This window comes from Pseudomonas sp. 8Z (assembly GCF_902506535.1).
Classification (GTDB): domain Bacteria; phylum Pseudomonadota; class Gammaproteobacteria; order Pseudomonadales; family Pseudomonadaceae; genus Aquipseudomonas.
Genome location: NZ_LR733827.1, coordinates 278,382 through 334,157 on the forward strand (window position 1 = coordinate 278,382; position 55,776 = coordinate 334,157).

At 60.6% G+C, this 55,776-nt stretch carries 55 protein-coding genes and 3 pseudogenes (2 of these 58 running past the window's edge); 40 read left to right on the forward strand and 18 right to left on the reverse strand.

Features of this window, described 5'->3' with window-relative positions:
* Nucleotides 1-321, forward strand: partial view of a lipoprotein-releasing ABC transporter permease subunit gene (locus tag AERO9A_RS14035; RefSeq protein ID WP_159972577.1) — the 3' portion only. 924 nt of this gene lie to the left of the window's left edge; 321 of the gene's 1,245 nt are visible here — the last part of the coding sequence; its start codon lies beyond the left edge, outside the window; the stop codon is at nt 319-321.
* A gap of 62 nt (nt 322-383) precedes the next feature.
* Here AERO9A_RS14035 and AERO9A_RS14040 read toward each other — a convergent pair whose 3' ends face one another.
* On the reverse strand, nt 384-908 hold the full coding sequence (locus tag AERO9A_RS14040) for a DUF2062 domain-containing protein (protein ID WP_159972578.1): 525 nt from the start codon (nt 906-908) through the stop codon (nt 384-386).
* A 117-nt stretch (nt 909-1,025) separates the two neighbouring features.
* Between AERO9A_RS14040 and AERO9A_RS14045 the strand changes: the two genes are divergently transcribed.
* The 8 genes from AERO9A_RS14045 to murB all read left to right on the forward strand — a co-directional run bounded on the left by AERO9A_RS14045 (nt 1,026) and on the right by murB (nt 7,835).
* Nucleotides 1,026-3,251, forward strand: a complete 2,226-nt coding sequence (locus AERO9A_RS14045) for a DNA internalization-related competence protein ComEC/Rec2 (RefSeq protein WP_178111143.1) — start codon at nt 1,026-1,028, stop codon at nt 3,249-3,251.
* Nucleotides 3,252-3,322: 71 nt separating this feature from the next.
* Nucleotides 3,323-3,955, forward strand: a complete 633-nt coding sequence (locus tag AERO9A_RS14050) for a MotA/TolQ/ExbB proton channel family protein (protein ID WP_159972579.1) — start codon at nt 3,323-3,325, stop codon at nt 3,953-3,955.
* Nucleotides 3,952-4,380 (forward strand): biopolymer transporter ExbD, encoded by a 429-nt coding sequence (locus tag AERO9A_RS14055; protein ID WP_159972580.1) that lies wholly within the window; start codon nt 3,952-3,954, stop codon nt 4,378-4,380. The genes AERO9A_RS14050 and AERO9A_RS14055 overlap by 4 nt, the downstream gene beginning before the upstream one ends.
* Nucleotides 4,381-5,382 carry a tetraacyldisaccharide 4'-kinase gene (gene lpxK / locus AERO9A_RS14060; protein ID WP_159972581.1) on the forward strand — a complete coding sequence of 334 codons (1,002 nt, stop codon included), beginning with the start codon at nt 4,381-4,383 and terminating at the stop codon, nt 5,380-5,382.
* 22 nt (nt 5,383-5,404) lie between these two features.
* Nucleotides 5,405-5,590 (forward strand): Trm112 family protein, encoded by a 186-nt coding sequence (locus AERO9A_RS14065; protein WP_003245207.1) that lies wholly within the window; start codon nt 5,405-5,407, stop codon nt 5,588-5,590.
* Nucleotides 5,591-6,355, forward strand: coding sequence for a 3-deoxy-manno-octulosonate cytidylyltransferase (kdsB, locus tag AERO9A_RS14070; protein WP_159972582.1), 765 nt, complete (start codon nt 5,591-5,593; stop codon nt 6,353-6,355).
* The gene (locus tag AERO9A_RS14075; protein WP_159972583.1) at nt 6,355-6,819 is read left to right on the forward strand and encodes a low molecular weight protein-tyrosine-phosphatase; all 465 of its coding nucleotides are present in this window, start codon (nt 6,355-6,357) and stop codon (nt 6,817-6,819) included. The genes kdsB and AERO9A_RS14075 overlap by 1 nt, the downstream gene beginning before the upstream one ends.
* Entirely contained in the window at nt 6,816-7,835 is a 1,020-nt protein-coding gene (murB, locus tag AERO9A_RS14080; RefSeq protein ID WP_159972584.1) for a UDP-N-acetylmuramate dehydrogenase, read from the forward strand. Before AERO9A_RS14075 ends, murB begins: the two co-directional genes overlap by 4 nt.
* A 110-nt stretch (nt 7,836-7,945) precedes the next feature.
* On the opposite strand, the gene rne is transcribed toward murB, so the two are convergent.
* The gene (rne, locus tag AERO9A_RS14085; RefSeq protein ID WP_159972585.1) at nt 7,946-10,960 is read right to left on the reverse strand and encodes a ribonuclease E; all 3,015 of its coding nucleotides are present in this window, start codon (nt 10,958-10,960) and stop codon (nt 7,946-7,948) included.
* A gap of 578 nt (nt 10,961-11,538) precedes the next feature.
* On the opposite strand from rne, the gene rluC reads away from it, so the two are divergent.
* From rluC to sppA, 3 genes are read left to right on the forward strand one after another with little or no spacing between them, the layout of a single operon-like run.
* Nucleotides 11,539-12,492, forward strand: coding sequence for a 23S rRNA pseudouridine(955/2504/2580) synthase RluC (gene rluC, locus AERO9A_RS14090; RefSeq protein WP_159972586.1), 954 nt, complete (start codon nt 11,539-11,541; stop codon nt 12,490-12,492).
* Nucleotides 12,485-13,168 carry an HAD-IA family hydrolase gene (locus AERO9A_RS14095; protein WP_159972587.1) on the forward strand — a complete coding sequence of 228 codons (684 nt, stop codon included), beginning with the start codon at nt 12,485-12,487 and terminating at the stop codon, nt 13,166-13,168. The genes rluC and AERO9A_RS14095 overlap by 8 nt, the downstream gene beginning before the upstream one ends.
* 2 nt (nt 13,169-13,170) lie before the next feature.
* Nucleotides 13,171-14,151, forward strand: a complete 981-nt coding sequence (gene sppA / locus AERO9A_RS14100; protein WP_159972588.1) for a signal peptide peptidase SppA — start codon at nt 13,171-13,173, stop codon at nt 14,149-14,151.
* A gap of 95 nt (nt 14,152-14,246) precedes the next feature.
* Here the strand turns inward: sppA and AERO9A_RS14105 are convergent.
* Nucleotides 14,247-14,413 (reverse strand): annotated as a pseudogene (locus AERO9A_RS14105) (IS256 family transposase); the annotation flags it as partial.
* A 178-nt stretch (nt 14,414-14,591) separates the two neighbouring features.
* The gene (locus AERO9A_RS14110) at nt 14,592-15,173 is read right to left on the reverse strand and encodes a nucleoside triphosphate pyrophosphatase (protein ID WP_159972589.1); all 582 of its coding nucleotides are present in this window, start codon (nt 15,171-15,173) and stop codon (nt 14,592-14,594) included.
* A 111-nt stretch (nt 15,174-15,284) separates the two neighbouring features.
* Between AERO9A_RS14110 and AERO9A_RS14115 the strand changes: the two genes are divergently transcribed.
* From AERO9A_RS14115 to AERO9A_RS14175, 13 genes are all read left to right on the forward strand, one after another.
* Entirely contained in the window at nt 15,285-15,812 is a 528-nt protein-coding gene (locus AERO9A_RS14115) for a YceD family protein (RefSeq protein WP_159972590.1), read from the forward strand.
* Between the two features lie 13 nt (nt 15,813-15,825).
* Nucleotides 15,826-16,008, forward strand: coding sequence for a 50S ribosomal protein L32 (gene rpmF / locus AERO9A_RS14120; protein WP_037048542.1), 183 nt, complete (start codon nt 15,826-15,828; stop codon nt 16,006-16,008).
* Between the two features lie 3 nt (nt 16,009-16,011).
* Nucleotides 16,012-17,022, forward strand: a complete 1,011-nt coding sequence (gene plsX / locus AERO9A_RS14125; RefSeq protein WP_159972591.1) for a phosphate acyltransferase PlsX — start codon at nt 16,012-16,014, stop codon at nt 17,020-17,022.
* 127 nt (nt 17,023-17,149) lie between these two features.
* Nucleotides 17,150-18,088 carry an ACP S-malonyltransferase gene (gene fabD, locus AERO9A_RS14130; protein WP_159972592.1) on the forward strand — a complete coding sequence of 313 codons (939 nt, stop codon included), beginning with the start codon at nt 17,150-17,152 and terminating at the stop codon, nt 18,086-18,088.
* Nucleotides 18,089-18,103: 15 nt separating this feature from the next.
* Nucleotides 18,104-18,847 carry a 3-oxoacyl-ACP reductase FabG gene (gene fabG, locus AERO9A_RS14135; protein ID WP_159972593.1) on the forward strand — a complete coding sequence of 248 codons (744 nt, stop codon included), beginning with the start codon at nt 18,104-18,106 and terminating at the stop codon, nt 18,845-18,847.
* Between the two features lie 228 nt (nt 18,848-19,075).
* The gene (acpP, locus tag AERO9A_RS14140) at nt 19,076-19,312 is read left to right on the forward strand and encodes an acyl carrier protein (protein ID WP_159972594.1); all 237 of its coding nucleotides are present in this window, start codon (nt 19,076-19,078) and stop codon (nt 19,310-19,312) included.
* Between the two features lie 108 nt (nt 19,313-19,420).
* The gene (fabF, locus tag AERO9A_RS14145) at nt 19,421-20,665 is read left to right on the forward strand and encodes a beta-ketoacyl-ACP synthase II (protein WP_159972595.1); all 1,245 of its coding nucleotides are present in this window, start codon (nt 19,421-19,423) and stop codon (nt 20,663-20,665) included.
* Nucleotides 20,665-21,480 (forward strand): aminodeoxychorismate lyase, encoded by an 816-nt coding sequence (gene pabC / locus AERO9A_RS14150; protein ID WP_159972596.1) that lies wholly within the window; start codon nt 20,665-20,667, stop codon nt 21,478-21,480. Before fabF ends, pabC begins: the two co-directional genes overlap by 1 nt.
* 3 nt (nt 21,481-21,483) lie before the next feature.
* Entirely contained in the window at nt 21,484-22,536 is a 1,053-nt protein-coding gene (mltG, locus tag AERO9A_RS14155) for an endolytic transglycosylase MltG (RefSeq protein ID WP_159972597.1), read from the forward strand.
* 10 nt (nt 22,537-22,546) lie between these two features.
* Nucleotides 22,547-23,179, forward strand: coding sequence for a dTMP kinase (tmk, locus tag AERO9A_RS14160; protein ID WP_159972598.1), 633 nt, complete (start codon nt 22,547-22,549; stop codon nt 23,177-23,179).
* Nucleotides 23,172-24,164, forward strand: a complete 993-nt coding sequence (locus AERO9A_RS14165; protein WP_159972599.1) for a DNA polymerase III subunit delta' — start codon at nt 23,172-23,174, stop codon at nt 24,162-24,164. Before tmk ends, AERO9A_RS14165 begins: the two co-directional genes overlap by 8 nt.
* A 127-nt stretch (nt 24,165-24,291) precedes the next feature.
* Entirely contained in the window at nt 24,292-24,648 is a 357-nt protein-coding gene (locus AERO9A_RS14170) for a PilZ domain-containing protein (protein ID WP_159972600.1), read from the forward strand.
* A 98-nt stretch (nt 24,649-24,746) separates the two neighbouring features.
* A complete protein-coding gene (locus AERO9A_RS14175) occupies nt 24,747-25,532 on the forward strand; it encodes a TatD family hydrolase (RefSeq protein ID WP_159972601.1) in 786 nt (261 codons plus the stop codon).
* Nucleotides 25,533-25,791: 259 nt separating this feature from the next.
* Here AERO9A_RS14175 and AERO9A_RS14180 read toward each other — a convergent pair whose 3' ends face one another.
* On the reverse strand, nt 25,792-26,925 hold the full coding sequence (locus tag AERO9A_RS14180; protein ID WP_159972602.1) for an aminotransferase class V-fold PLP-dependent enzyme: 1,134 nt from the start codon (nt 26,923-26,925) through the stop codon (nt 25,792-25,794).
* 75 nt (nt 26,926-27,000) lie between these two features.
* On the opposite strand from AERO9A_RS14180, the gene AERO9A_RS14185 reads away from it, so the two are divergent.
* Entirely contained in the window at nt 27,001-27,624 is a 624-nt protein-coding gene (locus AERO9A_RS14185) for a TetR/AcrR family transcriptional regulator (RefSeq protein WP_159972603.1), read from the forward strand.
* Nucleotides 27,625-27,711: 87 nt separating this feature from the next.
* Here AERO9A_RS14185 and AERO9A_RS14190 read toward each other — a convergent pair whose 3' ends face one another.
* Entirely contained in the window at nt 27,712-28,461 is a 750-nt protein-coding gene (locus AERO9A_RS14190) for a hypothetical protein (RefSeq protein ID WP_159972604.1), read from the reverse strand.
* Between the two features lie 214 nt (nt 28,462-28,675).
* On the opposite strand from AERO9A_RS14190, the gene AERO9A_RS14195 reads away from it, so the two are divergent.
* The 3 genes from AERO9A_RS14195 (at nt 28,676) to AERO9A_RS14205 (ending at nt 30,506) form a co-directional block, all read left to right on the forward strand.
* Complete coding sequence (locus AERO9A_RS14195) at nt 28,676-29,278, forward strand: DUF4823 domain-containing protein (RefSeq protein ID WP_159972605.1); 603 nt, start codon at nt 28,676-28,678, stop codon at nt 29,276-29,278.
* A 93-nt stretch (nt 29,279-29,371) separates the two neighbouring features.
* Nucleotides 29,372-29,941 carry a DUF1285 domain-containing protein gene (locus AERO9A_RS14200; protein WP_159972606.1) on the forward strand — a complete coding sequence of 190 codons (570 nt, stop codon included), beginning with the start codon at nt 29,372-29,374 and terminating at the stop codon, nt 29,939-29,941.
* 34 nt (nt 29,942-29,975) lie between these two features.
* Nucleotides 29,976-30,506, forward strand: a complete 531-nt coding sequence (locus AERO9A_RS14205) for a GNAT family N-acetyltransferase (protein WP_159972607.1) — start codon at nt 29,976-29,978, stop codon at nt 30,504-30,506.
* 9 nt (nt 30,507-30,515) lie between these two features.
* On the opposite strand, the gene AERO9A_RS14210 is transcribed toward AERO9A_RS14205, so the two are convergent.
* Nucleotides 30,516-32,282, reverse strand: a complete 1,767-nt coding sequence (locus AERO9A_RS14210) for a S8/S53 family peptidase (protein WP_159972608.1) — start codon at nt 32,280-32,282, stop codon at nt 30,516-30,518.
* A gap of 152 nt (nt 32,283-32,434) precedes the next feature.
* Here AERO9A_RS14210 and AERO9A_RS14215 point away from each other — a divergent pair, with 152 nt between their 5' ends.
* Nucleotides 32,435-33,589, forward strand: coding sequence for a DUF1624 domain-containing protein (locus AERO9A_RS14215; protein ID WP_372239682.1), 1,155 nt, complete (start codon nt 32,435-32,437; stop codon nt 33,587-33,589).
* A gap of 62 nt (nt 33,590-33,651) precedes the next feature.
* Here AERO9A_RS14215 and AERO9A_RS14220 read toward each other — a convergent pair whose 3' ends face one another.
* Together AERO9A_RS14220 and AERO9A_RS14225 are read right to left on the reverse strand one after the other, a co-directional pair.
* Nucleotides 33,652-35,703: a TonB-dependent receptor gene (locus AERO9A_RS14220; protein ID WP_159972610.1), complete on the reverse strand. Its 2,052-nt coding sequence runs from the start codon at nt 35,701-35,703 to the stop codon at nt 33,652-33,654.
* A gap of 149 nt (nt 35,704-35,852) precedes the next feature.
* A complete protein-coding gene (locus tag AERO9A_RS14225) occupies nt 35,853-37,586 on the reverse strand; it encodes a diguanylate cyclase domain-containing protein (protein WP_159972611.1) in 1,734 nt (577 codons plus the stop codon).
* 291 nt (nt 37,587-37,877) lie between these two features.
* Between AERO9A_RS14225 and AERO9A_RS14230 the strand changes: the two genes are divergently transcribed.
* Nucleotides 37,878-38,558 carry a phytanoyl-CoA dioxygenase family protein gene (locus tag AERO9A_RS14230; protein ID WP_159972612.1) on the forward strand — a complete coding sequence of 227 codons (681 nt, stop codon included), beginning with the start codon at nt 37,878-37,880 and terminating at the stop codon, nt 38,556-38,558.
* A 57-nt stretch (nt 38,559-38,615) separates the two neighbouring features.
* On the opposite strand, the gene AERO9A_RS14235 is transcribed toward AERO9A_RS14230, so the two are convergent.
* Nucleotides 38,616-40,226, reverse strand: a complete 1,611-nt coding sequence (locus AERO9A_RS14235; protein ID WP_159972613.1) for an FMN-binding glutamate synthase family protein — start codon at nt 40,224-40,226, stop codon at nt 38,616-38,618.
* Between the two features lie 237 nt (nt 40,227-40,463).
* Between AERO9A_RS14235 and AERO9A_RS14240 the strand changes: the two genes are divergently transcribed.
* The 3 genes from AERO9A_RS14240 (at nt 40,464) to AERO9A_RS14250 (ending at nt 42,487) form a co-directional block, all read left to right on the forward strand.
* Entirely contained in the window at nt 40,464-41,585 is a 1,122-nt protein-coding gene (locus AERO9A_RS14240) for a beta-ketoacyl-ACP synthase III (protein WP_159972614.1), read from the forward strand.
* A 72-nt stretch (nt 41,586-41,657) separates the two neighbouring features.
* Entirely contained in the window at nt 41,658-42,260 is a 603-nt protein-coding gene (locus AERO9A_RS14245; protein ID WP_159972615.1) for an RNA polymerase sigma factor, read from the forward strand.
* Nucleotides 42,254-42,487: an anti-sigma factor gene (locus AERO9A_RS14250; RefSeq protein WP_159972616.1), complete on the forward strand. Its 234-nt coding sequence runs from the start codon at nt 42,254-42,256 to the stop codon at nt 42,485-42,487. The genes AERO9A_RS14245 and AERO9A_RS14250 overlap by 7 nt, the downstream gene beginning before the upstream one ends.
* A 72-nt stretch (nt 42,488-42,559) precedes the next feature.
* On the opposite strand, the pseudogene AERO9A_RS22500 reads toward AERO9A_RS14250, so the two are convergent.
* Both AERO9A_RS22500 and AERO9A_RS22505 read right to left on the reverse strand, forming a co-directional pair.
* Nucleotides 42,560-43,372, reverse strand: a pseudogene (locus AERO9A_RS22500) (hypothetical protein); the annotation flags it as partial.
* Between the two features lies 1 nt (nt 43,373).
* Nucleotides 43,374-44,764: pseudogene (locus AERO9A_RS22505) on the reverse strand (secretin N-terminal domain-containing protein); the annotation flags it as partial.
* A 256-nt stretch (nt 44,765-45,020) separates the two neighbouring features.
* Here AERO9A_RS22505 and AERO9A_RS14260 point away from each other — a divergent pair.
* Complete coding sequence (locus AERO9A_RS14260) at nt 45,021-46,190, forward strand: pectate lyase (RefSeq protein WP_159972617.1); 1,170 nt, start codon at nt 45,021-45,023, stop codon at nt 46,188-46,190.
* A gap of 152 nt (nt 46,191-46,342) precedes the next feature.
* Here AERO9A_RS14260 and AERO9A_RS14265 read toward each other — a convergent pair whose 3' ends face one another.
* The 3 genes from AERO9A_RS14265 to AERO9A_RS14275 are packed head-to-tail and all read right to left on the reverse strand — an operon-like array spanning nt 46,343 to nt 48,645.
* Nucleotides 46,343-46,897: a peptidylprolyl isomerase gene (locus tag AERO9A_RS14265; protein ID WP_159972618.1), complete on the reverse strand. Its 555-nt coding sequence runs from the start codon at nt 46,895-46,897 to the stop codon at nt 46,343-46,345.
* A 5-nt stretch (nt 46,898-46,902) separates the two neighbouring features.
* Nucleotides 46,903-47,709, reverse strand: a complete 807-nt coding sequence (locus AERO9A_RS14270) for an alpha/beta fold hydrolase (protein ID WP_159972619.1) — start codon at nt 47,707-47,709, stop codon at nt 46,903-46,905.
* Between the two features lie 9 nt (nt 47,710-47,718).
* Nucleotides 47,719-48,645: a LysR family transcriptional regulator gene (locus AERO9A_RS14275; RefSeq protein ID WP_159972620.1), complete on the reverse strand. Its 927-nt coding sequence runs from the start codon at nt 48,643-48,645 to the stop codon at nt 47,719-47,721.
* Between the two features lie 73 nt (nt 48,646-48,718).
* Between AERO9A_RS14275 and AERO9A_RS14280 the strand changes: the two genes are divergently transcribed.
* The 4 genes from AERO9A_RS14280 to rarD all read left to right on the forward strand — a co-directional run bounded on the left by AERO9A_RS14280 (nt 48,719) and on the right by rarD (nt 51,707).
* A complete protein-coding gene (locus tag AERO9A_RS14280) occupies nt 48,719-49,036 on the forward strand; it encodes a 3-phosphoglycerate kinase (RefSeq protein ID WP_159972621.1) in 318 nt (105 codons plus the stop codon).
* Between the two features lie 135 nt (nt 49,037-49,171).
* Nucleotides 49,172-49,771: an FMN-dependent NADH-azoreductase gene (locus AERO9A_RS14285; RefSeq protein WP_159972622.1), complete on the forward strand. Its 600-nt coding sequence runs from the start codon at nt 49,172-49,174 to the stop codon at nt 49,769-49,771.
* Nucleotides 49,772-49,956: 185 nt separating this feature from the next.
* The gene (locus AERO9A_RS14290) at nt 49,957-50,817 is read left to right on the forward strand and encodes a carboxylate/amino acid/amine transporter (RefSeq protein ID WP_159972623.1); all 861 of its coding nucleotides are present in this window, start codon (nt 49,957-49,959) and stop codon (nt 50,815-50,817) included.
* Entirely contained in the window at nt 50,817-51,707 is an 891-nt protein-coding gene (gene rarD, locus AERO9A_RS14295; protein ID WP_159972624.1) for an EamA family transporter RarD, read from the forward strand. The genes AERO9A_RS14290 and rarD overlap by 1 nt, the downstream gene beginning before the upstream one ends.
* Here rarD and AERO9A_RS14300 read toward each other — a convergent pair whose 3' ends face one another.
* The gene (locus tag AERO9A_RS14300) at nt 51,708-52,280 is read right to left on the reverse strand and encodes a dihydrofolate reductase family protein (protein WP_159972625.1); all 573 of its coding nucleotides are present in this window, start codon (nt 52,278-52,280) and stop codon (nt 51,708-51,710) included.
* Between the two features lie 74 nt (nt 52,281-52,354).
* Nucleotides 52,355-52,765, reverse strand: coding sequence for an anti-virulence regulator CigR family protein (locus AERO9A_RS14305; protein ID WP_159972626.1), 411 nt, complete (start codon nt 52,763-52,765; stop codon nt 52,355-52,357).
* Nucleotides 52,766-52,952: 187 nt separating this feature from the next.
* Between AERO9A_RS14305 and AERO9A_RS14310 the strand changes: the two genes are divergently transcribed.
* The gene (locus AERO9A_RS14310; RefSeq protein WP_159972627.1) at nt 52,953-54,281 is read left to right on the forward strand and encodes a DEAD/DEAH box helicase; all 1,329 of its coding nucleotides are present in this window, start codon (nt 52,953-52,955) and stop codon (nt 54,279-54,281) included.
* Nucleotides 54,282-54,336: 55 nt separating this feature from the next.
* Here AERO9A_RS14310 and AERO9A_RS14315 read toward each other — a convergent pair whose 3' ends face one another.
* Nucleotides 54,337-55,776, reverse strand: the 3' portion of a protein-coding gene (locus AERO9A_RS14315; RefSeq protein ID WP_159972628.1) for an ABC transporter ATP-binding protein. Its footprint extends 396 nt past the window's final position; the window shows 1,440 of its 1,836 coding nt (coding positions 397-1,836); the start codon falls outside the window, past its right edge; it ends in the stop codon at nt 54,337-54,339.

A 55,776-nucleotide genomic window follows, 5' to 3' on the forward strand; every position in this document is an offset into this window, starting at 1 on the left:
GGCGCCACGCCCCGGCAGATCATGGCGATCTTCATGGTGCAGGGATCGGTGATCGGGGTGGTCGGCACTCTGATCGGTGGCGTACTCGGCGTGCTTGCGGCGCTCAATGTCAGCGCACTGGTGGCCTGGCTGGAGTCCTTCGCCGGTGAGCGCGTGCTGAGCTCCGACGTCTACTTCATCAACAGCCTGCCGTCGGATCTGCAATGGCTGGATGTTGCGCTGATCTGCTCAGCGGCCTTGATCCTCAGCTTCCTGGCCACGCTCTATCCTTCCTGGCGTGCCGCCCAGGTACAGCCCGCCGAGGCGCTGCGCTACGAATAAGCAGCGGTAAGCTGCTAGCTACAAGCTGCAAGTGGATGGCGCTTTTACTTGTCGCTTGCAGCTTATAGCTGTTTTTGCCTGCTCTCCTGGCGCTTGCGCCAGCTATGCTGCACCCACCAGCGCCAGTAGAGCATGGTCAGGCAATAGCCCAGTATGGCCAGTACCACGCCTGCGACGAACGACCCTAGATAGAGCGGCTTCCATAGGTGCGTCAGCTCCGCCGCCATCCACTCCAGTGTCAGATGCTCGGGCATACGCATGGTGGGCGTATCGCTTAGCCAGGCGCCCAGTTTGTAGCTGCAGTAGAACACCGGCGGCATGGTGATAGGATTGGTCAGCCAGACCAGGCCAATGGATATCGGCAGGTTGGCGCGTAATGGAATGGCCACGGCGGCGGCCGCGAGCATCTGCATCGGCATGGGAATCATCGCCCAGAACAGCCCTACGGCCATGGCACGCGCCACGGAGTGGCGGTTCAGGTGCCAGAGATTCGGGTCATGGATCAGGGTGCCGAGAAAGCGCAGGGACTTGTTGCCCTTGATGCTGTCGGGGGAAGGCATGTAGCGTTTGAAGAGACGACGCGGCATGAAGGGACTCTGACAATCGGAAGCCCTGGCATTATGCCCGGATTGATGACCATTAGCCTGACGATATTGTGACCGCAGGTGCACGCGCTCGGCGTGCAACGTGACAAAGGAATGTCGATGCGTACAGGGATGCTCGCGCTGGCAGTCGGTCTGCTGACTCTGCCTTTTCTAACCGTCTTGCCGCCGCACAAGTGGCTATTTGTGGCCGTTGGTATCGGTTTCTTGCTGCTGTTCACCCGTGCGTATTTCGTTGGCTTCTTTCTGCTTGGTTTCGCCTGGGCCTGTCTGTCGGCGCAATCGGCGCTGGATGATCGCCTGGCGCCTGAGCTCGATGGTCGAACCCTATGGATAGAGGGGCGAGTCGCCGGGCTGCCCGAGGTGGGTGAGGGTGTGGTGCGTTTCGAGTTCGAGGACGCGCGGTCACGCCGCGCGCAATTGCCCCAGCGCCTGCGCCTGGCCTGGTATGGCGGGCCAATGTTGCAGGCAGGGGAGCGCTGGCGCCTGGCGGTCAACCTCAAGCGTCCGCAAGGGTTGGTCAATCCACAAGGCTTCGACTACGAAGCCTGGCTGCTGGCTCAGCGCATTGGTGGCACGGGCACCATCAAGTCCGGCCAGCGTCTGAGCGAGGCTACAGGCTGGGCAAGCTGGCGTGATGCCTTGCGCCAGCGCTTGCTGGCCAGCCCGGCTTACGGTCGTGAGGGTGGACTGGCCGCGCTGGTGCTGGGCGATGGCTCCGGGCTCAGCACTGAGGATTGGCGCCTGTTGCAGCACACCGGCACGGTGCACCTGATGGTCATTTCCGGGCAGCACATCGCGCTGCTGTCCGGCTTTCTCTATCTGCTGGTGGCTGGCCTGGCCAAGCGCGGTTGGTGGCCTGCAGGTTTGCCCTGGCTGCCTTGCGCCTGTTTGCTGGCCCTGTGTGGAGCACTGTTCTACGGTGCGCTCGCCGGTTTCGAGGTGCCGGTCAGGCGGGCCTGTGTGATGGTCGCCCTGGTGCTGTTGTGGCGCCTGTGTTTTCGTCATCTTGGCGCGGGTTGGCCATTACTGGCGGCACTGTTGACGGTGCTACTGCTCGAACCCCTGGCTTCATTGCAACCGGGTTTCTGGTTGTCGTTCGGTGCTGTGGCCTTGCTGGTGCTGATCTTTGGCGGGCGTCTGGGGCGTTGGGGCTGGTGGAGCAGCCTCTCGCGCGCGCAGTGGGCCATGGCCGTCGGTCTGTTGCCGATGATGCTGGCGCTGGGCTTGCCGGTGAGTATCAGCGGGCCGCTGGCCAATCTTGTCGCGGTGCCCTGGGTCAGTCTGGTAGTGGTGCCTGCAGCCTTGCTTGGCACGCTGTTCTTGCCGATCCCGCTGTTCGGGGACGGATTGCTGTGGTTGGCAGGCGGTGCGCTGAATCTGTTGTTCGAGCTGCTGGCCGTGATCGCTGCTTGGATGCCTGCATGGCTGCCAAGCAAGCTGCCGTTATGGGCGTGGCTCATGTTACTGCTGGGCGCTCTGTTGTTATTGCTGCCTGCGGGCATTGCCATACGCCTGCCCGGTGTCGTGCTGATGCTGCCAGCACTGTTTCTACCGACTGCTGTACCGCTGCCAGGTAGAGCCGAGGTCTGGCTGTTCGATGTCGGCCAGGGCTTGTCGGTGCTGGTGCGTACCCGTGAGCACAGCCTGCTGTATGACGCAGGGCCACGCTTTGGCGATTTCGATGTGGGTGAGCGTGTGGTGTTGCCTTCGCTGCGCGCGCTGAATGTAAAGCGGCTCGATACGCTTCTGCTCAGTCATGCCGACACCGATCACGCCGGTGGCGCTGAAGCGATCATGAGCGGGCTGCCGGTCGATGAGTTGATCAGCGGCGAACCTGAGCGCCGCGCCTCAGGGCGCCTTGCTGAGGCCTGTGCCTCTGGCCAGCATTGGCAATGGGACGGCGTGACCTTCACGCTCTGGCAGTGGGCGCAAGGCACGACAGGCAACCAGCGCTCCTGCGTGCTGCTGGTTGAGGCCGATGGCGAGCGTTTACTGCTGACCGGCGATATTGATGTGCAGGCTGAGGCCGCCTTGCTTGCGACCGATCTACCGCGTCCGGTGCACTGGCTGCTGGCGCCGCACCACGGCAGTCGCACCTCGTCGAGTCAGGCCTTGATCGAGGCGCTGGCGCCCACTCAGGCGCTGATCTCGCGCGGGCGGCATAATCATTTCGGCCATCCGCATCCAACGGTTGTGGCGCGCTATCGCCAGGCTGGCGCCGCGTTGCAGGACACCGCTCTGACTGGCGCGCTACAAATAATCCTGGGCGAACAGGGCGGCGCCCAGGGTCTGCGTGAACAGGCGCGCTTCTGGCGGGAAAAATGAGAACGGCGGCGGTCGTCGGCGCTGCACCCTATGCTAGAGTGGCGCGACTTTTTCGAGGGGGATTCACTACCGTGTGGGAACTGGTCAAAGCTGGCGGCTGGATGATGCTGCCGATCATTCTCTGCTCCATCGCCGCTGCCGGCATCATCGCCGAGCGCCTGTGGACCCTGCGGCCCGCCCGCGTCACCCCGGCTAACCTGCTGGCTCAGGTGTGGCGCTGGATCAAGGACAAGAAGCTGAACAACCAGAAGCTCAAGGAACTGCGGGAAGACTCGCCGCTGGGGCAGATCCTCGCCGCTGGCCTGGCCAACTCCAAGCATGGCCGTGAGGTCATGAAGGAGTGCATTCAGGAAGCCGCCGCTCGTGTTATCCATGATCTTGAACGCTACCTCAATGCACTCGGCACCATCGCCGGCATCGCACCGCTGCTTGGTCTGCTCGGCACTGTGCTAGGCATGATCGATATTTTCAGCTCCTTCATGGGCAATGGTACCGGCAATGCGGCCATCCTTGCGGGCGGTATCTCCAAGGCGCTGATCACCACTGCATCGGGTCTATTTGTGGCCATTCCGGCACTGTTCTTCCACCGTTATCTGCAGCGTCGCGTCGATGAGCTGGTGGTGGGCATGGAGCAAGAGGCGATCAAGCTGGTGGAAATGGTGCAGGGCGATCGCGACGTCGACCTGGGCGAGGGCAAGGCGTGAAATTCCGGCGCAAACCGCGGGAGAACGTCGAGATCAACCTGGCCTCGTTGATCGACGTGGTGTTCATCCTCTTGCTGTTCTTCGTGGTCACTACCACCTTCACCCGTGAGACCCAGCTCAAGGTCGACCTGCCCGAGGCTGCCAGCGGCACGCCGCCGGAGCAGACCGAGCTCAAGCAGATCGAGGTGCTGATCGGCGCCGATGGCGGTTATTCGGTCAACGGCAATGCGCTGCTGGAAAGCAATCTGAAAAATCTGATGGCGGCGATGCAGAAGGAGTCCGCTGGCGACAACAGCCTACCGCTGATCATCAGTGCTGATGGCAAAACCCCGCACCAGGCGGTTATCACGGCCATGGACGCTGCGGGCAAGCTGGGCTTCGCGCACCTGCGCATCACCACGGTGGAAGCGCAGGAAGCCCCTTAAGTGAGTGTTGCCGACCGTTTGCTTGAGGCCTGGTATCGCGGCCATCCGGCGCTGGCGCTGCTGCGCCCGCTGGAGTGTCTGTATCGCCGTGTGGTGCAGGGTAAACGTGCGCGCTTTCTGGCGGGCGAGGGCGACATCTATCGCGCGCCGGTGCCGGTGCTGGTGGTGGGCAACATCACCGTCGGCGGCACCGGCAAGACGCCGCTGATCCTCTTTCTTATCGAACACTGCCGCGCTCGCGGCCTCAAGGTCGGCGTGGTCAGCCGTGGCTACGGTGCCACGCCGCCGAGCCTGCCCTGGCGCGTGCACGCCGAACAGTCGGCGGCGCAGGCCGGTGATGAGCCATTACTGATCGTGCAGCGCACGGGCGTGCCGCTGATGATCGACCCGGATCGCAGTCGCGCCGTGCGTGCGCTGCTGGATGAAGAGACGCTGGATCTGATCCTTTGCGACGACGGCCTGCAGCACTATCGCCTGGCGCGCGACCTGGAGCTGGTGTTGATCGATGCCGCCCGTGGCCTGGGCAATCGCCGTTGCCTGCCAGCCGGGCCGCTGCGTGAGCCGAGCGAACGCCTGCGTGAGGTGGATGCCGTGCTGTTCAACGGCGCCGAGGTGGATCGCGCCGATGGATTCGCCTTCCGCCTGCAACCGACTGCTTTGGTCAATGTTGCCAGCGGCGAGCGCGTCGGCATCGAGCATTTCCCGGCCGGGCAGGCCGTGCATGCGGTGGCCGGTATCGGCAACCCGCAGCGTTTCTTCAATACCCTCGAAGCGCTAAACTGGCGCCCGGTTCCGCACCCCTTCGCCGACCATGCTCAGTACGACGTGGCGCAGCTCAGCTTCGAGCCATCGCTGCCGCTGCTGATGACGGAGAAGGATGCGGTGAAATGCCGGGCCTTCGCCGCCGCCGACTGGTGGTACCTGGCCGTCGATGCCGTGCCTACGCCGGCCTTCGTCGACTGGTTGGACAAGGCACTGGCCCGCCTCATACCGGGGTCGTGATGACCCCAGCAAGGACTCCAGCATGGACCTTAAACTGCTCGACATTCTCGCCTGCCCGATCTGCAAGGGCCCGCTGCAGCTTTCCGAAGACAAAACCGAACTGATCAGCAAGGGTGCCGGTGTGGCCTATCCGATTCGCGATGGCATCCCGGTGATGCTGGAAAGCGAAGCCCGTACCCTGACCACCGACGAGCGTCTGGACAAGTAAATGAGCGCAGCCTTCACCGTCGTCATCCCCGCCCGTTACGCCTCCACCCGCCTGCCCGGCAAGCCGCTGCAGGACATTGCCGGTAAACCCATGGTTCAGCACGTCTGGGAGCAGGCGCAGAAGAGCTCGGCAGATCGTGTGGTCATTGCCACCGACGATGCCCGTATCGTCGAGGCCTGCCAGGCGTTCGGCGCCGAGGTGTTGCTGACGCGTGTTGATCACAACTCCGGCACCGATCGCCTGGCCGAAGTGGCCAGCCAGCTCGGTCTTGCCGCTGATGCCATCGTGGTCAACGTGCAGGGCGACGAACCGTTGATTCCGCCTGTGATCATCGATCAGGTGGCGGCTAATCTGGCGGCTAACCCGCAGGCCGGTATCGCCACGCTGGCCGAGCCCATCGAGGATGTCACGGCACTGTTCAATCCCAATGTGGTCAAGGTGGTGGCCGACAAGAGCGGTCTGGCCCTGACCTTCAGCCGTGCGCCGCTGGCCTGGGCACGTGATGCCTTCGCCAAGAGTCGCGACGTGCTGCCGACTGGCGTGCCATACCGCCGCCATATCGGCATCTACGCCTACCGCGCGGGTTTCCTGCATGACTTCGTCGCCTGGGGCCCATGCTGGCTTGAGGATACCGAGTGCCTGGAGCAACTGCGCGCGCTGTACAACGGCGTCCGTATCCATGTTGCCGATGCTCTCGAAGCGCCGGCTGCTGGCGTGGACACGCCCGAAGACCTGGAGCGGGTGCGTAGCCTGCTGGGGGCCTGATGAAGGTTCTGTTCGTCTGTCTGGGCAACATCTGCCGTTCGCCCACGGCCGAAGGTGTGCTGCGCCACAAGTTGCGTGCCGCAGGACTGGAAGAGCGCGTGCAGGTGGACTCGGCCGGCACCGGTGACTGGCACGTTGGCAAGGCGCCGGATAGCCGCACCCGTCAGGCTGCGCTGCGCCGTGGCTATGATCTGTCCGCACAACGTGCACGCCAGGTCGAGGTCGCCGACTTTCAGCGCTTCGATCTGATCCTGGCGATGGATCAGAGCAATTTGCGTAATCTCAAGGCGCTGCGACCGGCAGATGCTCGTGCCGATCTCGACCTTTATTTGCATCGCTTCGATCTGGCCCTGGATGAAGTGCCTGACCCGTACTACGGCGGCGAAGATGGCTTCGAGCAGGTGCTGGATCTGATCGAGCAAGCCAGCGATGCACTGCTGCTGGAAATCAAGGGGCGCCTGTGAGCCTGAATCTGCAGAGCGACGTGTCGCTCAAGGCCTTCAACAGTTTCGGTGTAGAGGTGCGTGCCCGGCTGTTCGTCGAGGCTCATGACGATGCCGAGGTGCGCGAGGCGCTGAGCCTGGCCGCGCAGCGTAGTCTGCCGCTGCTGGTGATTGGCGGTGGCAGCAACCTGCTGCTGACCCGCGATGTCGAGGCGTTGGTGCTGCGAATGGCCAGCCGCGGCATCCGTATCCTCGAAGACGACGGCCAGCAGGTGCTGGTGGAGGCCGAGGCCGGCGAGCCCTGGCATCCCTTCGTGCAGTGGAGCTTGGCGCAGGGCCTCAATGGCCTGGAAAACCTCAGCCTGATCCCCGGCACTGTCGGCGCAGCGCCAATGCAGAACATCGGCGCCTACGGGGTGGAGATCAAGGATCTGTTCGCAGGCCTGACCGCCCTGGATCGACAGAGCGGCGAATTGCGAGACTTCAGCCTGGAGGAATGCGCTTTCGCCTATCGCGACAGCCTGTTCAAGCGCGAAGCCGGACGCTGGCTCATCCTGCGCGTGCGTTTTCGGTTGAGTCGTCTGGCGAGTTTGCGCCTGGACTACGGGCCGGTGCGTCTGCGTCTCTCGGACATGGGCATTGAGGTGCCGACTGCCACTGATGTCAGTCAGGCGATCTGTGCCATTCGCAGCGAAAAACTGCCCAATCCGGTTGAATTGGGTAACGCCGGTAGTTTCTTCAAGAACCCGGTGGTGTCGTTCGAGTTGGCCGAGTATATCCGTGCCGAGCATGCTGATCTGGTCAGCTACCCGGCGGGCGATGGTCTGGTCAAGCTGGCGGCTGGCTGGCTGATCGAGCGGGCAGGGTGGAAGGGCTTTCGCGAGGGCGATGCAGGCGTGCACCGGCTGCAGGCATTGGTGCTGGTCAACTACGGCCAAGCCACAGGGGCGCAATTGCTGCAACTGGCACAGCGTATCCAGAGCGATATCCTGGCGCGATTCGGAGTAACGCTGGAAATCGAGCCCAACGTGCTGTGAGGTTGCACTCCGGGGTGATTGCCTCGGATTGTATCCAGGTCATGTATCTGCAGTAGCGGACATGAAAAAGGGGATGCCTAGGCATCCCCTTTTTCGTTACCGCATTAGGATCAAGCCTGAGGTTTGATCGTCTCCTGGTCGTTTTTCGCTTCTGCTTCCGGCTGCGCCTGCTCTACCGTTTCGCTCGCATTGTGCTCGCTTGTAGCAGGGCTGTTATCGGTAGACGGCTCAACTGTAGCTGCGCTCTCGACGACGACTGCTTCGGCTTCAACCGGAGTGCTTTGCGCTACGGTCGGTGCGACTTCTGCCGCCGGTGCTGCAGCGGCAGCCTCTGCAGCTTCACGAGCCAGACGCTCAGCTTCACGCTGGCGGCGACGCACTTCGCGTGGATCGTTCGAGGCGCGGCCAGTGGCGTTGGCGGGAACCGCTGCAGCAGCAGGTACTGCTGGCTCGATCGGCACAGGAGCTGGCTCCTGAGCGACTTCGGCAACCGCTTCGACTTCAGCTACAGGCTCAGCGGCTGGTGCTTCGGCAGCAGCAGGTGCTTCAACTGTGGCAGCGGGTTCGACCTCGGCTGCTTTTTCGGCAGCCGGAGTGCTTTCCACTGCTTGCGTTACGGCAGCCTCGGCTTGTGCTTCGACCGCTTGAGTGGCAGGCGCTTCAGCTTGGGGGGCGGGCGCTTCAGTGGTCGGCGCTTCGTTGGCGACGACGGCGTTTTCAGCGGCGCTTTCGGCAACGACTGCTGCGGTAGTGGCGACTGCAAGCGGAGCGGCGGCTGGAGTTTCGTTGCCGGCGGCTTCGCTGTTCTCGGCGCTTTCGATCAGGTTGCCATCGGCATCACGCTGACGCTCACGGCGATTGCTGCGGCGGCGCTGGCCACGGGAGCGGCGACGTGGACGCTCGTTCTCGTTCGCATTGTCCTGCTCGTCATCAGCGAGCTGCTCGTCGTTCGGCAGTGCCTCTTCCTGAGCGGCCTCGGCCTGCTCTGGACGTGGCTGACGCTCTTCGCGCGGCGGACGCTGACGTTCCTGGCGCTCGCCACGTGGCTGACGTTCGGCGCGAGCTTCTTCGTTGCGTGGCTGTTCGCTGCCGTTGTTGTCGAGCGGCTCGCGCAGTTCACGTACACGTTCTTCGCGCGGTGCGCGCTCTTCGCGTGGGCGACGCTCGCGGCGGTTTTCCTGGCCTTCACGTGGCTGACGCTCTTCACGCGGCTGGCGTTCCTCGCGAGGTTGACGCTCTTCGCGCGGAGCGCGCTCTTCACGGGGGGCGCGCTCCTCGCGCGGCTTGCGCTCTTCGTCACGGCGACCACCACGGTTACGGCTCTGCTGACGACCGTTGCGGCGCTCCTCGCGCGGCGGCCGCTCGTTAGTCTTTTTCTCGACTACGGCTGGCTGGGCTTCTTCTTCCTTGCCGGCGAACAGGCTGACCAGTGATTTGACCAGGCCTTTGAACAGGCTCGGCTCCGGTGCGTTGCTCGGTGCCAGCGGAGCTGGTTGCGGCTCGGCAGCGACCGGTGCGCTGCTGCGTGGCGCTGCTTTGATCGCGGCCTCTTGGCGAACCAGAGTGCGGGTGGCGGTCGGCAGGTGCGCGGTAGCGTCTTCAGCGTCAGCGGTCGCGGCGATCTCGTAGCTGGTCTGGCCGCTCAGTGCTTCCGGGTTGTCGTCACGCAGGCGTTGCACTTCGAAGTGCGGCGTTTCCAGGTGATCATTCGGCAGGATGACGATGCGCGCGCGGGTGCGCAATTCGATCTTTGTGATCGAGTTGCGTTTCTCGTTGAGCAGGAAGGCGGCGACCGGGATTGGTACCTGGGCACGAACTTCGGCGGTGCGATCCTTCAGCGCTTCTTCTTCGATCAGGCGCAGGATGGCCAGCGACAGGGATTCGACATCGCGGATGATGCCTTGACCATTGCAGCGCGGGCAGACGATGCCACTGGTCTCGCCCAGCGACGGACGCAGGCGCTGACGGGACATTTCCAGCAGGCCGAAGCGCGAGATGCGGCCGACCTGAACGCGGGCGCGGTCGGCTTCCAGGGCTTCGCGGACTTTTTCTTCCACGGCGCGCTGGTTCTTGGCCGGGGTCATGTCGATGAAGTCGATGACGATCAGGCCGCCGATGTCACGCAGGCGCAGTTGGCGGGCAATTTCCTCGGCCGCTTCCAGGTTGGTCTGCAGGGCGGTTTCCTCGATGTCGCTGCCTTTGGTAGCGCGCGCCGAGTTGATGTCGATGGAAACCAGGGCTTCGGTCGGGTCGATGACGATGGAACCGCCGGACGGCAGCTTCACTTCACGCTGGAAGGCGGTTTCGATCTGGCTTTCGATCTGGAAACGGTTGAACAGCGGCACGCTGTCTTCGTACAGCTTGATCTTGCTGGCGTACTGCGGCATCACCTGCTGGATGAAAGACAGGGCTTCTTCCTGGGCTTCGACGCTGTCTACCAGCACTTCGCCGATGTCTTGGCGCAGGTAGTCGCGGATGGCGCGGATGATGACGTTGGATTCCTGATAGATCAGGAACGGGGCAGGGCGGCTGGTGGAGGCTTCCTTGATGGCGCTCCACAGTTGCAGCAGGTAGTCGAGATCCCACTGCATTTCTTCGCTGGAGCGGCCCAGACCGGCGGTGCGAACGATCAGGCCCATGTCGGCCGGGGCGTTGAGGCCGTTCAGTGCCTCGCGCAGTTCGTTGCGCTCTTCGCCTTCGATGCGGCGGCTGATGCCACCGGCACGCGGGTTGTTTGGCATCAGCACCAGGTAACGACCGGCCAGGCTGATGAAGGTGGTCAGGGCTGCGCCTTTGTTGCCGCGCTCTTCCTTCTCGACCTGGACGATGACTTCCTGGCCTTCCTTGAGCACGTCCTTGATGTTGACGCGGCCGCCTTCAGGGGATTTGGAGAAATATTCGCGGGAGATTTCTTTGAGGGGGAGGAAGCCGTGGCGTTCGGAGCCGAAGTCGACGAAGGCGGCTTCAAGGCTGGGTTCTACGCGAGTGATGCGGCCTTTGTAGATGTTGGCCTTCTTCTGTTCGCGAGCGCCGGACTCGATGTCCAGATCGTAGAGTTTTTGGCCATCTACCAGGGCTACACGCAACTCTTCGGGCTGAGTTGCGTTGATCAGCATTCTTTTCATGTTGTACCAATGGACTCCGGGGCTGCCGGAAGCCACGTTAGGCACACACGACTCTCAGGGTCGGTGTCAGGCGCGTCAGAAACGGTCGTAAATCGTTCCACTGTCGAGCGACGGTCAGCCATTACCAGGCTGCGGTCGCGACGGACGTCTCCTGCTTGCTGTGGTGACAGAAAGCACTCAGTCAGGAGGAGGAATCAACTGCAGGTCGCGGACGAGATAAGGCGTCTTTGATCAAGCCAGAGGCTACGCAGGCCGCAGTTGTACGTCTCCACCCTACACGTATCGCTGAAAATCGGGTGCCGCGCGCGGATTCCGCAGCGGTTGTCATTTACCGCGACCGCCGGTAATGGCGAATCGCGCATCATACTCAAGGCGTTATTTCCGAATTTTTCGCGACCACTTCGCGGCCTTTGACTCTGAATAATCCGTCGGACGGCCTCACGTCCTTAAAGGGTTGCTCGGGCAGGGGATGGCGATATTGGCTGCATCCGCAGGCCTGGCCGCTTTGGGCGGCGTTCGCGACTATATCAGCAATGATTAAGTGCTTCAATTCCATAAAAAATTGTTATGATTGCGCGATGAATAATCCTGCCTCTCCAACCTCTGGCGTTCAAATGCTTGAGGTTGCACCGGAACTCGCCGGCCAACGTATCGATAACTTCCTCCGGGCGCAGCTCAAGGGCGTGCCCAAGACGCTGATCTATCGCATTTTGCGCAAGGGCGAGGTGCGTGTGAACAAGGGGCGCATCAAGCCTGAATACAAGCTGCAGGCTGGTGACATCGTGCGTGTGCCGCCACTGCGTCTTGCCGAGCGTGATGAGCCTGAGCCGCTGGCGCAAGGGCTGCTTGAGCGTATCGAGGCGGCCATTGTCTACGAGGACAAGGCGCTGATCGTACTGAACAAGCCAGCAGGTATTGCGGTGCATGGTGGCAGTGGCCTGAATTACGGGGTGATCGAAGCCTTCCGGCAGTTGCGTCCCGATGCTAAGGATCTGGAGCTGGTGCACCGTCTGGATCGTGATACGTCCGGTCTTTTGATGATCGCCAAGAAGCGCAGCATGCTCCGTCATCTACACGAGCAATTGCGTGGCGATGGTGTCGACAAGCGCTATATGGCGTTGGTGCGTGGCCATTGGGCGACAGCCAAGAAGCAGGTTAATGCGCCGCTGCAGAAGAGCAATCTGCGCTCGGGTGAGCGTATGGTCGAGGTCGATAGCGAGGGCAAGGAGGCGCTGACGCTGTTCCGTGTGCTGCGTCGCTTCGGTGACTTTGCCACGCTGGTCGAAGCCAAGCCGGTAACCGGGCGTACCCACCAGATCCGCGTGCACGCCAAGCATGCCGGGCACTGCATTGCTGGTGACTCCAAGTATGGCGATGATGAATTTACTCGCGAAATTCGTGAATTGGGTGGTAAACGTCTGTTTCTGCATGCCTATGAGCTGCATGTGCCGCTGCCTGATGGTGGTGTGCTGAAGTTAGAGGCTCCGGTGGACGAGATGTGGGCCAAGACCCTGGAGCGCTTGAGTGCCTGACTATCAGTTACTGATCTTCGACTGGGACGGCACGCTGGTCGATTCTATCGGGCGCATCGTCGAGGCCATGCATCGTGCTGCGGATGTCGGTGAGTTGCCGCGCTGTAGCGATGCCGAAGTGCGAGGCATCATCGGGCTGGAGTTGGGGCATGCCATCTGCACGCTCTACCCGGAACTCGCAGATCCGGCCAGGATCGAAGTCATTCGTCGTGCCTACAGTGAGCAGTATCTGTTGCTAGAGCGCGAGCCTTCGCCGCTTTACGAAGGGGTGCGCGAGTCGCTGGCCTACTTTCGTGAGCAGGGGTATCAACTGGCTGTTGCTACGGGCAAGGGGCGTAATGGCTTGCAGCGTGTGTTGGCCGACAAGGGCTGGCTGGACTATTTCGATATCACCCGCTGCGCTGACGAAACTGCCGGCAAGCCGAATCCGCGGATGCTTCACGAGATCATGGCGCACTGTGGCGTGCCGCCAGAGCGCTCGCTGATGGTGGGGGATGCGACCTTTGATCTGCTGATGGCGCGCAATGCGGCTGTAGATAGTGTGGCGGTCGGTTATGGTGCGCAGCCATTGTTAGTGTTGCGTGAATTTGAGCCGTGTCTGGCGATTAACCAATTCAATGAATTACGTGCGTGGCTGGATGAAAAAGCGGCTGCAGCGCGTCACCGAGGTGAGTAAACATGGCAGATGAGTGGAAGTCGTCTAGCGACTCTCAGGGCGAGGATGCCAAGAGTTGGAAGCTATTGGAAAAGGCATTGCTGTCCAGTGTGCAGGAGCAGCGTCGCTCCCGGCGCTGGGGGATTTTCTTCAAGCTGCTGACTTTTACTTATCTATTTGTGGCGCTGGCGCTGTTTCTGCCTTCCTTGAATCTGGATAAGGCTGCTACTGCGGGGCCGCATACGGCGGTCATCGAAGTGCGCGGTATGATCGCTGATCGCGAGGAGGCCAGTGCCGACAAGATTATTGGCAGTCTGCGTGCCGCTTTTGAGGATGCCAATACCAAGGGCGTGGTGTTGCGTATCAATAGTCCGGGTGGGAGTCCGGTGCAGTCCGGCTACGTTTATGATGAGATTCGTCGCCTGCGTAGCGAGTACCCGCAAACTAAGGTCTATGCGGTTATCAGTGACTTGGGGGCTTCTGGTGCCTACTACATCGCCAGTGCTGCCGATGAGATCTACGCCGATAAGGCTAGCTTGGTGGGCTCTATCGGTGTTACGGCTGCCAGCTTTGGTTTCGTTGATGCGATGGAGAGGCTAGGGGTAGAGCGCCGTGTCTACACCTCGGGTGAGCACAAGGCTTTTCTTGATCCTTTCCAGCCGCAAAAGGAAGAGGAAACCCGCTTCTGGAAAACCGTGCTTGATACCACACATCGTCAGTTTATCGACAGCGTGAAAGCGGGGCGTGGTGATCGTCTGAAGGTTGAGGGTAACCCTGATTTGTTTTCTGGTTTGGTCTGGTCTGGCGAGCAGGCACTGCAATTGGGCTTGATCGATGGCCTGGGTAGTACCAGCTACGTGGCGCGTGAAGTCATTGGTGAGAAAGAAATGGTTGATTTCACGGTGCGTGATACGCCGTTCGATCGTTTTGCCAAGCGCCTGGGTGCTAGTGTCGCCGATCGCATTGCTTTGTGGATGGGCTTCCAGGGTCCGACGCTGCGCTGAGGGATGATCTCGTAGGCTGGGTGCAGTCCGCCAATCGAGACTGTCAGATTTTTTGTGTGCGGGCGTTAACGCCCGTCACCCGACGGACAGTGAATTCACCAGGCGGGCCTGGTGAAGCGATCTCCGTAAAGGATCGCGAATTGATTCATGGCTCCCTTCCAATCATTCGCGGCTCTGCCCCAATTGGCCGTGATATTGCGCAACGCCAGCCAGATCAATTTGGTAGCGGCTTCGTCATTCGGGAAGTGCCCACGCGTCTTGANCATCGGGCCTGTGACGAACTGTTCGACCAGCTCCTTAGGAATCTCAGGCAGCTCTTTCTTGGCCTTGATGGCCGGGGTCTTTTTGCTAGGCATGTCATGCACCTTAAACGCATGTGATGCCCGAACATAAAATTACTGACAGTCCCCGCCAATCTCGGTCGGCGGCTTGCGCTCGTCCTACGGTATCTCGACGCCCTCGTTCAGTAGCATGTCCACCAAGCGAATCAGAGGTAAGCCGATCAGGCTGGTGGCGTCTTCGCCGTCCGTGCTGCGAAATAGGCTGATGCCCAGTCCCTCGGATTTGAAGCTTCCTGCACAGTCGAAGGGTTGTTCGCGTTGTAGGTAGCGCAGGATCTGTGTGTCGCTGAGTGGGCGAAAGTGCACGGTGAATGGTACGCAGTCGACCTGACAGTTGCCGGTGCTGGTGTTCAGTAATGCCAGTCCTGTCAGGAAAGTGACGCTGCTGTCGCTGGCGGCGCGTAATTGCTTGGTCGCTGTTTCGAGGTTGTAAGGTTTGCCGAGGATTTCGCCGTTGCCAAGAATGGCGACCTGATCCGAGCCGATGATGAGATGGTCGAGATGTTGGTTTGATAGTGCGCGGGCTTTTTCTTCGGCCAGGCGCTTCACGAGTTCAATGCCAGGTTCGTCTTTCTGCCGGCTTTCATCAATGCTTGGTGATTGCCAGGTGAATGGCAGTTGCAGGCGCTCAAGCAGTTCGCGGCGATAGGGTGAGCTGGATGCGAGCAGTAACGCTGGCATGTTCTTTTCCTTTTAATTAAGTGGCTGATGAATTCTACTGGCGGCCACTGAGTGAAGACAGGCTGAATTTCCTTTGACACGAGAAGGGGGCATCCCTAGAATGCTGCGCCTATGTTGAATGGGCCGATTCCACCTCACGTTGATCCGCGCAAGCTCGCCGACCGCGAAGCTACCCTCGAAGGGCAGCTCGAACTGGCCAGCCTGCCGCGTCTCTGCGACCCGCTTGCCGATACGGCAGGTTTGGTGCAGGCGAAATATAGTTTCGCGCGTGACGAGCAAAAAACTGTGGTGATCCGCAGTGAGCTTGAGGTTGAGGTCAAAATGGTCTGCCAGCGTTGTCTGGAGCTGGTCGCACTACCCATCCGCAGCGAATGTGAATACGCGGTGGTTCGGGTTGGAGCGAACACTCAGTCCTTGCCGAAGGGCTATGACGTACTGGAAGTGGGTGAAGAGCCGTTGGAGTTGCTTGGCTTGGTCGAGGATGAATTGCTTCTCGCCCTGCCGATCGTTCCCGCTCATGCCCCAGGTGATTGCCAGCAGCCGGACGGTCTCGATGAGCCCGAGCCGGGCGAGGACGAGGTATCGCGGTCCAACCCGTTCAGTGTATTGGCGCAGTTAAAGCGTGACCCAAACGTTTAGGAGTTAATGAGTTATGGCTGTTCAGCAGAACAAAAAATCCCGTTCCGCCCGCGATATGCGTCGTTCGCACGATGCGCTCGAGGCAAGCGCCCTGTCCGTAGAGAAGAGCACCGGTGAAGTTCACCTGCGCCACCACGTTTCTCCGGAAGGTGTATACCGCGGTCGCAAAGTGATCGACAAGGGCGCTGACGAGTAATCCTTGTCCGCCTCGATCATCGCGATTGATGCAATGGGTGGGGACTTCGGTCCCCACTGCATTGTTCCAGCCTGCATTTCTGCACTGGCTGACTTCCCCTCGCTACATCTGACCCTTGTTGGTCAATCCTCTCTTATCGAAGAACAGATCGCCTTTCATGACGGCGTCGATCGCGCACGCCTGCGTGTTCATCACGCCGGTGAAGTGATTGCTATGGATGAGCCGCCAGCTCAGGCGCTGCGTGGCAAGCCTGATGCCTCAATGCGTGTAGCCTTGGAACTGGTGCGTCAGTCTCAGGTGCAAGCTTGTGTCAGTGCGGGAAATAGTGGAGCGCTGATGGCGCTGTCGCGGCATGTGCTGAAAACCTTGCCGGGTATTGATCGGCCTGCGATGGTCAGCCCTATTCCTGTCGAGGGTGGGTGCTGCTATTTGCTGGATCTCGGGGCGAACGTCGACTGCAGTGCCGAGCATCTCTATCAGTTCGCGATAATGGGGGGCGTGGCTGCAGAGACCCTTGGTGTCGTTCGGCCACGAGTGGCGTTGCTCAATGTCGGTACTGAGGACATCAAGGGTAATCAGCAGGTCAAGCTGGCGGCCGGTATGTTGCGGCAGGTGCGTGGGTTGAACTTTGTCGGTTACATCGAGGGTGATGGGCTTTATCGCGGTGAGGCGGATGTTGTCGTCTGTGACGGTTTTGTCGGCAATATTTTGCTCAAGTCCAGTGAAGGGCTAGCGCGGATGATCACTGGCAGGCTGGAGGCGTTGTTCAGCGAGGGGCTGTTCGCTCAGGCGATAGGTGCTTTGGCAATGCCGTTGTTGCGTCGCTTGAAGGCCGATTTGGCACCTGCGCAGCATAATGGGGCGAGTTTTCTAGGTTTGCAGGGCATTGTGGTAAAGAGCCATGGTGCGGCGGGGCAAGATAGCTTTAAGAGTGCCATTGGCTGTGCTCTACGTGAGGTGCAGGAAAATTTGCCGCAGCGACTACATGGTCGACTTGAAGACTTGTTGTTGTAGACTCGTCACGATTATGGGTGAGCGCGTGCCGGTAATGTGACTACAACGCGCAGCTTGTCATCCAATTGTCAGTTTGCTGCGCCAGGCTCCGGCTTGGTGCTGCTTTTTCGACTCAAGGGACTTTTTCATGTCTGCATCCCTCGCATTCGTCTTTCCCGGTCAGGGTTCGCAAGCCCTGGCCATGCTCGCCGATCATGGTGCTCAGCAGAAGCTGGTACTCGATACCTTTGGTGAAGCCTCCGAAACACTCGGTTACGATCTCTGGGCGCTGACTCAGCAAGGCCCGGAAGAGCAACTGAACCAGACCGACAAGACTCAGCCGGCCATCCTTACTGCCTCCATCGCCCTGTGGCGCCTGTGGCAAGCCGAGGGCGGTGCCAAGCCGGCCTTCGTCGCCGGTCACAGCCTGGGTGAATATTCCGCGCTTGTCGCTGCTGGCAGCATCGCCTTCGCCGATGCTGTGAAGCTGGTAGAGCGCCGCGGCCAACTGATGCAGCAGGCCGTACCGGCCGGGCAGGGCGGCATGGCTGCCATCCTCGGTCTGGAAGATGCCGACGTGCTGGCCGCCTGCGCCGAAGCGGCGCAAGGTGACGTGGTCAGCGCGGTCAACTTCAACGCCCCTGGTCAGGTGGTGATCGCGGGTAGCGCCGCTGCCGTCGAGCGTGCCATCGAAGCCTGCAAGGCGCGTGGCGCCAAGCGCGCCATGGCGTTGCCGGTCAGCGTACCGTCGCATTGCGCGCTGATGAAGCCGGCTGCCGAGCGCTTCACCGAGTCGGTCGAAGCCCTGAGCTGGCAGGCGCCGCAGATCCCGCTGGTGCAGAACGTCAGTGCCGCTGTGGTATCGGATCTGGCCATGCTGAAGGCTGACCTGTTGGCTCAGTTGTACAGTCCGGTGCGTTGGGTTGAGTCCATGGTGCGTCTGTCCGAGCAGGGCGTGACCGAGCTGGTCGAATGCGGCCCCGGCAAGGTGCTCAGCGGTCTGAACAAGCGTTGCGTCAAAGGCATCAACACATACAACCTGGATACCCCCGATGCTTTCGCTGCTGCTCGTGCTGCGTTGGCTTGAGAAAGGAGAACGAACATGAGTCTGCAAGGTAAGGTTGCGCTGGTCACCGGCGCTAGCCGTGGTATCGGCCAGGCAATTGCTCTGGAACTGGGTCGCCAAGGCGCGACCGTGATCGGTACTGCAACTTCTGCGTCCGGCGCCGAGCGTATCGCTGCCACGCTGAAAGAGCACGGCATCAGTGGTACCGGCATGGAGCTGAACGTGACCAGCGCCGAGTCCGTCGAGAGCGTACTGGGCGCCATCGCCGAGCAGTTCGGCGCGCCGGCGATTCTGGTCAACAATGCCGGTATCACCCGTGACAACCTGATGCTGCGCATGAAAGACGACGAGTGGTTCGATGTCATCGACACCAACCTCAACAGCCTTTATCGCCTGTCCAAGGGCGTGCTGCGTGGCATGACCAAGGCGCGTTTCGGTCGTATCATCAACATCGGTTCTGTGGTCGGTGCCATGGGCAACGCCGGGCAGGCCAACTACGCTGCTGCCAAGGCGGGTCTGGAAGGCTTCGGTCGCGCTCTGGCGCGGGAAGTCGGTTCGCGTGGTATCACCGTCAACGCGGTGGCTCCTGGTTTCATCGATACCGACATGACTCGCGAGCTGCCGGAAGCGCAGCGTGACGCGCTGCTGACGCAGATTCCGCTGGGTCGTTTGGGTCAGGCTGAGGAGATTGCCAAGGTGGTTGGTTTCCTGGCTTCCGACGGCGCTGGTTACGTGACCGGGGCGACAATTCCGGTCAACGGCGGTATGTACATGAGCTAAAAACCGAGCCTTCGGAGTTCCGAAGGCTCTCGAATGTGACGCGAGCCATCAGAAAACTGTCATAGTCGCTGTCTAAAATCCGTTATAAAGCTGCAACAGGTTTATAGACAGATCGTTGAAGTGTTCCTGGGGGCTCCCCGGCATTCAGCTTGAAATGCTAAAAACCCTTTCTATACACTTGGCCGCTACCAGCTGCCTGGATTTGTCCAATAGGAGTGAAAACAAGGTATGAGCACCATCGAAGAACGCGTCAAGAAAATCGTTGCCGAGCAACTTGGCGTTAAAGAAGAGGAAGTTACCAACAGCGCTTCCTTCGTCGAAGACCTGGGTGCCGACTCTCTTGACACCGTTGAGCTGGTGATGGCTCTCGAGGAAGAATTCGAGACCGAGATCCCGGACGAGCAAGCAGAGAAGATCACCACCGTTCAAGAAGCCATCGACTACGTGACTGCCAACGCGCAATAAGTCACTGTCAGCTTCTGACCGAGAAAAGCCGCACTGCCCTAAACAGGCGTGCGGCTTTTTTTACGTGTAAGGCGCAGGTGCGCCTGAGTAGAAAAAGAGGAGATTGCTGTGTCGCGTAGACGCGTCGTGGTTACCGGTATGGGCATGTTGTCGCCGCTGGGTAACGATGTGCCGAGCAGCTGGCAGGGCATTTTGGCCGGGCGCAGTGGCATCGGTCTGATCGAGCACATGGACCTGTCCGCCTACTCCACCCGTTTTGGCGGGTCGCTCAAGGGCTTCAACGTCGAGGAGTACCTCTCGGCGAAAGAGGCGCGTAAGCTCGACTTGTTCATTCAGTACGGGCTCGCCGCCAGTTTTCAGGCTGTGCGTGATTCCGGTCTGGAAATCACCGACGCCAATCGCGAGCGCATCGGTGTGGCCATGGGCTCCGGCATCGGTGGCCTGACCAATATTGAGAACAATTGCAAGTCGCTGCACGAGCAAGGGCCGCGGCGTATTTCGCCGTTCTTCGTGCCGGGCTCGATCATCAACATGATTTCCGGTTTCCTGTCGATCCACTTGGGGCTGCAGGGGCCTAACTACGCCATCGCCACGGCGTGCACCACCGGTACTCACTGCATTGGCATGGCCGCGCGCAATATCGCCTACGGCGAGGCTGACGTGATGGTCGCCGGCGGCGCCGAGATGGCGGCCTGCGGTCTGGGCATGGGCGGCTTCGGTGCGGCGCGTGCACTGTCTACCCGCAACGACGAGCCGACCAAAGCCAGCCGTCCGTGGGACAAGGGGCGTGATGGTTTCGTGCTTTCCGACGGTTCCGGCGCCTTGGTGCTGGAAGAGCTGGAGCACGCCAAGGCGCGTGGTGCCACCATTTACGCCGAGCTGATCGGTTTCGGCATGAGTGGTGATGCCTACCACATGACCTCGCCGCCCGAAGATGGCGCCGGTGCCGCGCGCTGCATGGCCAACGCCTTGCGTGATGCCGGCATCAATGCCGATCAGGTGCAGTACATCAACGCGCACGGCACCTCGACGCCTGCCGGTGACAAGGCCGAAGTTGCGGCAGTGAAGAGTGTGTTCGGTGAGCACGCCTACAAGCTGTCGGTCAGTTCGACCAAGTCGATGACGGGGCACCTGCTCGGTGCTGCCGGTGCCGTAGAAGCAATCTTCAGCGTACTGGCGCTGCGCGACCAGGTTGCGCCGCCGACCATCAACCTGGACGAGCCGGACGAGGGGTGCGACCTGGACTTCGTTGCGCACCAGGCCAAGGCCATGCCGATCGAGATTGCCCTGTCGAACTCCTTCGGTTTCGGCGGCACCAACGGCTCGCTGCTGTTCCGTCGGTACCACGGCTGATGTTGTGCTGGGTCAACGGCGCGCCCGGCGAGCAGTTGTCGGTTCGCGACCGTGGCCTGGCTTATGGCGATGGTCTGTTCGAGACCATCGCCGTGCGTGGCGGGCGGATCCCACTGTTGGCTCGGCACCTGGCCCGTCTGGGCGATGGTTGTCGGCGTTTGTCCATCCCGCTTGATGTCGCCCTGGTAGAAACCGAGTTGCAGGCCTTCGCCACGCAGCTTGGCGAGGGCGTTGCCAAGTTCATCGTCACCCGTGGCGAGGGGCAGCGCGGTTATGCACCGCCACAGCCGTGCCAGCCGCTGCGTATCCTGCAGGCTGCGCCTTTGCCGCAGTATCCTGCCGAGCATGCCGAACAGGGTGTGCGTTTGTTTCCCTGTGCCACCCGCCTTGCCGAGCAGCCCTTGCTGGCCGGCCTCAAGCATCTCAATCGCCTCGAACAGGTGCTGGCCCGTGCCGAGTGGCAGGACGCCGAGTGCAGCGAGGGGGTGATGCGTGATACCGCTGGCCGGGTGATCGAGGGCGTGTACAGCAACCTGTTTCTGGTGAAGGATGGGCGTTTGTCGACTGCCGATCTGTCGCGTTGCGGTGTCGCTGGGGTGATGCGTGCCGAAATTCTGCAGCAGGCAGAGCGTTCGGACATGAGCGTCGCTGTCTGTGATATCGCTTACGACGAACTGCTGGCTGCCGACGAGGTCTTTGTCTGTAACAGCCTGTACGGTATCTGGCCCGTCCGCGCACTGCAGGCGCAGCACTGGCCGGTTGGTGCGCTCACCCGTAAACTGCAGGCCATCGTTCGCAGCCTTCTGGAATCCTGATCAGTGCTACGCAAGTTCTTGTTGCTGCTCGAATGCGGCGTGTTGTTGGCCGCTCTGCTGGTGGTGGGCGCTGCCTGGCAACAGAAAAAGGCGCTGGATCAGCCGCTGCATATCGAGGCTGAGTATTTATTGCAGGTGCCTCCGGGCTCGACGCCGAGCGGCTTGCTCAACCAGTTGCAGGCCGAGGGGGTCATCGATGGTGCTTTCTGGTTGCGTCTGTACTGGCGCTTCAACCTCAAAGGGCCGACCCTGCACAGTGGCGAGTATCGCCTGCTGCCACAACAGACGGCACGTGACATGCTCGGTCTGTGGCAGCGCGCAGAGGTGGTGCAATACAGCCTGACGCTGGTTGAGGGCTGGAGTTTCCGCCAGTTGCGTAGCGCACTCGCCAAGCAGGAGGCGTTGACGCAGAACCTGGCCAATCTCAATGATGCCGAGGTCATGACTCGCCTGGGGCTGGCTGGGCAGCACCCGGAAGGGCGCTTTTTCCCCGACACCTATCACTATGTGCGTGGCATGAGTGATGAAGAGCTGCTGAAAAAGGCCAATGCTCGTCTCGAAACCGTGCTGGCCGAAGAGTGGCAGCAGCGTGCTGAGGGGCTGCCGTATAACGAGCCTTACGATGCGCTGATCATGGCGTCGATGATTGAGAAGGAAACCGGTGTTCCCGAAGAGCGCGGCGAGATTGCCGGAGTGTTCGTACGTCGCCTGCGTATCGGCATGCGCTTGCAGACCGATCCGACGGTGATCTATGGCATGGGCGAGCGTTACAGGGGGCGCATTACCCGTGCCGATCTGCGCACACCAACGCCTTACAACACCTACACAATCGATGGCATGCCGCCGACACCGATTGCTATGGTTGGCCGTGAGGCTATCCATGCTGCGCTGCATCCGCAGGAAGGCAAGGCGCTGTATTTTGTTGCTAAGGGCGATGGCAGCCACGTGTTTTCCAATAGCCTCGACGAGCACAACCGCGCTGTGCGCGAGTATCAGCTCAAGCGTCGAGCCGACTACCGCTCAAGCCCAGCGCCGCGCGCGGCTGACAGCCAATAAGGTTTTATCTGTGACCGGTTTGTTTATCACTCTCGAAGGCCCGGAAGGCGCCGGCAAAAGCACCAACCGCGATTATCTCGCTGAGCGTCTGCGCGAGCGCGGTGTGGAGGTGCTGCTTAGCCGCGAGCCTGGTGGCACGCCGTTGGCCGAGCGCATCCGTGAATTGCTCCTGACGCCCAGCGACGAGCCTATGGCGGTCGATACCGAGCTGCTGCTGGTGTTCGCCGCTCGGGCCCAGCATTTGCAGCAGGTGATCCGCCCGGCGCTGGCGCGTGGCTGTGTGGTGTTGTGCGACCGTTTCACCGATGCCACTTACGCCTATCAGGGCGGTGGTCGTGGCTTGCCCATCGAGCGCATCGCCCAGCTTGAACAGTTCGTTCAGGGCGAGTTGCGCCCGGACCTGACGCTGATCTTCGACCTGCCCATCGAAGTGGGCCTGGCACGCGCTGCTGCGCGTGGCCGCCTGGATCGTTTTGAGCAGGAAGGGCGGGGCTTCTTCGACGCGGTGCGCCATGCCTATCTACAGCGTGCCGCACAGGCACCGCAGCGCTATCACGTATTGAATGCGGCGCAGACTCTGGAGCAGGTACAGGCCGATCTCGACGCCTTGTTGCCACGCTTGCTGGAGGCTTGCCGTGGCTGATGTCTACCCCTGGCAGACGGGCCTCTGGCAACAGCTCGCTGGCCGTAGCCAGCATGCACATGCCTATCTGCTGCATGGCCCTGCTGGGATTGGCAAGCGCGCACTGGCCGAGCGCCTGATGGCGCGTTTGCTCTGCCTGAGCCCGAATGGCCTGGATGCCTGCGGCAACTGCAAATCCTGTCACCTGCTGGCTGCGGGGACGCATCCCGATAATTTCGTCCTAGAGCCCGAGGAAGCGGACAAGCCGATCAAGGTCGATCAGGTGCGCGAGTTGGTGGAGTTCGTGGTGCAGACCGCGCAGCTTGGCGGGCGCAAGGTGGTATTGCTGGAGCCGACCGAGGCGATGAACCTCAATGCCGCCAATGCGCTGCTGAAAAGCCTAGAGGAACCCTCCGGCAATACCGTGCTGCTGCTGATCAGCCACCAGCCCAGCCGCCTGCTGCCGACCATCAAAAGCCGCTGCGTGCAGCAGGCTTGTCCGCTGCCGGGACAGGCCGTGAGCCTTGAGTGGCTGGCCACGGCCCTGCCGGAGATGAGTGCTGAGGAGCGTGATGAGCTGCTGGCGTTGGCTGCCGGCTCGCCCCTGGCTGCTCTGCGCTTGCAGGAGCAGGGCGTGCGTGAGCAGCGCGCACAGGCGGTCGACGGCGTGAAGAAGCTGCTCAAGCAGCAGATCGCACCGAGCCAATTGGCCGAAGGCTGGAAGGCGCTGCCACTGAAGCTGCTTTTCGATTGGTTCTGCGACTGGGTGCAGTTGATACTGCGTTATCAGTTGACTCAGGACGAAGCAGGCTTGGGCCTGGCGGATATGCGCAAGGTGGTGCAGTACATGGCCGACAAGACGCCGCAGGCCCAGGTGTTGGCGATGCAGAGTTGGTTGTTGGAGCAGCGCCAGAAGGTTATCGGCAAGGCCAATCTCAACCCGGTGTTGTTGCTCGAGGCGCTGTTGGTACAGTGGGCCGCGCTACCCACTGGGGATCGCCGCTGAGCGCAAACCTTCTATGCTTTCTGCGGGGCGTCACATTCTGCTGGCTGCGTGCCAGTAGTGGTTTGCGTGCCGCCCTGAACAGGCCCTAGAATCGGCCATTACGCAATAGCTGCCGGGAAATACGCTGATGAGCTTGCCACCCAATCTGGGCCCTCGTAACGGAATCTTGTCCCTGACCATCAAGGACAAATCCGTGCTCTACGCGGCGTATATGCCTTTCATTAAAAATGGCGGCCTGTTCATCCCCACCAACAAGAGCTACAGGCTTGGCGATGAAGTGTTCATGTTGCTCAACCTGATGGACGAGCCGGAAAAAATCCCGGTCGCCGGCAAGGTGGTGTGGATCACTCCGAAAGGCGCTCAGGGCAACCGTGCCGCCGGTGTCGGCGTGCAGTTCAATGACGGTGACAATACCGCGCGTAATAAGATCGAAACCTATCTGGCTGGTGCACTCAAGTCAGATCGTCCGACTCATACCATGTAACAGCAGCGGTAAGCCACAAGCCACAAGCGACAAGACAGCGGCCTGCTCGCACTTGCTTTTACTTGCGGCTTGAAGCTAACCGTTTGAGGCTTTTCCTAATGCTTATCGACTCCCACTGCCACCTTGATCGTCTTGACCTCGCTGCCCATGGCGGCTCGCTGGATGCTGCTCTCGATGCGGCGCGCGCTGCAGGGGTTGGGCACTTCCTGTGCATCGGCGTGAGTGCCGACAATGCTGCTACGGTAAAGAACCTGGCCGAGCGCTATGCCGACGTCGATTGTTCGGTGGGCGTGCATCCGCTGGACTTGGAGCCAGGGGCAGAGCCTGCGCTGGACTGGCTGTTGAGTGAGTTGGCCCATCCGAAGGTGGTGGCCATTGGTGAAACCGGTCTGGATTACCACTACGAGCCTGAATCCGCGCAGTTGCAGCAAGCCTCGTTCCGTCTGCATCTCGACGCCGCTCGTATCACCGGCAAACCTGTGATCGTGCACACCCGCGAGGCGCGGGCCGATACCCTGGCCCTGTTGCGCGAAGCGGCGCTGCCGCAAGCCGGGGTGCTGCACTGTTTCACCGAAGATTGGGAAATGGCCAAGGCCGCGCTGGACATTGGCTTCTACATCTCGCTCTCGGGCATCGTCACCTTCCGCAATGCCGAGGCGCTACGTGAAGTGGCGCGCCAGGTGCCGACGGACCGGCTGTTGGTGGAAACCGACTCGCCATACCTCGCACCTGTGCCGCATCGCGGTAAGCCCAATCTGCCGCAGTACGTGCGTGAGGTGGCCGAGTATCTGGCCGTGCTGCGTGGCGTAAGTTACGAGGTGTTGGCTGAGCAGACGTCCAGCAACTTCAAGCGCCTGTTCCCTCTGGCTAGCGTGAGTCAATAAGCGGACTCGCAGGTAAGCCGGGGCTCTACGCTAGCGGGCCAGTGTGGAGGCAAAAAAAACCCGGATTCTGGGGGGTGAATCCGGGTCAAGACCATTAGGAGTAAAGCAAGACACGCAATCCACGCTGTCTTGGCCGGTGGGGCGCTTGGGGGAGACGCCGCACACCAGTACGTTCAGTATCGGTCAGGCTGGCTAACCGTCCAGGCCGTTTTGGATGTTTTTTAAACAGATTTGGAATACCGCAGACGCTGCTGAGTGCTTACCCTTTTGTCGCCTGGGTTAGTCGAGCCAAAGTCTGCTCAATTATGTGCTCACTGGTGTAAAAGTGAGGCGACAGACGAACACCTCTGCCACGTTGGATACAGACGATTTGCTCGTCACGTAGACGCTGGTGCAGCGCGTTGTTATCCCAACCCGCCAGGCTGAAGTTAACGATCCCGGCCCTGCGTTCTGAAGAGAGAGGGCTGTGCAGCGTGGCACCTGGAAGCTGGCGTATGCCGTCGGTCAGGTGCTTGACCCGTTCTTCCAGTCGTTTGCTGACCTCATCCATGCCGACTTCATCGAGCAGTGACAAGCTTGCCTCCAGCGCGAAGGCGCCCAGCATGTTCGGGCTGCCACACTCGAAGCGGCGTGCGCTGTGGGCCGGTTGCCAGTCTTGGCGATTGTAGTCGCCAGCATGTTCGAGCATGTGCCAGCCGTACTCATGCAACTTGAGCGTCGGACGTACCGAACGGCGGCAATAGAATACGCCGAGCCCTTCCGGGCCGAGCATCCACTTATGGCCGTCGGCCATGGCGAAGTCGCAGTCATAGGCCTGGACGTCGAAAGGCTGGGCGCCGAGTTGCTGAATCGCATCAATGCAAAACAGTACGCCATGCTGACGGCAGCCCTGGCCTAGGCGTGGCAGATCCAGGCGCATACCGCTGGCGAATTGCACGGCGCTGATCGCCAGCAAGCGTGTCCGCGGGGTGAAGGCAGCGAGTAGGGCGCCTTCGGGGTCTGCACCCTTGAGGCTAACTTCGATGACCTCCACACCTTGTGCCGCCAGTGCCAACCAGACGATGCGGTTGGAGGGAAATTCTTCGTCACTGATGATGACCTGGTCGCCCGCGCGCCAGTCCAGGCCGAAGGCGACGAAGGACAGTGCTTCTGATGTGTTTTTGACCAGAGCTATGTCACTCGTGCTTGGTGCATTTAGCAGGCGGGTCAAGCGTTCGCGTAGTGTTTTCTCAAGCTTCAGCCAGTCTGGATAGTCACGCGCGCCGTAGGTTACGTTCATTTCGCAGAAGCGTCGCACCGCTTCAGCACTGCGCTTGGGCCAGGGGGCCACCGCCGCGTGGTTCAGATAACACAGGCCGGGTTCTTGCGGGAACTCATCATGAAACTCGTACATGGTCGGATGATCCGTGCAATTTGGCTACATTTAGGCATAATGTGCGGCTTCGAATTTTGACTCCGCAGTCTCTTTATGCAGAAAGAACCTCGTAAGGTCCGCGAATTTCGTCGCCGTGAACAAGAGATTCTCGACACCGCACTGAAACTCTTCCTCGAGGAAGGGGAAGACAGCGTTACCGTCGAGATGATCGCCGACGCGGTGGGTATCGGCAAAGGCACTATTTATAAGCATTTCAAGTCGAAGGCGGAGATTTACCTGCGCCTGATGCTCGACTATGAGTGCGATTTGAACGAGTTGTTGCACTCGTCTGACGTCGACCGGGACAAGGAGGCGCTGTCGCGCGCCTACTTCGAGTTCCGCATGCGCGATCCGCAGCGCTATCGCCTGTTCGACCGCCTCGAGGAAAAAGTGGTCAAGGGCAATCAGGTGCCAGAGATGGTCGAGCAACTGCACAAGATCCGCGCTTCCAACTTCGAGCGCCTGACCCAGTTGATCAAGGGCCGTATCGCCGAAGGCAAGCTGGAAGACGTGCCGCCATACTTCCACTACTGCGCCGCCTGGGCGCTGGTGCATGGCGCCGTGGCGCTGTATCACTCGCCGTTCTGGAGCAATGTACTGGAAGATCAGGAAGGCTTCTTCCAGTTCCTGATGGACATTGGTGTTCGCATGGGTAACAAGCGCAAGCGCGACGCTTGAGTGTCCAACCACCCGGCCATGGTTTTGTACCGTGGCCAGGTGGCGATGTTATGTGCTCCAGCACTTGGCTCTACTGGCTGTGGCGCGTTACTCGCTACGGATGGCTACCGGCGTCATGCGTTGCGCCCAGATGGCCAGGCAGACCATGACTGCAAGAACGCTCGCCAGTACTGCGGAGGAGCCGATGGTGCTCAGATCCAGGCCGCCTTTTTCCGTGCTTTTGGTCAGCACATCGCCAAGAGTGGCGCCGAAGGGGCGGGTGAGCACGAAGGCGATCCAGAACAAGGCCACGCGCGACAGCTTCGTGCGGTAGTAGGCCAGAGCGACAATCGCCAGCAAGCTACCAATCAGTAGCGCGCCGCCAGCGAAGCCCAGGCCTGAATCATCGGCCAGGTAATCACCTAGCGCCGTACCCAACGTATTGGAAACCAGAATAGCGCCCCAGTAGAACAGCTCTCCGCGACGGTTGGAGATGTGATCCACCGCCAGTGATTTTTCGCTCAGGTGCCAAGCCAGTAATACGCTAGCCAGCAGGCTGACGAGCACCAGCGCGCCTGCGGCATAACCCAGGCCAAGCGAGCGATCCATGAAGTCCGATATCGTTGTGCCGGCCGTGCTGGTGGTGAGAATGACCGTCCAGTAGAGCGCCGGTTGATAGCTGCGCGCACGCAATTGGCCAAGCAGCGAAACGACGAACAGGCTGATCAACAGTAATGAGCTGAGCGCGTAACCAATATCGAGGGTCATCGATAGCAAATCGCCTGCGGTTTCGCCGAGTGTGGTTGCACAGATTTTCATGACCCAAAAGGCCAGGGTTATCTGGGGGAGCTTGTTCATGGGCGCGCCTCGTGCTGTGCCAAGGGGTTTGGCAGGTGTTGGCAGCCTAAGCAGGTGGATGTCGAGGCCCTGTCAAAAACGCATGAAAAATACGTCAAAGCCGTGATCCATCATCGCGCAGTGCCCGGTTGGGGGCTTGGCAGTGGCTGGCGCAGAATCTGCATCCTTGGCATATCTGCCGGTTTTCCGTCACCGGCCTGTGGAGGATTGATTCATGCGTAACCTGTTTCTCCTGCTGGCGCTGTTAGGCCTTAGCGGTTGCATGAAGGTCAGCGACCTGGCCAGTGGCGCTGAGTACCATCTGCGTGATGCCGGGGTTCTCGACCATGGGCGTACCGAGCGCATGGCCTCGCGGCGTTTGCAGCAGGATTCCTTCATCTACATTGCCCAGGGGCATTTCGTGCCGCCGGGGCATGGCTACCCGCGCCCCAACGTGGTGGCTGAGGAAGCGTTCAAAGGCTTCGTCCAGTACTTCCCATTGGTGCGTCGGGCCAAGCAGCCGCTGGGGTTGGAGCAGGCAATGAGCGAAGCACGCTCAGCGGGGGCCCACTACCTGCTCTACAGCCGCTTTGCCTACAGCGACGACCGCATCGGCACCGAGGAGGAGTGGGAGGATCAAGAGGCGCTGGATCGTCTGGGCACCGACCGAGCGGTGATTCAGCTAATGCTGATCGAAACCAACACGCGCTTTCTTGTCGACAGTGCGCGCATACGCAGCCGTGGCGGATTCCTGACGTTCTATGACGCGCAGCCACAGGATCTCATCGGCCCGCCGCTGGAGGATTACGCGCGCAGCTTGCTGGGCGTGGCGCGCTGAGCCTGTAGCACTGCGTAACCTTGCCGGTCGCGGCTAAAGCCGCTCTCACGGTGTATGCTCGTCGGCTCGTAGTAACGTGGACGAGGGCAGAACATGAGCGATCCAGGCAAGGCAGGCGACCTGCTGGCGCAAATTCCCAAGGGTGAGGGCAAAGGGTTGCCTCCCGTGCACCTGTGGAACCCGGATTTCTGCGGCGATATCGACATGCGTATCGCCCGCGATGGCACATGGTATTACCTGGGCACGCCCATCGGCCGTAAACCCATGGTGCGCTTGTTTTCCACCATCATCCGCCGCGATGGCGATGACTACTTCCTGATTACCCCGGTGGAGAAGGTGGGCATTCAGGTCGAGGATGCGCCCTTCGTGGCGGTGACCTTACAGGTCGAGGGCGACGGTCAGGCGCAGGTGCTGCGCTTTACCACCAATGTCGAGGATGAGGTCGTGGCCGATACGGAGCATCCGATTCGCGTTGAGATCGATCCTGCGACACTCGAACCCTCGCCCTATATTCTTGTACGACGTAACCTCGAAGCACTGATTCATCGCAATGTGTTCTACCAGTTGGTGGAGCTGGCAGTGGAGCGTGAGGTCGATGGTGAACCTTGGCTTGGGGTATGGAGCTGTGGGCAGTTCTATCCTATTGGGCCTTCTCCGCGCTGAACGCTCTCGGTAGGCGGTTTGACAGGAGTGGGGAATGAACGAACATCGCATTGAAACCGAACGCCTGACCTTGCGCACGCCGCAGCTTGAGGATGCCGCCGAGGTGCAGCGCCTGGCGGGGGATTTTCGTATTGCCGACGTTACCAGCAGCATTCCCCATCCGTACCCGGCCGAGTTGGCGCAGCAGTGGATCGAACGCTGCGCTCAGGATTGGGCCAGTGGTACGGCAGCTCACTTCATCATCACCGAGTCGGACGGTGGGCGCTTGGTCGGCAGTATGTCGCTGCAAGACATCGCGCGTGGCGAGGCCGAGGTCGGTTACTGGATCGGCGTACCGTTTTGGAGTCGTGGTTACGCCAGTGAGGCGTGCAATGCGCTGGTCGACTTCGCCTTCCAGCAATTGCGCCTGCGCCGCCTGCATGCCAGCCATCTGGCGCGCAATCCACAATCCGGGCGCGTGCTGTTCAAGGCCGGTTTCCGCCATCTGGGTCTGGGGCACAGTACATGTGGCCACCAGGGCAAGGTTGAACCGGTCGAGTTGTATGAGCGGCTACCCGAGGCTTGAGCCGCGTGCTCAACGCACCCGATCCCGACTCTGTACCGCCAGATCCAGCGCCTTCTGCATATCCAGCCGCGCCGAGCGGCCAACGTCCTTGTCGGTCAGTTGGTAGTTGCGTTCCGATGGCAGGATGGGGGCGGTGAGGTCTTCGGCATCCATTGGTTCGAAGTCGTAGTCACCGCCGATGGTCATGGCGCTGCGTCGCAGCAGCATGCGCAGTTGCTCGGGCTGCAGGCGCGGGTTGATCGACAGCATGGCGGCGACGATGCCGGTGACCATCGGCGTGGCGTAGGACGTGCCGCAATGCACTTCGCCGGTCGCATCGGGTTCGCGGGTGGAGGCACGGGCGCAGGCTGCTGCGGTGATGTCGACGCGCATGTCGACGTTCGACGAGTTGCGTTTGACCACGTAGGCCGGGTCGTCCACGGCGACGTCCGGCCTTTCGCTGCGCTGGTGCCCGCCGACCACCAGCAACTGCTCGGTGATGAAGGAGGAGGGCAGGCGGTATTCGTCGCGCCCGGAGAAGGACGAGCCGTTGCCCGCGGAGTTGACCACCAGCACGTCCGGGTGCTCCTTGCGCAGCCACAGGAAGAACTCCTCCAGCAGTTCCTCGTAACCGCTCATGGCGATGCCAGAACGCACCAGTGAGTCGATCTCGTCGCCCTCGACGTTTCGCGTGCCGACGCGGTGGATGCCCCAACTCCAGTTGAGTGCGCGCACGCCATCTTCGACCAGGTTGACCGAGGCGGCGATATTGGCGGTGATGCCGGCATCGGAGTTGCGCTCGACGATCACTTCGAAGCCGTTGCTGGTCTTGTCCAGCCCACGCAGGAAGCCGGTATTGCCGCCCTTGTCCCAGTGCGCGGCGAGAATACCGGCGACCGTACTGCCGTGGCCGTCCGGCTGCTCGGCATCACGGGCGTAGAGGCAGGTGCGCGGTTTGCCGTCGGGGCAGGCGCCCAAGTAGTCGACAAAGTCTGGCGCGTCGAAATCGACGTCACGTTCGATCACGCCGACGCGAATTGGCTTGGGCTCGATGGGGGCGTTGCCAGCAGGAAGGCGCCGACGGTAGTAGTTCACCGCATCGGCGAAACGGTTCGCCGCCCATTCTTCCGAGTTCCTCTGCGGCCTTGGCGCGCGCCCCGCTTCGGCTTCCTGGCCAGATTCCGGGGCGCTTTCCTCGACCACCACGGCATCGACGCTGGTTTCGCTGCCGATGCGCAGCACCAGGGCATCGCGTTCGGTGAGGTCCTTCACCGGCAGGCGCAATTGGTAGGTGTTCAGCGGTGGGATGGCGCCGACCACCTCGGCGCCGTATTTTTTTGCCAGACGGCTGGCCTCATCGCGGCCTTCGTGGCTCTCCTCGATCAGAACGCTGACCAGGTCTACATAAGTGGTCAGTCCATCCATGTTCTTCGCCACCTCATCGGGCGTGGCAGCGAGCACGTGGCTGCTGTTGAGCGACAGCCATACCGGGTTGCTGACCCGTTCACCATCCTCCAGCCAAAGCGCTGCACTGCGGTATTGAGCCGCGCTCAACTGCAGACGCAAACCGCCTTCGCTGCGGCGTACGAGCGAGGCGGGCAGAGTGCTTTCGCCGAGATGCAGTTTCGGTAGCGTGCTGCCGAGCCCGCGTACCTGTAGGCACCAGTCCTGGTGCTGGTTGTCGAGCAGGTCGCCGCAGCGCTGCAGGCTCTTGATACGCAGGGCTTCTGCGGCGTCTGCCAGTGGGCTGAGCAAGGCCATGAAAAAAGCGCAGAGCAGGGCGCGGTTCGGCTGCATAGGGCGAGGCTCCGTGGCGGCTGTTCTGCTTTCCGACTGCTGTGGCCAGGCTTCGTTCAGACGGGTGCTTCTTGCCGATGTTCGCCTATGTAGCGCTCAGTCACTCCGTTTCAATCAATAAAAGTTATAGTATTACGTTTGTTCTTAGCCCAATGTCGAAGCGATCCATGTCCTCCAATCGTCTGCTTTCGATCGATGCCCTGCGCGGCTTGGTCATCCTCTTCATGCTGCTCGATCACGTTCGCGAAACCTTCTACCTGCATATGCAGGTGGGGGATCCGATGGATGTGACGGCCACCGATCCGGCGCTGTTCTTCAGTCGCACCCTGGCGCACCTCTGTGCACCGGTGTTCATCTTGCTGACCGGCCTGTCGGCGTTTCTCTATGGCGAGAAGCAGATGAGTCGGGCGGCGACCAGTGCCTTCCTGTTCAAGCGTGGCCTGTTCCTCGTGGTGCTGGAGATAACCCTGGTGAATTTCGCCTGGACGTTCCAGTTTCCGCCCACGGTGATCTATCTGCAGGTGATCTGGGCCATTGGCCTTAGCATGCTGGCGCTGTCGTTGTTGCTGTGGTTGCCGCGTGCGCTGTTGGCCGTGCTGGGCCTGGTGCTGGTGGCCGGGCACAACCTGCTCGATGGGCTGCATTTTGCGCCTGAGTCGGCCATGCATATCCCCTGGGCAGTGCTGCATGATCGTGGCTGGATCGAGCTGTCCGATTCGCTACGCCTGCGCACTTCCTATCCTGTGTTGCCGTGGATCGGCGTAATTGCTCTGGGCTACGTGATCGGCCCCTGGTTTCGTTGGTCGAGCGTGCCTCAGCAGCGGCTGCAGGCTTTGCGCACGGTAGGCTTTGGCGCACTGGCCGTATTTGTCGTGCTGCGCCTGGTAAACGTCTATGGCGAGAAGCCTTGGGCAGTCGAAGCAACGTGGCAGCAGACGTTGATGGGCCTGTTCAATATCACCAAATACCCGCCGTCGCTGTTGTTCCTGGCGCTGACGCTGGGTGTCGGCCTGCTGTTGCTGGCGTATTTCGAGCGGCGTAATGATGAGCGACTGGTGCGTACGCTGGCGGTGTTCGGCAGTGCGCCGATGTTCTTCTATCTGCTGCACCTGTATGTGTTGAAACTGATTTACCTGGCGGCTTTCGCTATCTGGGGGGCGAACCAGGGCCATTACTTTGGCTTCGATTCGGTGCTCTGGGTCTGGGCGGCGACACTGCTGCTGGCCGTGCTGTTGTTCGCGCCTACACAGTGGTTTGCCCGGCTCAAGGCGCGGCGTCGCGATATTTCCTGGTTGAAGTACCTCTGACAGGCCGCCTTACGCAGACGAAAAGGCCAGGTTTAACCTGGCCTTTTCGTTGGGTGCATGGGTTACAGCTTCATATTCACTGACAGGTAAGCGGAACGGCCTGGGGCAGGGGAGAACATCGGCCGATCGTCGCCACCCCAGAAGAAGTTGTCGAACCACACGTACTCGTATTCGCTATCGGTCAGGTTCTTCACTTGCAGATCCAGGCTGGTGCTGGCCGATAGCTGGTAATGCACGTTGGCGTCCAGTACCGCGAAGCCGCCGTACTTGCCTTGCTCATTGAGTGTGTCGATGTAGTAGTCGCCCTGGGCGCGGGCTTGCAGACCGAAGCGCCAGGCATCGTTGAACTGATAGTCGGCGCCAAGGTTGCTGACGTAGCGCGGTGTGGAGAACACCTCTTTACCGGCCAGCGATTGGCCGCCTGCGCTAAAGGCGCTGATCACCTTGGCTTCCTGGATGGAATGCGAGCCCCAGACGCGCCATTGTTCGTTGACCTGTACGGACAGTTGCAGGTCGATGCCTTGGCGGCGAGTCTTGCCTAAGCCGACCGTAGTGCCGGTCGCCGGCATGTTGGAAACCTCGTCAGTGGCGTCTTGTCGCCACACGGCGATGCGCGCTTGGGAGTCGGCAAAAGGTTGGAATTTCACCCCCAGCTCCTTGCCGGTGTTGATCGATGGCGCGTAGGCGGTCTGACCGGGGGTGAGGTAAGCCGCGCCGTCCGAGCCAGTAAGTATCTGGAAGGTACGGCCCCAGTTGGCGTAGACGTTTACGTCCGGCGTCAGGCTGTAGATCACGCTGAGCTTGGGCTGTTCGATCCAGCCATAGTCCTGCAACTTACCTTTTACGCCGCTCATCAACTCGGTATTGCCCGAGAACTGATCGACCCGGTAGGCCGGAATGATCTTCAACTGCTCAGTCGGCTGGATGATCGCCTGAACGTAAGCGCCCGTGTTGTACAGCGTGTAGCTGTCATCGTTTTGTGTGCGTGCAGGCGTTGCATCGAAGTCGGTGGGGATGCCGAAGTTGTAGCGATAGCGGCGGTATTCGCTGCTCTGCTGCTCGTAGTTGATGCCGCCATCGAGGGTGAGCATCTCGTGGGCGTGCCAGGTCAGGTTACTGAGCATGCCTGTCTGCCGTTCCTGCCACTGGCGCCGTTGGCGCGGGGCGTTACCGAGCGGGTAGTCGGTAAAGGTCACGGTACGGTCATCGTCGTAACTGTTGAAATACAGCTTGTTGCTCAGGCTCAGGTCATCGTTGAGCTGGAAGTCAGCATGCGCGCTGAGGTGCTTCATGTCACGGTCGTCGCCGTCGTTGTCGTTTTTGGCCGGTGACTGGCTGCGGCTGGCGGCCAACTGCTCGGCAGTGAGGAAGCCTGCTTCCTCAGCCTGATGATGGTAGAGGCGGGCGATCACGCCGAGCTTCATGGTTTGCTCGTCGTCGCTGACGAACCACTTGCCGCCGAGCGAGTACTTGTTCGACGCGCTGTGCTCGCGAACCCCCTGCGAGTCCTGCTTTGCCATGAAGTAGTTCTGCGCGAAGTTGCCTTCTTCGTGACCGACCGCCAGTTGCACTTCGCGGGTGTCGAAGCTGCCGTAGGTCAGGCGGCCATCGCTGTAGTTGCCGCCCTGGCGCGTGACGAAGTTGATGTTGCCGCCGATGTTGTGCAGGCCATAGCGCGGATCGTTGGTGCCGCGCACCACCTCGATGTAGTCGATGTCCAGCGGGAAAATCATGTCGATAAAGCGCTGGTTGCCGCTGTTGACGTTGCTCGGAATGCCGTCGATCAGGGTCTTGATGCCATTGATGTAGCCTTCGCCGTTGAAGGCGCGGAAGGTGACCTTGCCGGATTCGGCGCCCATGCGCGTTTCGGTCAGTTGGATGCCGGGCATCTGGCCCAGTAGCTCCCAACTGTTGCTCACGTTCTTATCTTCGATCTTGTCGCTAGCCAAGATGTCTACCGAGGTCAGAATGCTGTCGGTGAGCAGTGGGCCATTGTGGCTGGGGGTTACGGTAAGTTCACCCAGTGAGAGGGTTGAGCCGCCGGCTGACTCGGCGTGCAGATCGGCGGTGAATAAGGCAGTCAGGACGGCAACCGATGCCGAAGTGGCTTTCATGGAGATTCCTAGTGTGCGGTGCGATGGGATGGGGTGGGGAGGTGCTGCAAAGGAGAGGTTTTTAGATAATGAATAAATATGTTATATCATAACCTTTATGGTGTTGTCCCCTGTACCCCCAGGCGTATCAGCGTCGCGTCGCGGCTTGCTCAGCGACTATGGATCGCTCCGTCGTAGAGATGGAATTGGTTTTTACCGCTGTGTTTGGCCTGGTACATCGCCTGGTCGGCTTGCTGTAGCAGCTCCGAAGCCGTGCAGGCCTGCCCTTTGTAGATCACGCCACCAATGCTGGTGCTGCAGTGGTGCAAATGCTCAGCCAACTGGTAGGGCTCGGTCAGGCGCTTTCTGACTTTCTCCACCACTTTGTACAGCCATTGCGTGTCGGATGCCGGGATTTGGTGCAGGTTGATCAGCAGTACAAATTCGTCGCCGCCAAGGCGCGCGGCGGTATCCGATGCGCGTAGGCTTTCGCGCAAGCGCTCGCCGACTTGTTCCAGCAATGCGTCACCGGCTTCATGGCCAAGGCTGTCATTGACCTTCTTGAAGTCGTCCAGGTCGAGAAACAGCAAGGCGAATGCGCTGTGATTGCGCCGATAGTGGCAGATGCTTTGTGTCAGTCTGTCCATTAGCAAGCGGCGGTTGGCCAGGCCGGTCAGGGTGTCGTAGAAGGCCAGGCGATGAATCTCAGCTTCTGCCGCTTTGGCCTGGGTGATGTCGCGGGCAATCTTGGATGCGCCGATAATGTGGCCATCTTCGCTGTATATCGGTGAAATTGTCGCAGATATGTCGATTAGGTGACCGTCGCGATGCCTGCGCTGCGTTTCGAAGTGCGACACCTTCTCGCCGTTTCGGATCTTCTCCAGAATCTCGTCTTCCTCGAAGGCGCGTTCTGGCGGGATAAGGCGGCGGATCGAGCTGCCGATCATCTCGTCGGCGCTATAGCCGAAGATGCGTTCAGCACCTGTGTTCCAACTGGCGATGATGCTCTCGGTTGTCTTGCTGATGATGGCATCGTCCGATGATTCGACGATGGCCTTGAAATGCATCAGGTTGAGCGATGCCAACTGGCGTTGCGTGCGGGCGATCCAGCTCAGCACGCTGTCGCCTTCTGCAGCGCTTATTGGGGTCAGGAAGTCGCCGCGGCCCAGGCGGCCGATGGTGCTATACAGTTCCTGCACCGAGCAGCCGATTAGGCGGCGGATTTCCCGGCCCAGCAATGGGATCAGCACCACCAGCGAACCGGTCATCAGAAATAGGAACAGAGTGGCTATCGAGAGGCGCTGTTGGGCCGTGTCGACAGCCTCCTGAGTACGCTGTACGACCATCTGCTGGGCTTCAATGATCGGTTGCATCACTTGCACCTTTAGGGTGATGAAGCGCTGGTCGGTCAGTGATGTCAGTGCCTGATCGCGCGCGCGGTGCGAGCGCGGTTGGTTATCGATCAGGGACATGGCCTGCATCTCGATTTCCACCAGACGATCCGAATTGCCCTTGGCACTGATCAGTTTGTCCAGCTCCTCTTCGGTGAAGCCCGCACGGCGCATAAGTTCTAGCAGTGCGACAGTTTCCCCCGGTTGCCCTTCGGTATGCAGTGCTTGCTCGCCCTCAATGGCTTTTAATTCCCAATAAGCCAGGTTGTAGTTGGCTGGTCTGGGTTGCAGTCCCTCGCGGATTGCCACCACTGTGGTGAAATGCTCACGATAGAGCGGGTCGCTGGTGATCACGTAGCTGCGTACCATCCGCGCGAGGTCTGTTGAGGATTGGCGCAATTCCTCGGTTAGGTGCAGCGACAGTTCACGAATCTCCGTGGCTTGCCGGTAGCGGGCTTGCTCGCGCAGTAATACGGCGAATGCCAGGCCAAGCAGCAGAACGACTGCAAACATGGCGTACAGATAAAACCTGAAGCGATTCGGATGCGATGCATTCATCGAGATGGCTCACCAGATTCTCAGCCCCAGGGCAGTGGGTTCCCTCTCGGTTCCCGGTGCGACCTATGGCCATTGGCTGGCTCAGCAGGTGGCCGAGCGTTGCACGTTTGGCACAGGCGTACCTTCAGGTATAAGCCACATTCTGGCTGCGCGCTAAAATCCGTTATCGGGAAAAGGTCGAATTGCACGTTTTAAATGTGGCCAATAGCACGCAGCGGAGCACGGACATGCAAAACAAGAGGCGCCATGACAGAACCTGAACTATTGCATCGCGACGGCTATGTGCTGCTGCGTAGCGCCATTGCCCCTGCATGGCTGGACGATCTGCGCGGCATTTTCGAAGAAGGAATCCTGGCCAGCGATCGTTGGCCGGTACCCCGCAGTAGCGAATACAACCATTCGCGCCTTGAGCACCAGGCACTGGTACTGGCGGTTTGCCGTCTGCCGTCGGTGCTCGCGGCTGTTGCTGAGCTGATCGGCGAGCGCTTCTTCCTGGCGCAAGTGGAGGGGCGCGAGCCACGGATGGGGGGTGGGCAGCAATTAATGCATCGCGATCTGTCGACACAACGGCCAGGGGATACGGTCAATGCCTTGGCATTCTTCGACGACTACAGCCTCGACAACGGCGCTACGCGTCTTGTGCCTGGCAGCCATCGCCCGGCGCCGGGGGCTTTGCAGCACGATCACCACGATCAATCCCAGGTCGTGCAGCTATCGGGGCGTGCAGGTGACATCCTGGTGTTCGACGCCGATTTGCTGCACGCCGGCGGCCTTAACCGTAGCGGTGCACGGCGGCGCTCCATTCTTATCAGTTACTTCGCTGAACCGCTATATGCCTCGCACATACAGACCCAGAGCCTGCGTGGGGGCGCGATGGCCAGTCGTGAGCGCTTCGAACCCGCTGATTTTCCCTGGCCTGACATCTGAACCCGCAGTCGACAGGCTTGGCCGCGCGGCTCGATCTGTCACCGCGCCCGCTGAGTATTAGGCCGGTGTCGGCTCGAAGCTGTCGGCGCGCGCCATGCGCCACATGCGCTGGTAGAACTCTCCGCCGATTTCACCGCTGAGCAATTCGCCAGGTTGGAGGAAAACGTGCTGCTGGGCGAACAGCTTGATCTCGGTCGCCGACATGCGCTGCACCAGATGTTTGGCGTCGATCTGCGAGGGATGGTCGAGGCCGGCGGCGGCGAGCATCTCGGCCAGCGCCTTGAGCGTGTTGCGGTGGAAGTTGTAGACGCGCTGGGCCTTGTCCTCGACCACCAGGGCGCGCTGGCGCAGCGGGTCTTGCGTGGCCACACCGGTCGGGCACTTGTTGGTGTGGCACGACTGCGACTGGATGCAGCCGATGGCGAACATGAAACCGCGCGCTGAGTTGGCCCAGTCGGCGCCGATGGCCAGCACACGGGCGATATCGAAGGCACTGACGATCTTGCCGCTGGCGCCGAGCTTGATCTTGTCGCGCAGGTTGCTGCCGACCAGAGTGTTGTGCACGAACATTAAACCCTCGCGCAGCGGCACACCGAGGTGATCGGTGAACTCCAGCGGCGCCGCGCCGGTACCGCCTTCCTTGCCATCGACGACGATGAAGTCCGGCAGGATTTCGGTCTCCAGCATGGCCTTGACGATGCCCATGAACTCCCACGGGTGACCCAGGCAAAACTTGAAACCCACCGGTTTGCCGCCAGACAGTTCACGTAACTGAGCGATGAACTGCAGCAGCTCAAGCGGTGTGGAAAAGGCGCTGTGGCGCGACGGCGAGACGCAATCTTCGCCCATTGGCACGCCACGGGTGCTGGCGATTTCCTCGGTGATCTTGTGCTTGGGCAAAATGCCGCCGTGGCCGGGTTTGGCGCCCTGGCTGAGCTTAATCTCGATCATCTTCACCTGCGGGCTGGTGGCCTGGGCGGCGAAACGCTGCGGGTCGAAACTGCCGTCGCTGGCGCGGCAGCCGAAGTAACCGCTGCCCAGTTCCCACACCAGATCGCCGCCGTGCTCGCGGTGGTAGGGGCTGATGCTGCCTTCGCCGGTGTCATGGTAGAAGCTGCCGAGCTTGGCGCCCTCGTTCAGCGCGCGAATAGCATTGGCGCTGAGTGAGCCGAAGCTCATCGCCGAGATATTGAACAGCGAGGCCGAATACGGCTGATTGCACTGCGGCCCGCCGATCTCCACACGAAAACTGCCGGGGTCGGTCAGCGGCGCCGGACGCATGGAATGGCTGATGAACTCGAAGCCGTTCTGGTACACATCGCGTAGGGTACCGAAGGGCTTATCGGCACCTTCGTTCTTGGCGCGGGCGTAGACCAGCGAGCGCTGAGCGCGGGAGAACGGCAGTTGCTCAGCATCGCCCTCAAGCAGGTACTGGCGGATTTCCGGGCGGATGCCCTCGACCAGATAACGGATATTGCCGAGGATCGGATAGTTGCGCCGTACCGCATGGCGGGTCTGCAGTAGATCGCCGACGCCGATCAGGCTGAGCACACCGCTGAGCAGCGTGAACGGCCACAGCCATTCATGGCGAAGGAAGGGCAGGCTGGCCAGAGTGAACAGAACGCAGAAGGCGAAGAAAGCGTAGCGGCTCAGTAGCGAGAGGTTCATGCAGGCTCCTGGAACACGGGTCAGACTGCATGTTAGACCAGTTGGCTATAAACGGTCAGGTTGTGGCTGTTCAGACACTCTCACGGGCTGAGGACGAATGGCTTTGCGCTGTGGCACACTCCGTGACTCGGAGCGAAACCGTCGTCAGAGTTTCGCCCGCATCCCCCGATTTCCGGCTCGCGCGCTCATCGCCAGCCGACTGCCTGAGGCCGCCAGTGGCCGAGAAGAGGAATGACCATGCATAACGTCGTGATCAGTGGTACCGGCCTGTTCACTCCGGCCAACAGCATTTCCAACGACGAACTGGTGGCATCCTTCAATGCCTACGTGCAGCAGTTCAACGCCGACAACGCCGAGGCCATCGCCCGTGGCGAGATCGAGGCGCTGAGCGAGTCGAGCACGGCCTTCATCGAGAAGGCGTCGGGCATCAAGAGCCGCTTCGTCATCGACAAGGACGGCATCCTCGACCCGCAGCGCATGGTGCCGCGCATCCCCGAGCGGGATAACGAGCAGTGGGGCATTCTCTGTGAAATGGGCGTGGCTGCCGCCAAACAAGCGCTGGAGCGCGCTGGCAAGACCGTCGCCGATATCGACGGGGTGATTGTTGCCTGCTCCAACCTGCAGCGCGCCTATCCGGCAGTGGCCATCGAAATTCAGGCCGCGCTGGGCATAGACGGCTGGGGTTACGACATGAACGTGGCCTGTTCTTCGGCCACTTTCGGCATCCAGGCCGCGACCACCGCGATCCAGACCGGCCAGGCCCGCGCCATCCTTATGGTCAACCCGGAAATCTGCACCGGCCACCTCAACTTCCGTGATCGTGACAGCCACTTCATCTTCGGCGACGCCGCCACTGCCGTGATCATCGAACGCGCTGACCAGGCCACTTCCAAGCACCAGTTCGACGTGGTCGGCACCAAGTTGCTGACCCAGTTCTCCAACAACATCCGCAACAACTTCGGCTTCCTCAACCGCGCGGCGGAAGAGGGCGTGGGCGCGCGCGACAAACTGTTCATGCAGGAAGGTCGCAAGGTGTTCAAGGAGGTTTGCCCGATGGTCGCCGAGCTGATCGCCACACATCTGGCGGAAAACCAGCTCAACGTCAGCGACGTCAAGCGCTTCTGGCTGCACCAGGCCAACCTCAACATGAACCTCTTGATCGCGCGCAAGCTGCTGGGGCGCGAAGCCGAGCCGCATGAGGCACCGGTGATCCTCGACACTCACGCCAACACCAGCTCGGCTGGCTCGGTGATCGCCCTGCACAAGAACCAGGACGACCTGCCGGCGGGTAGCCTGGGTGTTCTAAGCTCCTTTGGTGCCGGTTATTCGATCGGCAGTGTAATTTTGCGCAAGCGTTGAACTCTCTGTAGGTATGCCTGAGGCGCACGGGAGTGTTCACACCTGTGCGCAGGCATCACCTATGGGAGTGCTATGTCCGATTCCGAACTCTTGGGCCGCCTGCTCGCCGGTGAGCAGAAGGCCTACCGCGAGCTGGTCGCGCGTTATCAGGGGGCGATGCGTGCGGTGGCCTATGCCATCGTCGGCAGCCGCCACGCCGATGAAGTGGTGCAGGATGCCTGGCTTGCCGTGGTGCGCAGCCTGGCGGGTTTTCAGGAGCGCGCCAGCCTCAAGACCTGGCTGCTGACCATCACCGCCAACACCGCCAAGACCCGCCTCAAACACAACCGCCGCGAGGTGCTGCTCGACGACCTAGCCGCGCCGCACGGCACGGTAGGTGACGAGCGTTTTTCCGACGACGGCCACTGGCTGCTGGCGCCCCATGCCTGGCATCAGGACAGCCCCGAAGCCCTGCTCACCGAGGACGAACTGCGCCAGTGCCTGGAACACACCCTGGCCAGCCTGTCCGAGTTGCAGGCCAGCGTGCTGGTGCTGCGCGAGCGTCAGGGCCTGGAGCTGGAGGCGATCTGTAATCTTCTCGACATTTCCCTCTCTAATGCTCGTGTGCTGCTGCACCGGGCACGCCTGAAAGTCTTCGCCACTCTGGAACATTTCGAGGAGACAGGCCAATGCTGACCTGCAAGGAACTGGTCGCTCACTCCAGCGATTTTCTCGACGGCCAACTGACCCTGCGCCAGCGCCTGGCTGTACGCACACACCTAGCCATGTGCAGCCACTGTCGGCGTTTTATCCGCCAGATGAAACTGACCCAGGCGGTGATCCGGCAGATGCCGGAGGGCGAATTACCCGAACTCGATGCCCTGGCTGAGCGCCTGGCGCAGGATCGGCGTAATCAGGGGTGAACTGAGGGCTTGCTAGACGGCTTGGTGTCGCTCACTTGGGCAAGTCACTGCGTAGGGTGGATGACGCTTTTATCATCCACCGTTTGCGGTGGTTGTTTGGGCTGCTTGCTGTGCCATAAATAAATCTGTGTGCGCCAGTACAAACTGGCAAGAGGTAGTCGGTGCAAGTCCGATACGAGAACGAAGTGGCGAATCATCTTGGCCCCGAGTCATGCGTTGGTCGTCGTGAGGCGGGCAGCGAAGTATATCGCTGTACTTCTTGCCGGAAAGCGCCGCCAGCCCGGCACCATCACGCACGACGGTGGGCCGCAGGAAGACCATCAGGTTGCGCTTGATATGTGCCTCGCGGGTGGAGCGAAACAGCCGTCCGAGCAGCGGGATGTCGCCGAGCAGCGGCACCTTGGATACCGATTCGGTGACGTCGTCCTGAATCAGCCCGCCGAGCACGATGACCTGGCCATCGTCGGCGAGGATGGTGCTTTTGATCGAGCGCTTATTGGTCACCAGATCGACGGCCTGGGCGTTGAGCCCGGTGCTGGGGGCGATGGAAGAAATTTCCTGCTCGATCTCCAGGCGCAGCGTGGCGCCGTCGTTGATGTGTGGGACGACCTTGAGGGTGACGCCGATATCCCTACGCTCGATGGTGGTGAAGGGGTTGCTCGAACCGGCGGCATCCGTGGTGTAGGAGCCGGTCTGGAAGGGCACGTTCTGACCGACGAGGATTTCCGCTTTCTGGTTGTCCAGCGTCAGCAAGCTGGGCGTGGACAGCAGATTGCTCTTGCTGTTGGCCGATAGCGCCGTGATCAGTGCGCCGAAGCGGTCGCTGCCGATGCCGACAATGGCGCCGTCGGGCAGGGTGGTGCCGTCGGGGATGGCGCCGTCCTGNCTCGAACCGGCGGCATCCGTGGTGTAGGAACCGGTCTGGAAGGGCACGTTCTGACCGACGAGGATTTCCGCTTTCTGGTTGTCCAGCGTCAGCAAGCTGGGCGTGGACAGCAGATTGCTCTTGCTGTTGGCCGATAGCGCCGTGATCAGTGCGCCGAAGCGGTCGCTGCCGATGCCGACAATGGCGCCGTCGGGCAGGGTGGTGCCGTCGGGGATGGCGCCGTCCTGCAGCGCCTGCAGCACGGTGCCGACAGACAGACCGGAACCTGCGAAATTGACCCCACCGAGCCCGCCGCGATTGCCGCGGCCATCCACGGCCCACTGTACGCCAAGGGCATCGCTGATATCGCCAGAGATTTCGACGATGGCGGCTTCGACCATCACCTGCGCGCGTGGGATATCGAGCTGGCGCACGATTTCCTCAAGGCTGGCGACGATATCCGGCTCAGCCAACAACACCAGCGCGTTGAGGCTTTCATCGGCGCGAATGAGGATATTCGAGGGCTTGCCAGTGGCCTCGGCAGCTTGCTGATTGTTCATACCCTCCGTGATTTCGCCGAGGGTTTCGGCCAGGGCCTTGGCATCGTTGTGGCGCAGACGGATGACGCGGGTGTTGGCCGAGCGGCTGCTGGGGGTGTCCAGCGAACGGGCTAGTTCGGCCAGCTTGGCACGGGCTTGCGGCGGGCCGAGCAGAATCAGGCGATTAGTGCGGGCGTCGGCAATGATCTGTGTGCCTACAGCGCCTTGACCCCGCTCGATGAGGCCGTGCAGCACGGCAGAAACGTCCATCGCTGAAGCATGCATGAGCTCGATGCTGGCGTGGTCGTGATGCCGCTGTTGGTCGAGTTCGCTTACCAGTGCCTCGATGCGTTCGATATTAGCGTTGCGGTCACTGATGATCAGTGCGTTAGCCGAGACCACAGCGCTTAACTGGCCGTAGGGATTGATCATCGGCGTGAGCAATGGCAACAGCTCGGTGACAGAGTGGTGTTGCACCTTTATGAGTCGGGTGGCGAGCTGGCCGGGTAGGGCTGTCGCGTCATTGGCTTCGCTACGGCTGCTTGTGGTTGGAATGATCTTCGTTTGCTTGCCTTGCGTGATAGCGCTTAGGCCATGGCTGCTCAATACCATCAAGAACAACTGGTCGATCTCTGCGCGTTGCAGACGGGCCTTGGAGAACACATCCACCTTGCCGGAGACCTGTGGCGCAAGGATGAAGGTTTGGCCGGTCATGTCGGCAATCTGCGCGATAAACGTACGGATATCGACACCACGTAGGTTGATCATCCAGTCGTTCGCCGATTCCTTTTCCGTCGCTGCGAAGGACGGGCAGGTGAGGCCGAGACTCAGGGCTAGCACGATTATTTTTAGGCGTATTACTAACCTGGTCATACGAGTTTCTTATGGATTTAAGGCGTGTTTTTAAGGTGTTTTCGTTTTATGTAGTTGTTTTTTAAGGGATTTAATTGTTTTACTGCTGCGTTGTGAAAATTTCTTCTGAGTGCAGGTTGTCACAAATATAGACAAAGTTGTCACACGTACGACAACTTTTTGTTTGTGCTGCTATTCTTTGTTCTGGCCCTTTCCAGGGCTATGGACGGCTCCTGGCTGGATGAGGGGCCATTGCATGATGACTAGGAGAATAAGAATGCATCTGCTCAAGAAAACCACTGCCGCACTTATGATGATGGGAAGCACCGTGGCATTCGCTGCGCAAACCGGTGGCTTTGCCACTACCGATGGCGGCAATGTGAGTGGCGCCAGATCTTTCACGGTTAGTAGCTATACCGAGATCAACAACATCCTGGCCGAAGCGCGCCTCGACCCTGCCACCGGCAAAAAGGTTTCAGGTGGCGCTTACCCGGTGATCATTACCTACACGGGTAACGAGGACGCCTTGATCAATCAGGTGATTCGCGATCACACACCTGGCGCCGACGGTGTGTGCCCCAATCCACGCTGGAACGACGCTTACCGTGAAGTGCAGATCAAGGAATTCACCAAGGGCGTGACTATCCAGGGGGCCAATGGCTCTTCCGCCAATTTTGGTATCACCCTGATCAAAAGCGCCAACATCGTTATCAAGAACATGAAGATGGGTGCCCTTGGCGGTGCCAACAACGATGCCGACCTGCTGCGTGTCGACAACAGTTCTAACGTCTGGATCGATCACAACGAGCTGTTTGCCTTGAATGTCGAGTGCAAGGGCTCACCTGACAGCGATCTGACATTCGAGTCGGCTCTGGATATCAAGAAGGATTCGCAGAACGTCACGGTGTCCTACAACTACATTCACGACAGCAAGAAGGTTGGCCTGATGGGGCATACCGTGAAATCTGGCGTCGCGGACTTTCAGCGTACGGTCACCTACCACCACAACATCTACCGTAACGTGAACGGTCGCCTGCCGCTGCAGCGTGGTGGTTGGACGCACATGTACAACAACTTCTACGACAGGATCACGGGTTCGGGGATCAATGTTCGTTCGGGCGGTTTCGCGCTGGTGGAGCGTAACTGGTTCCAGAACTCCAATAACCCACTTACCTGCCGCTTCGATACGCTCAATTGTGGCAAGTGGGATCTGCGCAACAACAACACTGTCAACGAAGCCAGCAATGCCACGTATGGCATCGTCTGGGATTCCGCAGGTTCAGGTGGTGTTAACGCGCAGAACTGGACGACCACGGGGGCTTTCCCGATATCCCTGCCATACACCTATCAGCCGGTTTCGGCGCAGTGCGTTAATGACAAGCTCGCCAATTACGCAGGCGTTGGCAAAAACGGTGCGCAGCTAACTGCTGCCAATTGCGGTAGCTAGTTCCGGCTGGCGATCTTGTGGACGCTTATGCCGTGCAGTGGCAATAGCTCTGCAGGTGTGAGGCGCAAGAGCACCGGTAACGAAGCTGAGCGTTGCTCTCAGCCAAAGCCCTCACCGTTCAGGTGCACGTCTGAACGGTGAGGGCTTTTGTTTTACAGACGCTTGGCGTCGATGATCAGCACTGGCTCGCGCGGTACGTTTTGGTACATGCCGCGGTTGCTGGTAGGGGTTTGGGCGATCTTGTCGACCACCTCCATGCCGCGGGTCACCTTACCGAACACCGCATAGCCGAAGTCGCGCGAGCTGTGGTCGAGGAAGGCGTTGTCCTTGTGGTTGATGAAGAACTGGCTAGTGGCTGAGTCGCGCGCCTGAGTACGGGCCATGGCGAGGGTGCCGCGTACGTTGTGCAGGCCGTTGTCTGCTTCGTTCTTGATCGGCGCGTCGGTGTCCTTTTGGCGCATATTGGCATCGAAACCACCACCTTGGATCATGAAGCCGGGAATCACCCGGTGGAATTGGGTGCCATTGTAGAAGCCGCTGTCGACGTATTTGAGGAAGTTCTGTGTGCTGATCGGTGCCTTGTCGGCGGCCAGCTCCACTTCGATTTCTCCTGCGCTGGTGGTCAGCAGCACCTTGGGATTTTCCGCCGCTAGCAGGTTGGAGGACAGCAGCAGGGTGCAGGCAGCGAAGGCGAGTTGCTTGAGCATGATGGTCAGTTTTCCTTGTTGGCAGTGCCGTCGACCTCGGCGAGGAAGTCGAGCAGGGCGGTATTGAAGCGTTGAGGTTGATCCAGAGGTGTAGCATGTCGCGAATTGTCGATCACCTGCAGGCGCGCGTTGGGCAGTTGCGCTACATAGGCTTGTTTGTCTGCGATCGGGGTGTAGTCGTGGTCGGCGCTAATAACCAGCGTAGGACAGGTGATGCGCTGCAGGTGTTCCCGCACGCTCCAGCCAATGATGGCATCCAGGCTGGCCAGGTAGGCGTGCTTGTCATTGCGTGGCCAGCGTTGCTCCAGCTTACGTCGCAGTTCGGCCTGTTCGGGCCTTGGGAACAGCAGCTTGCCCAGGGCCTTGGCCAGGGTTTCCAGCGACAGCAGGCGGGCCAGTAACCAGCGCTTGGCGATTTCCAGGTGTTCGTGCAGGTTGCGCGCTTGTACGTGCGGTGTGCTGTTGATGATGGTTAGGCTGCGCAGCAGTTGCGGCTGGTCGACCCCGAGCTGGAAGCCGATCATGCCCCCCATGGAGATGCCCACTAGGTGCACCGGGGGCAGTTGCAGATGCTCAATCAGTGCTGCGACGTCATCGGCGAAGTCGACCATGCGATAACGCTCACGCGGTTTGTCGGAGCGACCATGGCCGCGTACGTCCAGTGCTAGCACGCGGTAGTGCGCGCTCAGGGCGGGAATCTGATATTCCCAGTCCAGTGTGCTGGAGCCCAGGCCGTGTAACAGCAGCACCGGTGTGCCGTGCCCGTAGTCCTCGTAGTGCAACTGATTGTTGTCGTTATCGAAGTAGGGCATGGCCGTGCCTCAATTGGGTGACTGCGGTGCCGCGAAGGGCGTGTCGAGGGGGGCGAGGTCGAAGTTCTTGATCAGTTCGATGAGGATTTGTGTGGCCGGGCCGAGTACTCGGTCCTTGTTGCTATAGAGGAAAAAGCGTGGCTTGCGGATGCCGCCCTGGGTCAGCGGCAGCGGTTTGAGCAGCCCCTCCTGCAGTTCGCGGGCGATCAAGTGTCGCGGCAGCCAGGCGAAGCCCAGACCGCTGCTGACGAAGGTACGTGCGGTTGGCAGGCTGCCGACCGTCCAGCGCTGTTCCGCGCCCAACCATCCTGCATCGCGTGGTTGTAGCCTGCCGCTGTCGCGGGTGACCACCTGCATCTGCCCCGCCAGGTCCTGGAAACTAAGCTCGCGCTGCATGCGGTGCAGGGGATGTTCCGGGTGTGCTACGGCGACGAACTCCACCTCGCTCAACTCCAGGCCCAGATGACCGGTGATATTCAGTGCACTGATGGCCAGGTCGGCTGTGCCTTCGAGCAGCACTTCCTCAACCCCGGACAGCACTTCCTCACGTAGGCGAACCCGGCAACCGCGGCTCTGCGGCATGAAGGCCGATAGGGCGCGCACGAGATTGGCCGTGGGATAGGCAGCATCGACCACCAGGCGTACCTCCGCTTCCCAGCCCTGCTCCATGTGATGGGCCAGGTCTTCCAGTTGGCTGGCTTGTTTGACCAACTGTCGCGAGCGGCGCAGCAGCACATCACCCGCTTCAGTGAGCACGGCTTTGCGCCCGTCGATGCGCAGTAGCGGTACGCCTAGCTGCTCCTGCATGCGCGCTACGGTATAGCTGACCGAGGATTGCGAGCGGTGCAGCACGTCGGCCGCCTGGGCGAAGCCACCTTGATCCACTACAGCCTGCAACGTACGCCATTGATCCAGGGTTACACGGGGAGCTTTCATCACATCATCCTGCTGCTGGCTGTCATCGCCAGGGCTATCGACCTAAACTGGTGCCCCCGACGGAGAGCACCTTATGAAAAGAACAAGCTGTCTGCTGCTATTGGCCTGCCTGCCTCTTGGCGCCCATGCCTACCCGATCGAGCTGGAAAAACAGCTCAATGGCGCCGAGGTATCCGCGACTACTCAGGATATCGACCTCAATATGGCGGCGTTGATGCTCTATAACTATGGCCAGCGCGATGCTGAATGCACTGCAATATTCCGTAGCGGGCCGGAGGCACCGCGTATTCGCCGCAAGGCACTCACAGCCGGGGCGAGCAGTAATATGACGGTGAAGTTCACGCGCAGCGTGATTCGTCTGCGCGTTGACCTCACCTGCAAGCCTAAGTAATCAGAGGCTAGCGCTGCCTTTTTGATAAATCAACTTAGTCGATATATTGCAGCGGATCTTTGCGCTTTTTTATCGATAGGTGTGAGCATAGCCTGTCCTCCATCGACACTCATTCATCTCGATGGAGTTTTCCTTATGTCCCGCGTTCTGGTTATCGAAAGCAGTGCTCGTCAACAAGGTTCGGTGTCTCGCGAGCTGACTCAGCAATTCATCGCTAACTGGCAAGCCGCTAATCCAACTGATCAGATTCAGGTGCGCGATGTGGCTGCTAACCCGCTGCCACACCTGGATCTGACCCTGCTGGGTGGCTGGATGACGCCGACCGAGCAGCAGAGCGAGGCGGAGAAAACGGCTCTGGCTCGCTCCAATGAGTTGACTGAAGAGCTGCTGGCCGCTGACGTGCTGGTACTGGCCGCGCCGATGTACAACTTCGCCATTCCCAGCACGCTGAAAGCCTGGCTCGATCATGTACTGCGTGCCGGTGTTACCTTCAAGTACACCGAAACCGGCCCGCAAGGCCTGCTGACCGGCAAGCGCGCCATCGTGCTGACCGCGCGTGGCGGCATCTACGCCGGTAGCGCGCTGGATCATCAGGAACCCTACCTGCGTCAGGCGCTGGCCTTCATCGGTATTCACGACGTGCAGTTCATCCATGCAGAAGGTATGAACATGGGCGGCGAGTTCGTGGAAAAGGGTCTGGCTCAGGCCAAGGCCAAGCTGGCCGAACTGGCTTGATCGTGAATCAATGCTCCTAAGCGTCCTCAAGGGCGCTTATTTTGGCCATCACAAATGCGATGGCCGATTTTTTATGTTGTGCCCGCACGATGCTTGCAGCGTTGTGTGCCTGATTTCTCGATCAACTGTAGATTGTTCGGCTTTGGCGAACGCGCTAAGGTCGCCGCCTTCTTCTGGAGGTGGCCGTGCGATACCTGTTGATTGTGACCCTGCTGTGGGCCTTCTCCTTCAGCCTGATTGGTGAATACCTGGCCGGTCGCGTAGACAGCTATTTCGCCGTGCTCACGCGTATCGTCATCGCAGGTTTGTTGTTCCTGCCGCTAACGCGCTGGCGCGGGCAGGCTCCGGCCTTCGTGCGCGGTATGTTGTTGATCGGAGCGCTGCAGTTCGGCATCACCTACGTCTGTTTGTACCTGAGTTTCTCGGTGCTGAGCGTACCGGAGGTGCTGCTATTCACGATTCTTACCCCTTTGCACGTGACCTTGATCGAGGACGCGCTGAATCGGCGCTTCAACCCCTGGGCGCTAGTTGCCGCCGCAGTTGCAGTGCTGGGGGCGGCGATCATTCGTTATGACGGCATCAGCTCGGGTTTTTTGTTCGGCTTCCTGCTGCTGCAAGTGGCCAACTTCACCTTTGCCGCCGGTCAGGTGCTGTACAAGCACTTGCTGCGCCGTTACCCCAGCGACGAGCCGCAATATCGACGTTTTGGTTTCTTCTATTTCGGTGCTTTGCTGGTCGCCCTGCCAGCCTTTTGGCTGCTGGGCAATGCCGAGCGCATGCCCGCCACCGCTCTGCAGTGGAGCGTACTCGGCTGGCTGGGCGTGATGGCTTCAGGGATCGGGTTGTATTGGTGGAACAAGGGCGCGAGCCAGGTTGATGGCGGTACCCTGGCTGTGATGAACAATGCGCTGGTGCCGGCCGGTCTGTTGGTCAATCTGCTGATCTGGAATCACGACGCCGATTGGCTACGTCTGGCGCTGGGCGGTGCGGTGATCGCTGCGTCGTTGCCCTTGGTGCGACTGGGACGCGTGGCGAGGGCGGTCTGATGCATTTGTCTGGACGTGGTGTGGCGCTGTCGGTCGCGGCCTCTGTGTTGTTTGCCGTGATGCCCGGTTATGTGCGCTGGCTGGCGCCTCTCGATGGCGTGCAGGTGTTCGCGCAACGTGTGCTGTGGTCGATTCCGCTGGTGCTGTTGCTGGTCGTATTGGTGCGACAGACGGCGTTGTTGCGTGAGACCTTTGCGCGCCTGCGGCGCGAGCCGCTGTTATTGGCTGCCTGCCCGCTTGCCGCTGCGTTGATCGGTGTGCAGTGGGGCGTGTTTCTCTGGGCGCCCTTGGCTGGGCATATGCTGGAAGTGTCCATGGGCTACTTCCTGCTGCCGTTGGCGATGGTGCTGACCGGGCGCCTGTTCTATGGCGAGCGCCTGCGACCGTTACAGCAATTGGCGGTGGCGTGCGCCGTGCTCGGTGTGCTGCATGAGCTCTGGCGTACTCAAGCGTTTTCCTGGCTGACGCTAATCACGGCGCTGGGCTACCCGCCGTATTTCATGTTGCGCCGTTGGATGCGTCTCGATGCGCTGTCCGGTTTCGTCGTGGAGATGCTCATGTTGGCACCGTTGGCCGTCTGGCTGATCGTCGTCTATGGGCCGGTGGGGGCTTTTACTCAGAAGCCTGAACTGTGGTTCTTGGTCCCGAGCATGGCGCTGATCGGTACGCTGGCGTTTGCCTCGATGATGGCGTCGAGCCGATTACTGCCGCTCGGGTTGTTCGGCATTCTCAGCTATGTCGAGCCGGTATTGCTGTTTGCTGTCGCGCTGCTGCTGTTGGGGGAGCACTTCGATGCTGGGCAGTGGCTGACTTATCTGCCGATCTGGCTGGCGGTGCTGTTGGTGGGGTGCGACAGCGCGCGCCTGTTGCGCAAGCAGCGCCAGGTCTAGTCAGGCAGCGTGGTGCTGTGATTGCGACTGGGCTGTCAGATGCTGGTTTTTCACCTGGTAATGTAACTGCAGAACGCCATTGTTGAAGCGACGTTGATCTTTGAGCTCCAGGCTGCGCTCGATTCCGGTAGCGAAAAGCCTGATACCGGCGCCCAGCAGATGGGGTGTGAGGTTGATGAGTATTTCGTCGATCAGCCCTGCTGCGTAGCAGGTGCCGGCTAATGATCCGCCACCGACCAGCCAAGTGCGCTGAAAACCGGCTCCACGCAGTGCAGTGATTGCCTGTGCAGGCGTGCAGTGAGTCAGTTGCACCTCGCTGGCTGTGCGCGCCAGTTCACAGCGGGTCAGCACCACGCAGGGCTTGCCAGGGTAGGGCCAGGGGCCGCTGCGCGACAGCAGCGCTTCGTAGGTCATGCGGCCCATCAACAGGGAGTCGATATTGGCGTAGAAGTACTGGAAACTGTACTCCTCATCTGCTTGGCGTGTGCTGTCGAACCAGTCGAGGCTGCCGTCTGGGTGAGCGATATAACCGTCGAGACTGGACGTCACGTGGTAAATCAGGGACGGGTTCATCATGCCTCCACAGCAGGCGGGTGCGTATTGGAGTGCTGGGCGCAGGGCAAGTTCTTCGGGTTGGTTACCGTTGGTCAGTCCAGTACGTTGCGCAGGATCTCGTAGACGATGCCTGTTGCCACGGCTACCAATACCACATCGGTGCCGATCTGCTTCCACTCGTAGCCCTCGTAATAGGGAAGGCGGCTCGACAGGCGGCTATCGAAGTTCTTGGCGATGCCGGGCGGCAGAGGCTTGCCGCGAGCCAGGTTTTTGGCGATGCCCGGTGGGAGCGGGGCGCTGTTGCTGATCAACTGGCGATGTTCACCCAGTACGATGCGAACCTGGCCAATGTCCACGCTGGGGCCGCGCATATCGATCTGCACTTGATCCTGGCCGCCGTGCTTGTTATTGCCCTTGCCTGGCGGCGGGCTGGCCAGCAACGGCGAGGCGGCGAGTAGCAGGCTGAGAGTAAGGCACAGAGAGGAGCGAGTGTGCTGGGGCATGGCGGCGTTCCGTTGTGGCGATGCTAGATAGATAGCCCAGTGCGCGCACCGGTTCCAGTGACGATTGTGATTACCCTGAACTGAGTCACGAGCGGCCTGATGGATTTTTCCTGCAAAGAAATTCGGCCCGGACGCCGGAAACCGTTAGGCTATGCACCGTTTTGTCGATTCTTCGAGGTAGTGCCCTGTGTTTGCCCAATTCGCCCTGCATGAACGCCTGCTCAAAGCCGTGGTCGAGCTTAATTTCGTCGAGCCGACTCCGGTGCAGGCAGCTGCGATTCCGCTTGCGCTGGAGGGCAAGGATCTGCGCGTGATCGCCCAGACCGGCAGTGGCAAGACCGCCGCCTTCGTGCTGCCGTTGCTCAACCGCCTGCTCGGCGATGGCAATTCCCGCCAGCGCCTGAGCATCCGCGCGCTGATCCTGCTGCCGACCCGTGAGCTGGCGCAGCAGACGCTCAAGGAAGTGGAGCGTTTCGCTCAGTTCACCTTCCTCAAGGCCGGGCTTGTCACTGGCGGCGAGGACTTCAAGGTGCAGGCGGCGATGATGCGCAAGATCGATATTCTGATCGGCACACCTGGGCGCCTGATTGAGCATGCCAATGCCGGTAACCTGCCGCTCGATGAGATCGAAGTGCTGGTGTTCGACGAGGCTGACCGCATGCTCGACATGGGCTTCGCCGAAGATGCCCAGCGCCTGGCTGAGGCCTGCGGGCCGCACCAGACCCTGTTGTTCTCCGCCACCACCGGCGGCAATGGCCTGCGCGAGATGATCGCCAAGGTGCTCAAGGAGCCGCAGCACCTGATGCTCAATAGCGTCAGCCAGCTCAACGAGGGCACCCGCCAGCAGATCATCACGGCCGACCACAACTATCACAAGGAGCAGCTTGTCGACTGGTTGCTGGCCAACGAAACCTATGACAAGGCCATCGTTTTCACCAACACCCGCGTCCAGGCCGACCGCTTGTACGGCAAGCTGGTGGCGGCTGGGGTCAAGGCCTTCGTCCTGCATGGCGAGAAGGATCAGAAGGATCGCAAGCTGGCTATCGAGCGCCTGCGCCAGGGCGCGGTCAAGGTGCTGGTGGCCACCGACGTGGCTGCACGTGGTCTGGATGTCGATGGCCTGGATCTGGTGATCAACTTCGACATGCCGCGTTCCGGTGATGAATACGTGCACCGCATCGGCCGTACCGGCCGCGCCGGCGGCGAAGGCCTGGCCGTATCGTTGATCTGCCACGGTGACTGGAACCTGATGTCGAGCATCGAGCGCTACCTCAAGCAGCGTTTCGAGCGTCGTACCATCAAGGAGCTCAAGGGCACCTACCAGGGGCCGAAGAACCTCAAGGCCTCGGGCAAGGCCGCCAGCAGCAAGAAGAAAAAGACCGACAAGAAAGACCCGAAGAAGGCCGCTGCGCCCAAGCGCAAGACCGGCCCACGCCCGGCTGGCAAGCCATCTGCGCTGGTCAGCGCCGACGGCAGCGCGCCGCTCAAGCGCAAGAAGCCGACTGCGGAGTCGTAATGTAGGGCGGGTGCAACCCGCCAGCAGGTACTGGCGGGTTGCACCCGCCCTACCTTTATTCCACTCCGACGAAACCACCGGTCTGGTGTTGCCACAGGCGCGCATACAGACCGCTCCGGGCGATCAGCTCGGCATGGCTGCCGGTTTCGATGATCTGGCCCTGGTCGATCACCACCAGGCGATCCATCCGTGCGATGGTCGACAGGCGGTGAGCAATGGCGATCACCGTCTTGCCTTGCATCAGACTGTCGAGGCTTTCCTGGATGGCGGCTTCCACTTCCGAATCCAGCGCTGATGTGGCTTCGTCGAGCAGCAGAATCGGTGCGTCCTTGAGTAACACGCGGGCGATGGCGATGCGTTGGCGCTGGCCGCCAGACAGTTTCACGCCGCGCTCTCCGACCTGAGCATCCAGACCATGTCCGCCCTGGCTGTCGTCGAGCGTCGGGATAAAGGTATCGGCACGTGCTTTACGGGCGGCCTCCCAGAGTTGTGCGTCGCTGGCGTCAGGCTTGCCATAGCGTAGGTTGTCGCGAATCGAACGGTGGAGCAGGGCGGTGTCCTGAGTGACCACGCCGATCTGCGCACGTAGGCTTTCCTGGGTCACGCTGGCGATGTCTTGGTCGTCGATTAGAATGCGCCCATTTTCCAGGTCATACAGGCGCAAGAGCAGGTTGACCAAGGTTGATTTTCCGGCGCCGGAGGGGCCGACCAAGCCAATCTTCTCGCCTGGGCGGATGGTCAGGTCGAGGCCCGCGATCACACCACCACGTTTGCCATAGTGGAAGTGGATGTTCTCGAAGCGTACACCGCCTTGCTGTACCTCAAGTGCTTTGGCGTCGTTGCGGTCGAGCACCTGGCGCGGCTGTACGATGGTCTGCATGCCGTCTTGCACGGTGCCGACGTTCTCGAAAATGCCGTTGACCACCCACATGATCCATTCGGCCATGTTGTTGATGCGGATGACCAAACCGAGGGCCAGGGCGATGGCGCCGGTGCTAATCAGCGTCTGGCTCCATAGCCACAGGGCCAGGGCACCGGTGCCGACGATCAGTGCGCCGTTCATGCAGGTGATGAGAAAGTCCAGGGCGCTGATGGTGCGTGATTGCTGGCGGAACCTGTACAGCAACTCCTGCATGGCCTCGCGGGCGTAGCTTTCTTCTTCCTGCGAGTGGGCGAACAGCTTGAGCGTGGCGATATTGCTATAGCCGTCGACCACTCGCCCCATGACCTTCGAGCGCGCTGCCGACGCAGCCGCCGAGCGTGCCTTGATGCGTGGCACGAAGTACCACAGCGCCGCACTGTAACCGATGATCCACAGCGCCAGCGGCACCACCAAACGCAGGTCGGCGGCGGCAAACAGGTACAGCGCGCTGCCTGCATACACCAGCACGTGCCATAAGGCGTCGATTACCTGCATGGCTGACTCACGCAGTGATGGGCCGGTCTGCATCACGCGCTGGGCGACGCGGCCTGCGAAGTCGTTCTGGAAGAAGCT

Coding starts and splice junctions, on each gene's coding strand:
- AERO9A_RS14040 (WP_159972578.1), bottom strand. CDS start 908: ATGCCGCGTCGTCTCTTCAAACGCTACATGCCTTCCCCCGACAGCATC.
- AERO9A_RS14045 (WP_178111143.1), top strand. CDS start 1,026: ATGCGTACAGGGATGCTCGCGCTGGCAGTCGGTCTGCTGACTCTGCCT.
- AERO9A_RS14065 (WP_003245207.1), top strand. CDS start 5,405: ATGGACCTTAAACTGCTCGACATTCTCGCCTGCCCGATCTGCAAGGGC.
- kdsB (WP_159972582.1), top strand. CDS start 5,591: ATGAGCGCAGCCTTCACCGTCGTCATCCCCGCCCGTTACGCCTCCACC.
- AERO9A_RS14075 (WP_159972583.1), top strand. CDS start 6,355: ATGAAGGTTCTGTTCGTCTGTCTGGGCAACATCTGCCGTTCGCCCACG.
- rne (WP_159972585.1), bottom strand. CDS start 10,960: ATGAAAAGAATGCTGATCAACGCAACTCAGCCCGAAGAGTTGCGTGTA.
- rluC (WP_159972586.1), top strand. CDS start 11,539: ATGAATAATCCTGCCTCTCCAACCTCTGGCGTTCAAATGCTTGAGGTT.
- sppA (WP_159972588.1), top strand. CDS start 13,171: ATGGCAGATGAGTGGAAGTCGTCTAGCGACTCTCAGGGCGAGGATGCC.
- AERO9A_RS14110 (WP_159972589.1), bottom strand. CDS start 15,173: ATGCCAGCGTTACTGCTCGCATCCAGCTCACCCTATCGCCGCGAACTG.
- AERO9A_RS14115 (WP_159972590.1), top strand. CDS start 15,285: ATGTTGAATGGGCCGATTCCACCTCACGTTGATCCGCGCAAGCTCGCC.
- rpmF (WP_037048542.1), top strand. CDS start 15,826: ATGGCTGTTCAGCAGAACAAAAAATCCCGTTCCGCCCGCGATATGCGT.
- fabD (WP_159972592.1), top strand. CDS start 17,150: ATGTCTGCATCCCTCGCATTCGTCTTTCCCGGTCAGGGTTCGCAAGCC.
- fabG (WP_159972593.1), top strand. CDS start 18,104: ATGAGTCTGCAAGGTAAGGTTGCGCTGGTCACCGGCGCTAGCCGTGGT.
- acpP (WP_159972594.1), top strand. CDS start 19,076: ATGAGCACCATCGAAGAACGCGTCAAGAAAATCGTTGCCGAGCAACTT.
- pabC (WP_159972596.1), top strand. CDS start 20,665: ATGTTGTGCTGGGTCAACGGCGCGCCCGGCGAGCAGTTGTCGGTTCGC.
- AERO9A_RS14170 (WP_159972600.1), top strand. CDS start 24,292: ATGAGCTTGCCACCCAATCTGGGCCCTCGTAACGGAATCTTGTCCCTG.
- AERO9A_RS14175 (WP_159972601.1), top strand. CDS start 24,747: ATGCTTATCGACTCCCACTGCCACCTTGATCGTCTTGACCTCGCTGCC.
- AERO9A_RS14180 (WP_159972602.1), bottom strand. CDS start 26,925: ATGTACGAGTTTCATGATGAGTTCCCGCAAGAACCCGGCCTGTGTTAT.
- AERO9A_RS14185 (WP_159972603.1), top strand. CDS start 27,001: ATGCAGAAAGAACCTCGTAAGGTCCGCGAATTTCGTCGCCGTGAACAA.
- AERO9A_RS14190 (WP_159972604.1), bottom strand. CDS start 28,461: ATGAACAAGCTCCCCCAGATAACCCTGGCCTTTTGGGTCATGAAAATC.
- AERO9A_RS14195 (WP_159972605.1), top strand. CDS start 28,676: ATGCGTAACCTGTTTCTCCTGCTGGCGCTGTTAGGCCTTAGCGGTTGC.
- AERO9A_RS14200 (WP_159972606.1), top strand. CDS start 29,372: ATGAGCGATCCAGGCAAGGCAGGCGACCTGCTGGCGCAAATTCCCAAG.
- AERO9A_RS14205 (WP_159972607.1), top strand. CDS start 29,976: ATGAACGAACATCGCATTGAAACCGAACGCCTGACCTTGCGCACGCCG.
- AERO9A_RS14210 (WP_159972608.1), bottom strand. CDS start 32,282: ATGCAGCCGAACCGCGCCCTGCTCTGCGCTTTTTTCATGGCCTTGCTC.
- AERO9A_RS14215 (WP_372239682.1), top strand. CDS start 32,435: ATGTCGAAGCGATCCATGTCCTCCAATCGTCTGCTTTCGATCGATGCC.
- AERO9A_RS14220 (WP_159972610.1), bottom strand. CDS start 35,703: ATGAAAGCCACTTCGGCATCGGTTGCCGTCCTGACTGCCTTATTCACC.
- AERO9A_RS14225 (WP_159972611.1), bottom strand. CDS start 37,586: ATGTTTGCAGTCGTTCTGCTGCTTGGCCTGGCATTCGCCGTATTACTG.
- AERO9A_RS14230 (WP_159972612.1), top strand. CDS start 37,878: ATGACAGAACCTGAACTATTGCATCGCGACGGCTATGTGCTGCTGCGT.
- AERO9A_RS14235 (WP_159972613.1), bottom strand. CDS start 40,226: ATGAACCTCTCGCTACTGAGCCGCTACGCTTTCTTCGCCTTCTGCGTT.
- AERO9A_RS14240 (WP_159972614.1), top strand. CDS start 40,464: ATGCATAACGTCGTGATCAGTGGTACCGGCCTGTTCACTCCGGCCAAC.
- AERO9A_RS14245 (WP_159972615.1), top strand. CDS start 41,658: ATGTCCGATTCCGAACTCTTGGGCCGCCTGCTCGCCGGTGAGCAGAAG.
- AERO9A_RS14250 (WP_159972616.1), top strand. CDS start 42,254: ATGCTGACCTGCAAGGAACTGGTCGCTCACTCCAGCGATTTTCTCGAC.
- AERO9A_RS14260 (WP_159972617.1), top strand. CDS start 45,021: ATGCATCTGCTCAAGAAAACCACTGCCGCACTTATGATGATGGGAAGC.
- AERO9A_RS14265 (WP_159972618.1), bottom strand. CDS start 46,897: ATGCTCAAGCAACTCGCCTTCGCTGCCTGCACCCTGCTGCTGTCCTCC.
- AERO9A_RS14270 (WP_159972619.1), bottom strand. CDS start 47,709: ATGCCCTACTTCGATAACGACAACAATCAGTTGCACTACGAGGACTAC.
- AERO9A_RS14275 (WP_159972620.1), bottom strand. CDS start 48,645: ATGAAAGCTCCCCGTGTAACCCTGGATCAATGGCGTACGTTGCAGGCT.
- AERO9A_RS14280 (WP_159972621.1), top strand. CDS start 48,719: ATGAAAAGAACAAGCTGTCTGCTGCTATTGGCCTGCCTGCCTCTTGGC.
- AERO9A_RS14285 (WP_159972622.1), top strand. CDS start 49,172: ATGTCCCGCGTTCTGGTTATCGAAAGCAGTGCTCGTCAACAAGGTTCG.
- rarD (WP_159972624.1), top strand. CDS start 50,817: ATGCATTTGTCTGGACGTGGTGTGGCGCTGTCGGTCGCGGCCTCTGTG.
- AERO9A_RS14300 (WP_159972625.1), bottom strand. CDS start 52,280: ATGAACCCGTCCCTGATTTACCACGTGACGTCCAGTCTCGACGGTTAT.
- AERO9A_RS14305 (WP_159972626.1), bottom strand. CDS start 52,765: ATGCCCCAGCACACTCGCTCCTCTCTGTGCCTTACTCTCAGCCTGCTA.